Here is a 57,294-nt window from a genome sequence, read left to right as displayed (position 1 = left end):
GCGGCGCGACCTTCAGCGATTACGACCGCGCGCAGCTGTTCCATCACGAGGCGCTGGTGCATTCGCTCACCGCGCTCAACGGGCGCGCGCAGGTGCATCTGCCCAGCCTGGGTATTTCTTCGCCGCGCACCACGGCGACCCAGGAAGGGCTGGCCACGTTTGCCGAGCAGATCACCGGCAGCATCGATATCGAACGCATGAAGCGCATCAGCCTGCGCATCGAAGCGATTGCGATGGCGCGCGCGGGCGCCGACTTCATCGAGGTGTTCCGCTATTTCACCGACAGCGGGCAGAGCGCAACCGAAAGCTTTTCGTCGGCGCAACGTGTGTTCCGCGGCGTGCCCACTGCAGGCGGCGGTGCGTTTACCAAGGACACCGTGTACCTGCGCGGCCTGGTCGCCGTGCACACCTTTTTCCGGCATGCCTTGCAGCGCGACCAGCTACAGCTGTGTCGCTATCTGTTCGCCGGCAAGATGGCGTTGGGCGATGTGGCGCGGTTTGCGCCCTTGTTCGACAGCGGCGTGCTGGTGGCGCCGCGCTGGCTGCCGCCGTGGGTGAGCCGCGCCAGTGGGCTGGCCGGCATGCTGGCGTTCTCGTTGTTCGCCAATCGCATTCGCATGGATCAGCTGCAGCCGCCAGCGATCAATGTGTGAGCAGTGGAGCGCCGTAGCGTCTCCGTTGTGATGTAGTTGCTATATCTCTGAACAAATGCGGTGCCTGCCACGCGCTCTACACGACGCTGCAACGAGCTGGACTGCACACTGATTGCCTCGCCCGAGATGGGCAACTGCGCGAGGCAATGCGATGAAGATCCTGATGGTGCTCACGTCCCACGACACACTCGGCGACACCGGCAAGAAGACCGGTTTCTGGCTGGAAGAGTTTGCCGCGCCGTACTACGTCTTCAAGGACGCTGGCGCCGACATCACCCTGGTCTCGCCCAAGGGCGGCCAGCCGCCGCTGGACCCGAAGAGCGACGAACCCGACGCACAGACCGAGGCGACCAAGCGCTTCAAGCAGGACAGTGCCGCGCAGCAGGCTCTGGCTACGACCCATCGCCTCGCCGACGTAAAGGCCGAGAATTTTGACGCCGTGTTCTACCCGGGTGGTCACGGACCGCTATGGGATCTGGCCGAAGACGCCCACTCGATCGCGCTGATCGAGGCCTTTGCCAAGGCAGACAAGCCGCATGGCCTGGTCTGTCATGCGCCGGGCGCACTGCGCCGGGTCAAGGGCAGCGACGGCAAGCCGCTGGTCAACGGTCGCCGCGTCACCGGATTCACCAATGGTGAGGAAGAGGGCGTGGGCCTGACCAAGATCGTGCCGTTCCTGGTGGAAGACGTGCTGACCGAACTCGGCGGCAAGTACGAAAAGGGCGCCGACTGGGGCGTGCACGTGGTCACCGATGGCGCGCTGGTGACCGGGCAGAATCCGGCCTCGTCGGAGAAGACCGCGCAAACCCTGCTCGAGCTGGGCAAGCGCTGAGTCGACGACTGCAATGTGGTAGCGCCGCATCCCGCTCCCTCATCCGACGCCATGCGCCACCTTCTCCCGATGGGAGAAGGAATAGCGGCGGCTTCAAGCGGGACAAGGCTTGCTCTCCTTACGCCCCTTTCCCTGTGGGAGAGGGGTTGGGCGAGGGCATTGCCGATGCAGTAGCCAGGCCGATGCACCAACCAAGCCGCTGCATCCACATTGCTCAATCAATGCGTTCCAACCAGCGCACGGCATACCCGGGCAGTACGAGGCGCATGTCATCGCCCAGCGGTGCGACACCTGATTCGCTTCGATCGCCCACCACACGCCACCGGCCAACTGCGCTGTCTGCAAGTTCTGCATTCAGCGGTTGATCGCTGAAGTTGTGGATGGCGATAAAACTGTCGCCACGCGTCAGCGCAAATAGCTTCGGGTCGTTCAACGTCACGCTGCCCAGTGGTCGATCCGCTGCCAGCGCCGGCAACGCGCTGCGTTGCTGGATCAACGCATGCAGGCGCTGATAGATCTGCCCAGCCAGGCTACGGTCGTCGTGCCGCTGCGCCGCGCGTTGCCAATCCATCGCCGGCCGATGCAGCCAGCGGCCCTCGTGCCGGCGCTCGGGATCGCTGCGGTAACTGGTGTCGTTGGGCAAGCCGAGTTCGTCGCCCATGTAGATCAGTGGTACCCCAGGCATTGCCAGGGCGAGCGCATAGAGCAGTATCAGCCGGTCTACCGCCAGCGCCACTGCTGCCGCATCTGCGCTTTCAACAGCCGCCTGGATGCCGGTCAGCGCCGCGGCCATGCCGTTGGTGCCGTGCACGCCGTCGCCGCTGCTCTGGAAGCGTTCACCTCGCGCGTAGCTGCCAGGCACCTCGTTGGCATAGAAGCGCGCGACATCGCGTAATGCGAAGGGCGGTTGCGCGGCATTGCCTGCCGCTTCGTGCTGCAACACGTTCCAACCGATGTCGTCGTGGCAGCGCACATAGCTCAGCCACGCGCAGTTGGCCGGCAACGGCGGACTGTGGGTGATGACGTTGTGCAGGATGTCGCCGCGTTGCAGCGCCAACGCGGACCAACCTGCCGCCATCAGGGTGCTGTGATAGGCCAGATGACATTCGTGGCCCTGGTCTGCGCCGATGCCGAAATACGGCGGCAATTCGGCCATCGGCACGATGGCTTCGGCTTTCATCGCTACCGAAGGGGCCACGATGTCGGCCACTGCGCGCAGTGCCACCAGCAGGGTGTGGGCCTCGGGCTGGTTCATGCAGTTGGTGCCGGGGCGCTTCCACAGGTAGGCGGTGGAATCCAGGCGGAAGGCTTCCACGCCCAGATTGGCTAGCCGCAGCATCGCCAGCGCCATCTCGCCGAACACCGCCGGGTTGCTCCAGTTCAGATCCCACTGATATGGGTAGAACGTGGTCCACATCCATTGCCCGGTGGCCTCCACCCAGGTGAAGTTGCCTGGTGCGGTATGCGGAAAGACCTGCACCAGCGTGGCGTCGTACTGGTCGGGAAGCTGGCGGTCGGCAAAGTGGTGGTAGTAGTCGAGGTAACGCGTGTCGCCGGCGCGTGCGGCGCGGGCCCAGGCATGGTCGTCGGCTGTGTGGTTGAGAACGAAGTCCGCACACAGGCTGATGCCGGCCTCGCGCAGCCGTGTGGTGAGCGCGATCAGATCGTCGTTGTTGCCGAGGCTGGGTTCGACCTGGCCGTAATCGCTGACGGCAAAGCCGCCGTCGTTGTCGCCGGCGCGTGCGCGCAGGAATGGCAGCAGGTGCAGGTAGCGCACGCCCAGCTCCTGCAGGTAAGGCACGCGTTCGGCCACGCCCTGCAGCGTGCCGGCGAAGCGGTCCACGTAGGCGCTGTAGCCCAGTATGTGCTGCTCGCCGAACCAGCCGGGCCGACGTGTCGCATCCAGTTGCTGCAACGCCTGCGGGCGTTGCCGCGCGTTGCTGCTCAGTGCGCCCAGCCAGCGCGTCAGCCACTGCGCATAGCCGCTGCGCTCGCCGTATAGCGAGTGCAGTGCCGCCAGCAGGCGCGGCGCATGGTGGTCGAAGCGTGCCAGCAGCGTGCTTGCCTGCAGTGCATCCAGCGGCGCGGCGAACACCGCGCGCCATGGGGTGATATCGAGGAGGGGGGGGCTCATGGGTAGCGGCCGGGCAGTGCCCGGCACCGATCCTTAGAAGTCGTAACGCAGGCTGATGCTGGTGGTACGGCCGGCGATCGAGCGCGCGCGAATGATGCCGTTGGCCGGAATCGTGGCTTCTTCGGCTTCGGTCAGGCCAAAGGTGTTGAGCAGGTTGTTGACGTTGAGCGCCACGGTGAGCGCGTCGGTCACGCGGTAGTCGCCGAACAGGTTCACCTGCGTATAGCCCGGCATCTTCAACTGGTTGGAATCCTGGGTGTAGGCATCGGTGGTGCTGATCAGGTTGACGCCGAACTGGTAACCATCGCCACGATAGCTGGGCGTCAACTGCCACACCACATCGGCCTGGCGACGCGGCACATTGCCGGTGTTCTCCGGGGTGATCTGGTCGCGGGAGATCTCCGCATCGGTCCAGGTCAGGCCGCCGTTGACGGTGAAGCCTTCATGGCGATAGCTGGCTTCCAGCTCCACGCCGTGCGCCTCGTAGCTGCGGTTGAAGAAACGCTGGCTGGTGACTTCGAAGTTCTGTTCCTCGGTGCGCGCCGAGAACGCGGTGGCGAACAGGCCCAGCCCGTCGCGGCGCCACTTCAGGCCGGCTTCGGCCTGGCGGACCACGTTGACGCCTTCATCGGAGGAGACCGAGCCGTCGTCGCGCACCACCCCGAACAACAAGCGGTCTGCGTTGGCGCGTGCGCCGCGGCTGATGCGTGCGAACGCGCCCAGGTCGTCGTTGATCAGGTAGTTGCTGCCCAGCGAGTACGACAGGTAGTTCCAGTCGTAATCCACCGGCCGTGCGTTGGCGGTATCGACCGTGGCCACGCGCTGTTCCACCGGCTGGATCACGCCATCGCCGTTGACGTCCAGGTTCTGCGCGATCGCGGTGCCGTTGTAGCTGCCGCGTGCATCGCCCATGTCGTAACGCAGGCTGCCGTCGATGCTGAACTTGCCGCTGTCGAAGGTCAGTGCCACATACGGCGCGTTGACGTCGTAGCGCACGTCGTAGCTGCGGGTGATGCAGCAGTCGCCCCAGAACGGTGTGCCGTATGCATACAAACCGTTTTGCGAGCGCGACACGCCGGTGGCGTCGACCACGTCGAGCAGGCGCGAATCGCGGCCCAGACTCTGCACGTAGGAATTCCAGGTCCAGTCCATGTCGATGGTCTGGCGCGAGGTGTAATAGCCCATGCGCAGGGTGAGCGTGCGGCCGTCGCCGCCGAACGCGCGCGAGACGCTGAGGTCGTTGATGACGTTGCCCAGGTCGTTGATCGCCACGTTGAAAAGATGCGTGCGGATCGCGTTGCCGGTGTAGGCCTGGCCGGTATTGGGGCCGCTGGCCTGCACCAGTTGCGCGCCGGCGCCGCCGATGGACGCGGCGAGCGTGGCGGCATCGGTGACTTCGGCCGGGAACGGGCTGACGAAGCGGCCGCTGTTGTCGGCGATGCGGAACTTCTCGCTCAGGTTCCAGCCATTGCCCAGGTCGAACCAGGCTTCGGCACCGATGGTGCGCGAAATCGGGTGCATGCCGTCGCTCAGGTCGGTGCGGCGCGGCTGGTTGTTGCCGTCCAGGCCGACATCGGTGCGGAAATTGCGGCTGTACAAGGTGTCGTTGCCGGGATCGAAGCCGGGAAAACCGCCCAGGTCTGGCGAGCCATCGCGGCCGCGCACGGAGGTGGGCACTGGCAGGTAGCCGGCGGCGCGGTCGTTGAGGTATTTACCGTACAGGCGCACGTAGCCGTTGTCGAACAGGCGGGTGAGGTTGGCCTTGAGCTGGCCACCCTTGTCGGTGGTGTAGCCGGCATCGCGCACGCCATCGCCCTGGCGGAAGAAGCCGCCAATGTTGAACTGCCACTGCTCGGCAAACGGCGCGCCGTAATCGAAATCGATGCGGGTGTTGTCGTAGTCCAGGCCGCGGCTGACGCCGACGCTGCCGCCCGCAGTGTCGCCGGTCTTGCTGATGAAATTGACGATGCCGCCGGGCGCATTGCTGGTGAAGGTGGATGCCGAACCGCCGCGGATGGCTTCGATGCGGTCCAGGGTGAAATCCGAGCGCAGGAAGATGTCGGCGTTGCCGAAGGCGATGTCGCCGAACTCCATCACCGGCAGGCCGTCTTCCTGCAACTGCAGGAACTTGGCGCCGCCGGATGCGACAGGGAGGCCGCGCACGGCGATGTTGGCATTGCCTTCGCCGCCGCTGGACTCGGAGCGGATGCCGGGAATGTTGCGGAAGATCTCGGCGGTGCTGCGCGGTGCCGACTGCTCGATCGCCTCGGCGCCGACGCTGCTGACCGAAACGCTGGATTTCAACTTGGTGGTGGCGGTGGAGGTGCCGGTGACGAACACCGAGTCCAGATTGACCGCGGCGCTGTCGGCAGCCGGCGGTGTGGCGGGCGCGGCTGCTGGCGTGTCCTGTGCCAGCGCGGCAGGCGCGCACAGGCAGGAAACGACCGCACCGGCCAGGGCATGCAGGCGCAGGGTGTGCAAGGTGGACATTGCGATTCTCTCTCTCACAGGTGGTGGAATGCCGACGCCTGCATCGTCCCCTCCCAAGGGGCCGGCCGTGTGACCTGCAGTGCGGGCGCAGTAATACGCTGCACTACAATCGATTGCAATCTGCATCGCAGCATTGCCAAGCTAATTGTCGAGGGGAGATGGGAGCGATAGATCTGTTGCAGCGCAGCGTTACAATCGATTGCAAGAACGGCAGGGTACACTGCGCTGCGGCCACTGGGTGCCGCACCGATGCCCAGGGCCCTGCATGTCGTCGACCGCGACCCCGTTTTCCTTCGCGCGCATCCTGGCGCTCAACGCCGGATTTTTCGGCGTGCAATACAGTTTCGGGCTGCAGCAGAGCAACATGAGCCCGATCTACAACTACCTGGGCGCCGACCACGCCAGCCTGCCGTACCTGTGGCTGGCCGGGCCGATCACCGGCCTGGTGCTGCAGCCGTTCGTGGGTGCGTGGAGCGACCGCACGGTGACCCGCTGGGGCCGCCGCATGCCGTACATGGTGCTGGGCGCGCTGGTGTGCAGCCTGTGCCTGCTGGCGATGCCGTTCAGTACCGCGCTGTGGATGGCGGTGTGCCTGCTGTGGGTGCTGGATGCGGCCAACAACGTGGCGATGGAGCCTTACCGTGCATTGGTCAGCGACGTGCTGGCGCCGCCGCAGCGGCCGTTGGGCTATCTCACGCAAAGCGCATTCACCGGCCTGGCGCAGACACTGGCGTATCTCACTCCGCCCGTGCTGGTGTGGATGGGCATGAACCAGGACGCCGCCAATGCGCACCATATTCCGTACGTCACCATCGCCGCGTTCGTGATCGGCGCGGGGTTTTCGGCTGCCTCCATCCTGCTCACCGCGCGCAGCGTGCGCGAGCCGGTCATCCTGCCGGCCGAGATCGAGCGCATGCGCCAGCCCGGTGCCGGCCTGGGTGCGGTGGTGCGCGAGATCGGCGGCGCGTTGCGCGACATGCCACCGACCATGCGCCAGCTGGCGCCGGTGATGCTGTTCCAGTGGTATGCGATCTTCTGCTACTGGCAATACATCGTGCTGTCGCTGTCGACCACCTTGTTCGGCACCACCGACGCCACCTCGCACGGCTTCCGCGAGGCGGGCCTGGTCAACGGGCAGATCGGCGGTTTCTACAATTTCATCGCGTTCCTGGCGGCCTTTGCGATGGTGCCGGTGGTGCGCCGCTTCGGCCCCAAGTACACGCATGCCGCGTGCCTGCTGGCGGCCGGCGTCGGCATGTGGGTGTTGCCGGGTATCGAGAACCGCTGGCTCCTGCTGCTGCCGATGATCGGCATTGGCCTGGCCTGGGCCAGCATGATGGGCAACCCCTACCTGATGCTGGCCGACAGCATTCCACCCGAGCGCACCGGTGTGTACATGGGTCTGTTCAACCTGTTTATCGTGCTGCCGATGCTGATCCAGATCGTCACCCTGCCGCTGTATTACGACCGGTTATTGCACGGCGACCCACGCAAGGTGATCCAACTGGCTGGTGCGCTGATGCTCGCCGCGGCGGTGGCGATGCTGTGTGTGCAGGTCCGCAAGTCGAAAGTGATCTTGGCAGATTCGTAGGAATACCTGGCTGAGATCACCGGCTGCCGAAGATGCGAGATGCGCATGCCTGCCGGGTTGCCTGGTTGGCGAGTACAGTTGACCGGCTGGCCGCCCGCCCCCTCATCCGCCCTTCGGGCACCTTCTCCCGCAGGCGGGAGAAGGAAGCGGGCTGCCGGCTGGTATCTCCGAATCCGCAATCCCAAATCCCAAATCCCCGCCTCACGCCGACTCGCGCACCACCAGTTTCACCGGCATTTCAACCGATTCCACTGTGTCGCCCACGATCAGCGCCAACAGCTTGTCCACCAGCAGGCGCGCGGCCAGGTGGAGATCCTGCCGCACCGTGGTCAGCGGCGGCTGGCTGTAGGCGGCCAGTGGGATGTCGTCGAAGCCCACCAGCGAGATGTCCTGCGGTACGCGGTGTCCGGCCTCGACCAGGGCGCGGATCGCGCCCACGGCAATCACGTCGGAAGCGGCGAACAGGCCATCCGGCGGGTCGGTCTTCTTGAGCATGGCGCGGGTCAGGCGGTAGGCATCTTCGCTGACGAAATGGCTGCGCGCATGCAGCCGGGTGTCGAACTCCAGCCCATGCTGTTCCAGCGCATGACGGTAGCCGGCAAAGCGCGGCGCCACCTCCGGTAGCTGGTCATCGCCGAGGAAGGCGATGCGCTGGCGGCCGCTGGCGATCAGGTGTTCGGTGGCGAGCGCGCCGCCCTGGAAATTGTCGCTGCCCACGCTGATGTACGACTGCCCATCGATGCGGCTGCCCCACACCGCCATCGGCAGGCCATCGCGCGCGGCCTGGTCCAGCGCGGCGTGTTCGGAACTTTGTCCCAGCACGATCACCCCATCGGAGCGGCTGCCGCGTGCGAGCTGTTCCACCCAGCCATCCTGATGCCGGTCCAGCTTGGACAGCAGCATGCTGTAGCCGCGGCCGGTGAGTTCTTCGGCCAGCAGCGCCAGCATGGTCATCAGGAACGGGTCGGACAGTGGTTGATCCAGCGCATGCATCATCGGCACCGCCACGCTCACCGTGTTGGAGCGTTTGGCGCGCAGGCTGCGCGCGACCGGGTCGACCTGGTAGCCGGCATCGGCGGCGATCTGCTTGATGTAGGCGCGGGTACGCTCGGCCACCACCGGACTGCCGGCCAATGCGCGCGACACGGTGGACTCGGACACACCCGCCATGCGGGCAATGTCGGCCATCTGCGGGCGGGCATTGGGTGGGGTGCGTTCTGAAGGTTTGGCCATGGCAGCGCACTGCGGAAAAGCCAGAGTGTAATCAGTTCGCATTGCAGGCGGGTCGTTCGCGCAGTGGCGGCCGCTTTTTGTGCGCGCAGGCAGGGCGCACATGCGCACGGATCTCCTAGCGGTGTGGGCGCTGGCGCAGATCCAGCGCCGGACGTACAGGGCAGGCGGGCAGCGGGACATGCAGGCGTGCGTGGCGAGAGTGTGTTGTGCGTGCAGCGCGGCGGGCGTCGATTGTGTGCCCGCTCAACCCATGTAGAGGCCGCCGTTGACCGCGTAGTCGGCACCGGTGACGTACGCGGCATCGTCAGACGCCAGCCAGGTGCACAGGCCGGCCACTTCCGAGGGCTTGCCCAGGCGGCGTACCGGCACCGAGGTGGCCAGGCGGTCGAGCACGTCCGGTGGAAAGCTGCTGATCGAGGCGCTGGCGATATAGCCGGGCGAAATGGTGTTGACGGTGACCCCGCGCGAGGCGACCTCCTGCGCCAGTGCACGGCTGAAGCCATGCATGGCCGCCTTGGCGGTGGCGAAATTGATCTGCCCGATCTGGCCCTTGTGCGCGCTGACCGAACCGATATTGACGATGCGCCCCCAGCCGCGCGAGGTCATGCCGTCGACCACCTGCTTGGTGATGTTGAACAGCGAATGCAGGTTGCTGGCGATCACCGCATTCCAGTCGTCGCGGCTCATCTGCCGGAACAAGGTGTCGCGGCTGCCGCCGGCGTTATTGACCAGCACATCGATCTCGCCCACTTCGGCCTTGACCTTGGCAAACGCGGCGACGGTGGAATCCCAGTCGGCGGCATTGCCTTCGGAGGCGACGAAGTCGAAGCCTTGCTCGCGCTGCTCACGCAACCAGGCCGACTTGCGCGGCGAATTGGGGCCGCAACCGGCCACCACGGTATGCCCGCTGCGCGCCAGCTTCTGGCAAATCGCGGTACCGACACTGCCCATGCCGCTGGTGACGTATGCGATGCGGAGAGTCATTGGTGTTTAACTCCTTCGGAGTTTGGGAATGGGGAATCGGGAGTGGGGAATCGGTAGAGCAGGAGACGCTGTTGCGGTGTCTGTTTTCGTTTTGGAAGTCAGGAATCGAAACGACTGCACAGCGCCGCTCTACCGATTCCCCACTCCCGATTCCCCATTCCCGGCGGAGGTCAGCGCGCCAACGGAAACAAGCCAAACACCAACCCGCCGCCCAGCATCACCAGCGAGATCAGCACCGCCCACTTCAGCGTGAAGCGTTGGTGGTCGGCGAAGTCGACCTTGGCCAGGCCCACCAGCAGGTAGGTCGAGGGCACCAGGGGACTGAGCAGGTGCACCGGCTGGCCGGCCAGCGAGGCGCGCGCCATTTCCACCGGGGTGATGCCGTAGTGGCCAGCGGCTTCGGACAGGATCGGCAGCACGCCGAAATAGAACGCGTCGTTGGACATGAAGAACGTGAACGGCATGCTGACGATGGCGGTGATCACCGCCAGGTACGGACCCCAGCTGTCGGGAATGATGGCGAGAAAACTGCGCGACATCGCTTCGACCATGCCGGTATTGGACAGGATGCCGGTGAAGATGCCGGCAGCGAAGATCAGCGACACCACCGACAACACATTGCCTGCATGGTTGACCAGACGGCGGCGCTGCTCGGCCAGGTTGGGGTAGTTGATCATCAGCGCCAGCGCGAAGCCGATCATGAACAATACCGGCATCGGCAGCACGCCGACCACCAGCGCGGCCATCAGCGCCAGGGTCAGGAGCAGGTTCACCCATAGCAGCTTGGGTCGCTTCATGTCCTCAGTGTCTTCCACGCGCGGCAGTGCATCGCTTTCTTCGGGGATGCTGGTGTCCAGCCAGTTGCCGTCGGCCGGCAGGCGCACCACGCCCAGGCGGTGCCGTTCGCGCATGCCCAGATACCAGGCCAGCATGAGGATGCCGGCGATCGCCATCGCCATCGCCGGCACCAGCGGCACGAACACATCGGCCGGATCCACATGCAGGGCAGTGGCGGCACGCGCCGTGGGGCCGCCCCACGGGGTCAGGTTCATCACGCCGCTGGCCAGGATGGTCACGCAGGTGAGGTTGAGTGCGTTCATGCCCAGGCGTTGGTACAACGGCAGCATTGCCGACACGGTGATCATGTAGGTGGTGGAGCCGTCGCCATCGAGCGAGATCAGCATCGCCAGGATCGCCGTGCCCATCACGATCTTCAGCGGGTCGCCCTTGACCAGGCGCAGGATGCGCCCGACCAGCGGATCGAACAGGCCCGCATCGATCATCACCCCGAAGTAGAGGATGGCGAACATCAGCATCACACCGGTGGGCGCGATCTTCTTGATGCCATCGAGCATCATCTCGTTGATGCCGGTGCCGAAGCCGCCCAGCAGTGCGAACACGATCGGCACCGTGATCAGAGCCACCAGCGGCGACAGCCGCTTGCTCATGATCAGGTACATGAAAGTGATCACCATTCCGAAACCGAGCGCGGTCAGCATGCGGGCGAATCCTTTGGGGCGTGCAGCAGGGGGAGGGTGAAACACAGCGCAGCGCAGAGGGCACGGCGATGGCGAGACGGATGCGCAGGTGCGCAGGGCAGTGCGCGTGCGTCTGCGTGTTGAAGACGCATCGCCGCGCTGCAGGCACTGCGCCGTGACCGCAGGGCCATGCGGCATGCAGCCGTTACGCTGGCCATTGAAGCGACAGTGCGGTGCATCAGAAGTCGTACTGGAAGCGGCCGGTCATCGCCAGCGTGTGGTCCACCACTGCATTCATGGTGCGGTCGCGGTTGCGGCTATCGATGACGTTGAGCATCACCCGCAGGTTTGGTTTGAAATACCAGTTGCCGCCCAGCGTCCACGACTGGGTGCTGGCATCGATGAAATTGGGCTGGCCATCCAGGTGCTGGTCGCCGCGCATGTAGTCGTAGCGCAAGGCCAGTTCGAACGCGCCATGGCGGTGGTTGGGCGTGGCGATGCGGCTGAAGCGACCGGTCTTGCGGTCGTAGCCGCGCGATTCGCCGGTGACGAACCAGCTGACCAGGCCATAGCTGGCCAGCAGCTTGGCATGCTGGCTGCCATCGTCGAGCAGGCCGCCGCTGAATTCGCTCTGCCACGACCATGGGCCCAGCACTTCGGCATACTCCAGCGACCACTTGTCGAAATCGGTATCGCGGCCATCGGCAAACCGTGCCAGGGTGATGCGGCTGTTGTTGGCCAGATCGTTTTCCGGGCGCGGGCGGATCAGCAGCGGCGCCGTGCCGGCGCTGCCGGGATGCGCGTAGCGCTCGTGCGCCAGGGAGACACCCAGATGACGCAGGCGCGCCTCGCCCATTTCCGGTGCGAAGGTCAGGCGCGTACCCAATGCGCGACCCTTGGTGGCCGAATTGTCGATGCTTTCCAGGCTGTAGAGTGCCGTGGACCAGGTCGCATCCGGGCGATTGGCCTGCCAGGAGATCGCCTTGCGGTAGATCGGCGCCAGTGTGGTGGCCGCATAGCCGCGTTCCAGGAACGGACCGTAGTTGGAGCCGGTGCGGTCGTCCAGCGAGAAGTACTGCTTGAACTGCCCCACGGTCAGCGTGCCGGCCGCGAACTTCCTGGCGATATAGACATCGCGTGCCAGGATGCCGCGGCTGCCGGGTTCGTACTGCAGGCCGGCGAATTCCGCCTCGGCCTTGTAGTTGAACCCGTAGAACTTACCGGCGACATCCAGCCAGATGCGGCGGAACTGGGTGTCGTTGCGCTCGGGCGTACCACGGTCGTCGTTGTCGAACATGGTGAAGTCCCAATGCACACGCCCGCCCACTTCGGCAGTGACCGGGCCGCCCTCATTGGCTGCATGCGTCGCCGGTGCCAGGCAGATCGCCGCGCAGGCGGTGAAAGCACGCAGACGCAAAGTGTCGTTGTTCACAGACCCTCCCAGGTACATGTGTGAATCACGTTCAGCGATGCACCGCATAACCGCGGCGGCGCGTCGGCAGCAGCCTAGTCCCGGGAAGCTGTCATGGACCTGTCGTTGGAGGGGCGGGGATTGGGGAGTCGGGATTTGGGATTCGTAAAGCAGAGTTGCAACAGCGGCGAGCTTTTGTGTGCGCGGCCTGTTACCTTCCGGCCGCGACCAAGCGCTGTTACCAATCCCCAATCCCCATTCACGAATCCCCGCCCCATGCGCCTGCTCCTAGTCGAAGACAATGCCGACCTCGCCGATGCCATCGTGCGGCGGATGCGTCGTAGCGGGCATGCGGTGGATTGGCAGGCCGATGGGGTGGCGGCAGCCAGCGTGTTGCGCTATCAGAGTTTCGATCTGGTGGTGCTGGATATCGGCCTGCCCAAGCTCGACGGTCTGCGCGTGTTGGCCGGGATGCGCGAGCGTGGCGACACCACGCCGGTGCTGATGCTGACCGCGCGCGACGGCATCGAAGATCGCGTGCAGGCACTGGATGTCGGCGCCGACGACTACCTGGGCAAGCCGTTCGATTTCCGCGAGTTCGAAGCGCGCTGTCGCGTGCTGCTGCGGCGCAATCGTGGCCAGGCCAGCGAGGTGGTGCAGATCGGCAGATTTGTGTTCGACAACGCCGCACATACGGTGACCCTCGATGGCGCGCCGATCGAACTGCCCAACCGCGAATACCGTCTGCTGGAAATCCTGATCGGGCGCCTGGGGCAGGTGGTGGGCAAGGACGAGATCGGCAACGGCCTGTTCGGCTTCGACGACGATGCCGGACCCAATGCGATCGAGCTGTATGTGGGCCGTCTGCGGCGCAAGCTGGCAAGCGCGCCGTTGCGCATCGTCACCGTGCGCGGCACCGGCTACAAGCTGGAAGGAGCCGACCCGCATGCACCGGTGGAGCCGGGTAGCGATGGCTGAGCCGCTGACGGCGGCGCCGTCGATCCGGCGCACCTTGCTGCTGTACCTGGGCAGCCTGTCGCTGCTGGGCGCGGTGGTGCTGTTCTTTGCCGCGCGCGATTACGGCGAGCGCGCGGCCAATCGTTCCTATGACCACCTGCTGGTGTCGTCGGCGCTGTCCATCATCGACAGCGTGGCATTGGTCGGTGGCGACTGGCAGGTGGATCTGCCGTATGCCTCGCTGGACCTGCTCGGCATGGCGCCGGAAGATCGTGTGTTCTATCGCGTCTTCGATGCGCAGGGCCGTACCATCACCGGCGAGGACACCTTGCCGCTGCCGGCGCAGCCCCCCAGCGATGAGCGGCCGGTGCTGTTCGATGCGCAGTACAGCGGCGAGCCGGTGCGCTTTGCGGTGGTGATGCATCGGGTGGCTTCCGCCTCCGAGCAGGGCGAGGTGCGCGTGCAGGTCGGCCAGACCAGGCGTGCACGCGATGCGGTGGCGCGCGATGTGGTGCTCAATGCCTTGATCGCGATCGGGGTGTTGTCGCTGCTGGCGCTGGGCCTGGTGTGGCTGGGCGTGTACCGCGCGTTGCGACCGTTGCAACGGATCGAGCGCGATCTGTCGCGGCGCGAGCCGTCCGACCTCAAGCCCCTGAGCGTGCCGGCGCCGCAGGAAATGCAGCTGATGGTGACCGCGCTCAATCGCTTCATGGCGCGGCTGTCGTCCAGCAACGAGACCTTGCGTGCGTTCATGGCCGAAGCCGCGCACCAGATGCGCACGCCGCTGGCCGCCTTGCGTGCGCAGGCGCAGCTGGCCATGGACGACGACGACCCGCGCGAGATGCAGCGCAGCCTGGCCGCGATCGAGCGCAACGCCAGCCACATGAGCCGCTTGCTCAACCAGTTGCTCAGCGATGCCAGCGTGATCCATCGCGCCAACCTGCAGCGCTTCGCCACCGTGGATCTGGCCGAGGTACTGCACCAGGCGCTGCACGAGGCCTTGCCGCGCAGCGAGGGCGCACCGCGCGTGCAATTGGCCATCGACTCGCAACCGGCGCTGCTGCGTGGCGATGCGCTGCTGCTACGCGAAGCGCTCAAGAACCTGATCGACAACGCCTGCAAGTACGGCGGTGGCGCGCCGCTGCAGGTGGCTCTGACCAGCGACGGACATCAGCACGTGCTCACCATCGCCGACCATGGCCCCGGCATCCCGGCCGCCGAAGCCGAGCGCGTGTTCGAGCGGTTCGTACGCGGTCCGGACGCACCTGCCGGCGGCGCCGGGCTGGGGCTGGCCATCGTCAAGCGCGTGGTGCAGGCGCATGGCGGGCACATCGATCTGGCCAACCGGATCGGCGGTGGCCTGATCGCCTCGCTGCATTTTCCTGGAGGAAACGCATGATGCGTGCGGCATGGCTACTGGTGTTGTTGCTGCTGCAAGGTGTTGCTGCTGCGGCGCCGGGCGACGTGCGACGGTTTCCGGCACGCGGCGTCGCACAGGCGCAGCTGCGCGTGCAGGGCTCCACCGACCTGGAGGTGTTTGCGGCGGTGATCCAGGACTACCAGCGCCTGCATCCCAGCACCGAAGTGGTGTACGAGGACGTGATTGCCTGGGACATTTACGATCACTACCTGCACCCGGGCGGAAACGCGATTCAGGCGGACATGCTGATCAGTGCCAGCATGGATCTGCAGACCAAGCTGGTGAACGATGGCCACGCACTGGCGCACCGTTCTGCGCAAACCGAGGCGTTGCCGGCCTGGGCGCAGTGGCGGCACGAGGTGTTCGGCATCAGCTACGAGCCGGTTGCCATCGTCTACAACACGCGCAAGCTCGATCCCGCGCGAGTGCCGCGCACACGGCGCCAGTTGCTGGCACTGCTGCGCGCACCGGATGCGCCATTGCGCGGCAAGGTGGGTACCTACGATGTGGAGCGCAGTGGCGTGGGCTATCTGTTCGCCACCCAGGACGGCCAGGTGGGCAGCATCGCCGGCGCGCTGCTGGCCGCGTTGGGGGCAAACCAGGTCAGGCTGGAAGAGCGCACCGGGACCCTGCTCGATCGCGTCAGCCGCGGCGAGTTGTTGCTGGCCTACAACGTGCTCGGGTCCTACGCGCAGACGCGCATCGATGCCGGCGCGCCGCTGGGGATCGTGCAGCCGCAGGACTACACGCTGGTGGCGCTGCGCACCGCGGTGATTCCCAAGACCGCACCGCATGCGCCCGAGGCGCGCAGGTTCCTGGACTACCTGCTGTCGCCGCGCGGCCAGCAGGTGCTGTCGCGCGAAGCGCGGCTGATGCCGATCCTGCCGGCGGCCGGCGGTCGCGGCGGTTCGGCGCAACCACCGTTCCGGCCGATCCCGCTCGGCCCTGGCCTGCTGGTGTATCTGGACAAATTCAAGCGACGCCAGTTTCTGGAGGCCTGGCGCGCGAGCACGCAGCCGCCGCGTTAGGACACCGGCAGTGGTTGCGCCCATGTGCCAGACTTGGCGCATGGCCGATCTCACCATTCTCGTCGCCGACGACCACCCGTTGTTCCGTGCTGCGGTGATCCATGTGCTGCAGCAGACCCTGCCGCAGGCGCAGGTCGTGGAAGCCTCCAGCGCTGCCACGCTGAGCACGATGCTGCGCTCGCATCCGCATGCCGAACTGGTGCTGCTGGATCTGGCCATGCCGGGCGCGCGCGGCTTCTCGGCGCTGCTGCATGTGCGTGGCGAGCATCCGGACATCCCGGTGGTGGTGATCTCGTCCAACGATCACCCGCGGGTGATCCGGCGCGCGCAGCAGTTCGGTGCGGCCGGCTTCATTCCCAAGTCCACGCCGGCCGAAACGATCGGCACCGCCGTGGCCAGCGTGCTGGATGGCGGCACCTGGTTTCCGCCGATGACGGCCGAACGCTCCGAAGCCGATGCGCAGCTGGCCGCCAAGCTTGCCCAGCTCACCCCGCAGCAGTTCCGCGTGTTGCTGAGCCTGGCCGACGGTTTGCTCAACAAGCAGATTGCCCATGAGCTGGGGCTGGCCGAAAACACCGTCAAGGTGCACGTCACCGCCATCCTGAAAAAGCTGGATTGCTACAGCCGCACGCAGGCGGCGGTGCTGGTCAAGGCGCTGGAGCCGGAAGGCGAGGGTTAGGCGATGGCAGGGATGTGGTGGTTGCAGCAATGATGGCGCCGGCCGCCGATGGGGCCGGCTTCTCATGGGGCAAAGGTCAACGACGATGTCGCCCGTGTCCTGTTGCAAAAACTCCTCGCGCCCAGGCAGCTGCCGCCCTGCAGGGCGACAGCCATGTGATGCCTGCTCCCACCACATGCCACGCAGATCACGGCGTCACGGCGCGTAACCGTTGCATGCCCATGATGCGGAACACGCGCTCGGTCTGCGCCTCGACCACGGCGTTGACCGCTTCGGCGCCGTAGTCGGCCAAGTCGACAGTGGTGCGCAGGGGCTTGGCACCCTTGGGCAGCGCAAGCACGCGCGCGATGTCGTCGGCCACTGCCTGCACCGGCGCCGGTTGCCCATCGCGAAACAGCCGGCGCAGGCCAGGCTCGTAGCTGTCCCCCTCCGGCTGCACGGCGGCGTAGCCTGTTCCATCGGCTCGGCCGGGCGCACCGCGGTCTGAAAGTGCGAGGTGCCATCCATGAAGGTGCCGGGCATGACGATCACCGTCTCGATGCCCAGCGGTTGCACCTGTTAGGCGGTGGTGTCGGCCACTGCGTCCAGCGCATACCGGCCACGTACGGCATCATGAAGGGCGCCACGATGCGGGTGATGGTGCTGCCGACGTACAGCAACACCCCATCGCCCTGGCGGCGCAGGTGCGGCAGCGCTGCGCGGTTGAGCCGGTGCGCACCTATCGCATTGGTATCGAAACTGTCGGCCAGCTGCTCCGGGGTGAAGCCCTCGGCGCTGCCGGTGAACAGATGCGCGGCGTTGTGGATCACCGCATCCAGGCGGCCGTGCGCGGCGACCACGCCATCGACTGCGTCCTGGCACGAGTGCGCATGGTGGATGTCCAGAGCGACCACCTGCACATAGCCGCCGTGGTCGCCGGCGTAAGCCTCCAGCGCCTGCCGGCGGGCCGTGCTGCGGCCATGCGGATCGCGCACGCCCGCATAGACCGCATCGCCGGCGCGGATCGGCGTTTGCGCAGTGAGCAGGCCCATGCCCGAGCCGACGCCTGAAATCACGACAGTCTCCATGGTGTCCTTGAGAGGGGTGCGATGGTGTCGGTACAGAATTGCCGCTGCTTTCAGCGGTTTGCGTAGACGACGGCAACGTGGCTGCGCAGCGCCTGCGCCATGCGCGGCGCAACGCGGGGGAGGTCACAAGACGGTGCGGCGGACTGCGGCGATGCGGTGGCATGTCAGTCCGCCCGTTCGCGATGGAAGATCATGCCGCCGTGGTGCAGTTCGTCGGGGCTGACGAAACGGCCATCGGCCGTGAATCCGGTGTCATCCCAATAGCGGATGGTGGTGCCGGCGATTTCGTAACGGCGCTGATAGGCGCTTTGGCGTGCATCGCGCGCTTCGTCGTAGCGGCCGTTGGCCAGCAAGGCCTGGCGGATCCTGCCGTCGCCGGTGACCCACATGCCGAGGTAGGGGGGTGTTTGCATGGGCGTGTGTTCCGGCAAGGACGAGGATGTCGGGGTGCGGGGTGCGGGGTGGGCGGCGCTGGCCATGGCGGCGGCATGGCAGGCCACCGCCGCACCGGCGCCAAGCGCCATGGCCACGGCGATGCCCATGCGCGCATCGGTCATCGGCGTGTCCTGCGTTCGAGTTGGGCGGGGTTGCCGCCACCGGCTTCCCAGCGTGGAAAGGCCGCATCGACGATGCGCTTGTTGCAAGGCTGCAGCGCCTGGTCGACGCAGCTGTCGGCCGCCGCCGCCGGGGCGGTGGCTCCGGTGCCCGCGATGCACGCCACGGCGATCAACAGTGACGCTGCGAAGGTGGACGATCTGCTCATGCGGTCACTCCGGTCTCAGCTGCGCAGCTGCAATGCATGCGTGCCGTAGATCAACTGCTGCGCCATCGGCCGGCCGATGAAGCGTTCGGGGAAGATCGGCGCCAGCGCACTGGCCTGATCCAGGCGGGCCAGCTGCTCGTCGCTGAACACGATGTCCAGCGCGCCGAAGTTGTCTTCGGCCTGCTGCAGCGTGCGCGCACCCACCAACGGCGAGACCACCGCAGGATGTTGCAAGGTCCAGGCCAGCGCCACCTGCGAGCGCGAGGCGCCCAGTTCCTCGGCGATGCTGCCGACCACATCGGCGATGTCCAGCGAACGTGCGTTGAGATGACCGGTGGAGGCAATCACGCCCTTGCGGCTGGTCGCCACCTCTGCGGCATTGTCGTCAGACAGATCATCGCGGCTGTACTTGCCGGTCAGGATGCCGCCGCCCAACGGCGACCACGGCAACACGCCCAGGCCCAGCTCGCGCGCCATCGGCATCAGTTCGTGTTCGACGCTGCGTTCGACCAGGCTGTATTCGATCTGCAGCGCCACCAGCGGCGCCCAGCCGCGCAGGTCGGCCAGGGTCTGCAGTTGCGCTACACGCCAGGCCGAGGTATTGCAGATGCCCAGGTACAGCACCTTGCCCGATTGCACCAGGTGATCCAGCCCGCGCATCACTTCCTCCGGCGAGGTGGTGAAATCCCAGGCATGCAGGTACAGCAGGTCGATGCGATCGGTGTCGAGCTGACGCAGGCTGGTCTCGACCGAACGGATCAGGTTCAGGCGGTGATTGCCGCCGGAGTTGATGTTGTCCGCATCGCGCGCCATGGTGAACTTGGTGGCCAGCACGAAGCGCTCGCGACGCTTCCTGATCAGCTTGCCGACGATGCGCTCGGCGCCGCCGTTGGTGTAGTTGACCGCGGTGTCGATCACGTTGCCGCCGCGCTCGGCGTAGGCGGCGAAGATGCGCTCGGCCTCCTTGGCATCGGCGCCCCAGCCCCATTCTTCGCCGAAGGTCATGGTGCCCAGCGAGAGCGGCGAGACGCGCAGCCCGGAGCGGCCGAGCAGACGATACTGGTTCAACGAACGTGTCTGGGTCATGCGTGGTTCCTCCTGCGGTTGGCGGCATGTGGTGTGCGATGCACATTGCCGCCAACCGGCAGGCCAGCGTGAGCCTGGTTATCCGCCATCCTTGCCCGATCCTCCGGATCGATGGCCGGGTGCGCCGTCGTGGCAGGCTGCTCTTGCCCCTGTAGGAGCGGCCCTGGCCGCGAGGGCGTTGCCATCAGGGGACGGCCCTCGCGGCCGGGGCCGCTCCCACGATGCGCGTTGGACCTGGGTCGATGTGGACACAAGGTGTCCAGGTCAGGCTGTCCTCAGGGCTTTGGCCGATAGACCACGATGCCGACGGTTCTGCCGACGTATTCCATGAACGGCGAATCCACCACCTTCTCGTTTTCCGGTCGCGACGAGGCATTGCGGAGCACCGGGCCCTGTTCGGTCTGCAGGAAGATGCCGACATGGCTGACATCCAGCCCGGCGGCCGGGGAGTATCTGCCGATATAGTCGCCGCTACGCAGTTGTCGGATGACCTGGCGATCCACATCGGCGGCGGGGATGTAGGTGATGGTCCGCTGCACCACCGGCAAACCGGGCAGGTAGAAGCTGCCGTCGGCTTTCAGGTTGAGCGCCTTGTCCACGCGCACGGCCTTGGAGCTCAGCGCTGCGGTGATGTCCTCGGCAAGCGGGTAGAAGCGGGTGACCCAGTCCGAGAAGAAGTGCTTGCGCGTGGTAAAGCCCACGATGCCATCGACGTAACGGGTCAGGATCAGGCGGTCGACGAAATCCTGCTGCGAATAGGCGTGGCGCGCCGCCTCCACGTAGTCCAGATAGGTGAAGCAATCCAGACCCCTGAAATCAATGATCAACTTCTCCGGCGTGGTGGCCGAGCCCTGCAGCATATTGGCCTAATACGGCGTGCCAAGAAATTCCGCCGAGATCACCTTGATCAGATGCCCAGCGCTCAGACCGCGATGGTTGGAGACCTGATCCAGCACGCGGTTCAAGGTGTGCAGCGTGGACGGGTCGATCTCCGCGCGCACCGGGCCAGCCGGCTGCACGGCGGCGGGTGGCGTTGCAGCCTGCACCGGCAGATCTGCCGCGCAGCCGGCGACAAGCAACGAGGCGAACATCAGGCAGGCATGATGGCTCCAAATTTTCCGGGGGGAGAAAAATCGGGTGGGTGCGTGTGCAAGCGCACTCTTGCACACACAGATGCGCATGCACCGTATCGCCCTCAGGCAAGCGCGATTGAAATCGCGCGCATTTCGGTGCGCTGAAACGAGCCAACAGACCGCACACGCTGCAGGGCAGGGCCTGCAAATCACGGCATAAGACACATGCCGCGTGGCAGGACATCATGCGGTCTTCTTGCGGTCAGAAACCCGACATCCTGGAGGCGAGCCGGTCATCAGGTTCTATGTGCAGACGCAGGTTTGCCGACCGCGCGCATCATCCGCGTCGCAACAGCATTTGCGTCATCAATGCACGCAGGGCCGGCGGGCGCACCGGCTTGGAGAGAAAGCCCCATCCCAGCTCCTGTGCGTGCTCGCGCAGGGCCGGGTCCGGTTCTGCGGTGATCAGGATGATGCGTGGCTCGCGCTGCCAGCGTTCCACCAGGCGCGGCAGCAGCATGGGGCCGTAGTGCGCGCCCATGCGTACATCCAGCAGCAACAGTTCCGGCGCATCGTCGGCACTGGCGCCGGCAAGCGCAGCGTCCGGGCCGCCGGCAAAATCCACCCGGCATTCCCAGCGTTCGAGCAGGGCACGGGTGGCGTCGCACACGCGCGGGTCGTCGTCCACGCACCACACGCGGCAGCCGTGCAGGATGGGGTCGTTGCCGGGCTCGGCGGGCGGCAACTGCTGCCTGGCGATGGCAGTGCGCTCGCCCAGCGGCACGCTGACCGAAAACACGCTGCCGCTGCCCAGCGTGGAACGCAGGCCGACGCGGTGGCCCAGCAGGCGGCCGATGCGTTCGACGATCGCCAGCCCCAGGCCGGCGCCGCGGTCGTTGGCCACGCCATCGTCCAGGCGGCGGAACTCTTCGAAGATTTCATGCTGCAAGGCGTCGGGAATGCCCGGGCCCTGGTCGTGCACTTCGATGCGCAGCCAGCCGCCGCGTCGCCGGCATCCCATCAGCACGCGGCCGCGCGGGGTGTAGCGGATCGCGTTGGACAAAAAGTTCTGCAGGATGCGGCGCAGCAGGGTTTCGTCGCTCAACACCACTGCCGAGGTGGGCACGTAATCCAGCGCCAGTCCGCGGTCTTCGGCCAGGATGCCGAACTCGCGTGCCAACGTCTCCATCAGCGGGGCGAGTGCGAAGTCGCGCACCTGCGTCTTCAGGCTGCCGGCCTCCAGCCGCGAGATATCGAGCAGGCTGTTGAGGATTGCATCCTGCGCGGCGAGCGCGCCGTCGATATTGTCGACCACGCGCTTGCCGGCGGGGTCGCGCACCTGCCCACGCAGTACCGACACGAACATGCGCGCGGCGTTGAGCGGTTGCAGCAGATCGTGCACGGCCGACGCAACGAAGCGAGTCTTGTAGCGATTGGCGCTTTCGGCTTCGCGCTTGGCGGCGGCCAGGTCGCGGGTGCGCTCGGCCACGCGGTGCTCCAGCGCATCGGCCAGCGAGCGCAGTTCGCGCGCGGCGTTCTTGTAGCTGGTGATGTCGGCATAGCTGGTGACAAACCCGCCGTCGGGTAGCGGATTGCCGCGGATTTCCAGCACCGTGCCGTCTTCCTTCTCGCTCTCGCGCATATGCGGCTTGCCACTGCGCAGGTGATTCAGGCGGCGCTCGATGGCCGCCTCGATCGGCCCGGGACCCAGCAAGCCGCGGCGGGCGTTGAAGCGGAACAGGTCCTCGATCGGGCGGCCGATCTTGAGCAGTTCCGGTGGAAAGCGAAACAGCTCCACATAGCGCGAATTCCATGCCACCAGCTTGAGCGCCTCGTCGATCACCACCACGCCCTGCGGCAGGTGTTCCAGGCTGCGGCTCAGGCCGGCGTTGGACTGCTGCGCGGCGGCCACCACACCGTCCTGGGCGGTGCGCAGTTCTTCGGCATGTTGTTGCAGCAGCGTCTCCAGTTCGTTCCGGCTGCGCTGGCGCAGCGCCGACAGGCGCCGCCGCTGCTGCACGAACAACCACAGCAAGGCCAGCGCCAGCCAGGTGCCGGCGGCGGCGATGGCCGCTGCGCGGCCGGCGGCTGCGCTGGCGCGGGTGTCGTGCAGCAGATGCAGGCGCCAGCCGCTTTCCGGCACTTCCAGGGTCTGCCACAGCACCGGTGCACCCAAGGGCGGGTCGCGTACCTCGGCCAGCACGCCGCCGTTGCCGGTCTGTTCGATCAGCCGGCGGCGCAGCGGCAACAGCCCCTGGTCGGCGTACTGGCGGGTGCGCTGCAGTTCGGTGCGGTCGCGCGGGGTGAGCGGCGCCAGCATGCGGTAGCGCCAGGTGGGGCGGCTGGCCAGGAACACCACCCCGTGCGCGTCGGAGGCCAGCACGATGTCCGGCGTCTGCAGCCATTCGCGTTCCAGCGCGGCCAGCGCGATCTTGATCACCACCACGCCCTGCACCTGGCCGGCAGCGTCCACGATGGCCTGCGACAGGAAATAGCCCGGCTCGCTGGTCGTCATGCCGATGCCGTAAAAACTGCCGCTGCCGGTGGCCAGCGCCTGCTGGTAGTAGGGGCGGAATGCGTAGTCCACGCCCACGTTGCTGCGCGCCGCACGCCAGTTGCTGGCTGCCAGCGCGATGCCGTTGCGGTCGATCAGGGTCAGCGTGGACGACTGGGTGACGTTGTTGGCGCGTTCGAGCTTGCGGTTGAGCGCATCCACCTGGGCCGGCGACAGCGGGCCGGACACCGCAGCGCGCAGTTCCGGGTCCAGCGCCAGGATCTGCGGCAGGGTGCGATAGCGGTCGATGCGCTGCTGCAGCGCCTGCGCATAGAGCCGCAACTGCCGGCGCACGGTAACGCTTTCGTCGCGCAGCGCACTCTGTTCGACAAAATGCCCGGCCGCCAGCATGGCCACGACCATCCCGCCCAGCACGATGGCCAGGGTGAGCAGCAGACGGCGGCGTTGCGATGCATACATCGTGCAAGTATGGCGATCTGCTCCCGTACGCGCAGCCATCGCCTGGTCACGCGTCCCAAAACGGCAACGGCCGCACCCGTGACTGGATGCGGCCGTATGGCATTGCCTGCTGCCGTTCGCAACGACAGCACTGCGTGGGCGAAACCAGCGCGCGGCGATGCGTTGCCCGCGCGCTACATCGCCGCAGCGTTGCTTAGAACTGCACCTGCGCGCGCAGTTCCATCACGTGCGGGGTTTCATGCACGCCATTGCGCGAGGAATCCACCCAGCTGTAGTTGGCCTGGAACTTGAAGTGGCTGGTGAGGTACCAGTTGGCGCCGATGGTGGTGTCGTGCTGACGGCCGCCGTGGACATTGTTGTCTTCCAGATTCAGGCGGCTGTAGCGGGCGGTCAGTTCGACCGCACCGTAGTTGTGCGCCGGCTTGATGTTGCCCGGCACGCCACCGGCATAGCTGCGCGACTCGCCGGTCAGCGACCAGGTGCCGTACACGTACTGGCCCTGGGCGATGAAGTGCGGCTGGCCAGCGTTACGCGCCACTTCGGCACGCAGCGCTTCGCTCTGCAGCGAGAACGGGCCGTGGATCCACACCGCTTCCACGCCGGTGCGGATCACGTGGTCCACATCGAGAATGGTGCCGGTGTCGATCAGGCGCACGTCGGTCAGGCCGGCTTCCGGGCGGGCACGCAGGCGCACGCGCGGGCTGAAGGACACACCGCGGCCGTCGCTGAAACCGCGCGGATTCTCGACCGAGCCGGCAATACCCAGGTGCAGTACGTTGCCTTCGGCCTTGAATGGAGTCCATGCGGCATGCACCGCCTGGGTGGTGCCCGGGTTGTCGCCCTGCAGATCCTTGCCGCCGTACGCGCCGGCCTGCAGCAGGTACTGCTGGCGCTCCAGGGTCCATTCCACGCCGGTCCGACGGCCCTGGAACACCGCCTGCACCGGCAGGCCCAGTTCCATGAAGCTGCCCGCACGCGAGCTCTGCACCGCTTCCAGACCCACCGGCACCTTCATGTAGCCCATCCGCACGCGGCCATAATCCTGGCCCAGCAGCGCCTTGGTCTCGAAGCGGTAGAACACGTCCAGCCACAGCTTGGCTTCGAAGTCGAAGTACACCATGGCGTCGTAGACGCCCTTCTTCTTGATGGTGGCGCCGAATTCCTTGCGGCGGAAGTCGGTGCGGTCTTCCAGGCGGTCGTCGCCGGAGAAGTTGTTGTCGTCGTAGGCGTAGTTGCCGGTCAGACCCAGCTCGGTGCCGTCACCGAAGGTGACCTTGGTCGGCCAGTTTTCGATCGAGGTGGCTGCATTGGCAGCGGCGGGGACGATGGCAAGAGCCAACGCCAGGACAAGCAGATTGAGGCGCATAGGAGTGGTCTTCGGCAATGAAAGGGGCCGGGGCGTCCTGCCATGGCGATCGCGGTGAACAGCTTCAGCAAGCGCGCAGGTTCCGGACGGCGACTGCACAGAAACTTCGGTGTCTGCGTTAAACGGAATTAACGGCCGGCGGCGGCGCGGCTGAAGTGTAAGACCAGGTTCATCCGACGGACAGTGCTGCAGACGCATGCCCGTGGTGTCCCTGCGAGCCCCTGCGGTGGGGCAGACCGTGCATAAAGTCCTTATTTGGCAGGGGGTTGCAACACCTGCAGCGCGGCGCCCGGCAGGCACTTGCGGCGCGGCGGCGCATCCGTAGTACCAATGGGTTATCGGCCCGGGCTGTGACGTGCGGCCAGAATGCGGGCACCGGGTACCTGCTCAGGCACCCCCCAGTTCCCTCGGAGTGGCGTCATGCACATCAGCAAGCCTGCCGGCCCGTTGCCGGCGTCCGTGCCCTTCTACCGCCAGCTGTATTTCCAGGTGGTGGTGGCCATCGTCCTCGGCGCCCTGTTGGGCCACTTCGAGCCGGCGTTTGCCGAAAGCCTCAAGCCGCTGGGCGACGCCTTCATCAAGCTGGTGAAGATGATCATCGCCCCGGTGATCTTCCTGACCATCGTCACCGGCATCGCCGGCATGACCCATCTCAAGACGGTGGGCCGGGTCTTCGCCAAGGCGATGACCTACTTCCTGTTCTTCTCCACGCTGGCATTGATCGTGGGCATGATCGTGGCGCACGTGGTGCAGCCCGGCGCCGGCATGAACATCAACCCGGCCGAGCTGGACCAGAGCGCGGTCAACACCTATGTGCAGAAGTCGCACGAGTTGAGCCTGGTCGGCTTTTTGATGGACATCATCCCGGCGACGCTGATCAGCGCCTTCGTCGATGGCAACATCCTGCAGGTGCTGTTCGTGGCGGTGTTGTTCGGTATCGCGCTGGCCCTGGTGGGCGAGCGTGGACGTCCGGTGCTGAGCTTTTTGGAGGCGCTGACCGCGCCGGTGTTCCGCCTGGTGCATATCCTGATGAAGGCCGCGCCGATCGGTGCGTTTGGCGCGATCGCCTTCACCATCGGCAAGTACGGGGTGGAATCGCTGGTCAACCTGGCCTGGCTGGTGGGTTCGTTTTACATCACCTCGCTGTTGTTCGTGCTGGTGATCCTGGGCCTGGTGTGCCGGTTCTGCGGCTTTTCGGTGCTTAAGCTGATCCGTTATCTCAAGGCCGAACTGCTGCTGGTGCTGGGCACCTCGTCGTCGGAGTCGGCACTGCCGTCGCTGATGGAGAAGATGGAAAAGGCCGGCTGCGAAAAGTCGGTGGTGGGCCTGGTGGTGCCGACCGGCTATTCGTTCAATCTGGACGGCACCAATATCTACATGACCCTGGCGGCGCTGTTCATCGCCCAGGCCACCAACGTGGACCTGACCTTGGGCCAGCAGATCACCCTGTTGGCGGTGGCGATGCTCAGTTCCAAGGGCGCCGCCGGCGTGACCGGTGCCGGTTTCATCACCCTGGCGGCGACCCTGTCGGTGGTGCCGGACGTGCCGGTGGCCGGCATGGCGCTGATCCTGGGCGTGGACCGCTTCATGAGCGAATGCCGCTCGCTGACCAACTTCATCGGCAACGCGGTGGCCACGGTGGTGGTGTCGCGCTGGGAAAATGCGCTGGACCGCAACCAGCTCAAGCTGGTGCTGGATGGCCGCTCGCCGCCGCTGCAGGCGCCGCCCGGTACCACCGACGTCGTCGCTCCGGCCAGCGCACGCTGAGGTTTCCTACGGCCCTGTTCTCCGTCGGCGTTGCCGGCGGGGTGCAGGGCCGTTTTTGCGTTGATCCGCTAGCAGGTTGCCACGTGCGCTGCGTTGCAGCATGCAATCTCCCTGCCGCGCTGACAGCTGCGCGACAGGCCCTTGTTCAGGCAGGAGGGTAGAATTCAGTTCTCCTGCGCCTTCGAGACCCACACAGCCGATGTCCACCGACGACTTCAAACAGGCCGCCCTCGACTACCACCGCCAGCAGCCGGCCGGCAAGATCAAGGTCACCGCGACCAAGCCGATGCTGACCCAGCGCGATCTGTCGCTGGCGTATTCGCCCGGCGTGGCGTTCGCCTGCGAAGCCATTGTCGAGGACGCCACCCAGGCCAGCGAGCTCACTGCGCGCGGCAATCTGGTGGCGGTCATCAGCAACGGCACCGCAGTGCTGGGCCTGGGCAACATCGGCCCGCTGGCGTCCAAGCCGGTGATGGAAGGCAAGGGCGTGCTGTTCCAGAAGTTCGCCGGCATCGACGTGTTCGATATCGAAATCAACGAGAACGACCCGGACAAGCTGGTGGACATCATCGCCAGCCTGGAGCCCACCTTCGGCGGCATCAACCTGGAAGACATCAAGGCGCCGGAGTGCTTCATCGTCGAGCGCAAGCTGCGCGAGCGGATGAACATCCCGGTGTTCCATGACGACCAGCACGGCACCGCGATCATCGTCGGCGCCGCCGTGCTCAACGCGCTGGTGGTCACCGGCAAGAAAATCGAAGAGGTCAAGCTGGCCACCACCGGCATGGGCGCGGCCGGCATTTCCTGCGTCAACATGCTGGTCTCGCTGGGCCTGAAGCCGGAAAACATCCTGGCGCTGGACCGCGACGGGGTGATCCACACCGGCCGTACCGACCTGGACCCGGACAAGCAGCGTTACGCGCGCGATACCGACAAGCGCTCCCTGGCCGAAATCGTCGACGGCGCCGATATCTTCCTGGGACTGTCGGCAGCCGGCATCCTCAAGCCGGAAATGGTCGCCACAATGGCGCGCCAGCCGGTGATCTTCGCGCTGGCCAACCCGAATCCGGAAATCACCCCGGAAGCGGCCAAGGCGGTGCGCCCGGATTGCATCATCGGCACCGGCCGCTCGGACTATCCGAACCAGATCAATAATGTGCTGTGCTTCCCGTACCTGTTCCGCGGCGCGCTGGACGTGGGCGCCACCGGCATCAACGAAGAGATGAAGATCGCCTGCGTCAAGGCGATTGCGGCGATGGCGCGGCGCGAGGCCTCCGACCTGGGCGCAGCCTATGGCGGCGAGACGCCGAGCTTCGGCCCGGACTACCTGATTCCGCGCCCGCTGGACCCGCGCCTGCTGGTCGAGCTGTCGTCGGCCGTCGCGCAGGCGGCGATGGACTCGGGCGTGGTCACGCGCCCGATCGCCGACATGGAGGCCTACCGCGACAAGCTCGGCCAGTTCGTCTACCGCACCAGCCTGATGATGAAGCCGGTCTACGACCGCGCGCGCGCCGACAAGCAGCGCGTGGTGTATGCCGAAGGCGAAGAAGAAGTGGTGCTGCGCGCGGTGCAGAACGTGGTCGACGAAGGCCTGGCCTTCCCGATCCTGATCGGCCGCCCGGACGTCATCGAAGCACGCATCGAACGCATGGGCCTGCGCCTGACCGCCGGCGTGGACTTCGAGATCACCAACATCCTCGACGACCCCCGCTTCAACGATTACTGGCAGTACTACCACGCGCTCACCGAGCGCCGCGGCGTGACCGTGACCGCGGCCAAGGAGCTGATGCGCTCGCGTCCGACGCTGATCGCCGCGGTGATGGTGGCGCGCGGCGAGGCCGACGCGATGCTGTCCGGCGTGGTCGGCCGCTTCCACAAGAAGCTGGGCTACGCGCGCAGCGTGATCCCGCTGGAACCGCGCGTGAGTTCCACCTCGGCGATGACCGGCGTGATCAACCAGCAAGGCGTGTTCTTCTTCCTGGACACGCACGTGCAGGAAGACCCCACGGTGGAGCAGGTGGTCGAAGCCACGTTGCAGGCCGCGTACCGCCTCAAGCTGTTCGGCATCGAGCCCAACATCGCGCTGCTGTCGCATTCCAACTTCGGCAGCCACGACTCGCGCGATGCGCTGAAGATGCGCCAGGTGCGCGAGGCGCTGCTCAAGCGCAAGCCCGAGCTCAACATCGACGGCGAGATGCAGGGCGACACCGCCTGGGACGAAGCGCTGCGCAAGCAGATCATGCCCAACAGCACCTTGAAGGGCCGCGCCAACCTGTTCGTGCTGCCGAACCTGGAGGCGGCCAACATCGCCTACAACCTGGTGCGCGTGTTCACCGACGGCGTGGCGATCGGCCCGATCCTGATGGGCATCTCCAAGCCGGTGCACATCCTCACCACCAGCGCCACCTCGCGGCGGGTCATGAACATGACCGCGATCGCCGCGGTGGATGCGCAGATCCGCCGGCAGCGCGAGGCCGAAAAGGTCGGCTGACGGTAGTTGGCCGCAGGATTGGCCCCCAACCTATAACGCCCGGCCTGCGCAGGCCGGGAGCATGATCTGGATTCGAACCAAGTCGGTAAGCGCCGTCGGCTTGCTCTGCGGAACGATTGACAGGCCCGCCGGTTCGGGCAGAATCGGATGCTGCAAGGCAGCGTTCGTTTGCTGCAGGGGGCTTGACGGGTGAAGAGTTGCTGTGTGGATGATAATTTGGTCGCTGGCCGTATTAGGGCAGCACGCTTGGCGTTTGGTCTTTCGCAAGGCGCACTGGCTGCCCGTCTGGGCGTGCATCGCGCCACCATTGCGCATTGGGAACGCAATGGTGGCTTCGTTCCTAGTGTCGACAACCTGCGCACCCTGAGTCAGGAGTTGCAAGTCGGTTTTGAGTGGCTGGCGGTCGGCGAGCCCGTGTCCAGGCCGGTCGCCCATGTCGCCTTGCCCGATTCCCGGCGCCATCTAGAGTCGCGGATGCTGCAACTTTCTCGGCATGTGCCTGTGTCGTTTCTCGCAACGCTGGTTGCCATGCTGGAGAGCGCGTCCGTCCATATGGAATGATGTGTGGTAAGGCTGCGATCGCAATCCGATGTTGGTTCTGCACAACATTGAAGATGGCGACTGTTGAGTCTGGCACAGCAAGACTCTTGATCTGACGCGCATTCAAGATGCTAATACGAGCATAAGGTGACGACGTTCGGAGTACCTCGAATGTTGGTAGGTCGCCAGTTTCGCCACAACAGGGGAAGTGTTGTAGAAAATGCCGTCAGATCTTTTCCGTAATGAAGTATTGGAGGCTAAGCGCGCAGGGTGGCTGGGCTCCATTTCCCTGGTTCAGCCTACAAAGCTTTGGGTGCTTGCAATAAGCGCTGCTATGCTAGCTCTTGTTGTGGTTCTTCTGCTCGTATTTGGTAAATACACGCGTCGCTCGCATGTCGGCGGCCAGCTAGTTCCTGTAAACGGAATGGCAATAGTGGTGGCGCCTACAAGCGGCTTCATTTCGCGAATCTATGCAGCCGAGGGCGATCGGGTGCAAGCAGGTCAGGTCGTGGCTGTACTGACGATGCCTCGCGCCACAACCACCGATGGCGACACGCTCGCAGCAATTGAATCGCGCTTGGGACGGAAGGTCTTGAGTTTGGAGGATGCTCGGACAGCCAGGCGAAGGCAGTTCGAAGCAAAGCATAACGGACTAACTGATCAGTTGGCGAATGCTCGAAGCGAGCTTCGTCAAATAGGACGCGAAATATCGACCCGCAAAGACCAAATCAGGATTGCTCAGGAGACGGTTGATCGCTTGCGTCTGCTTGAGGATGACAGATATGTCAGTATTCTACAAATAAAGCAGCAGCAATCAGTGGCGTTAACACAGCAAAGTGAGATGCAATCTCTGCAGAGGCAAGCAATATCTACGCGTAGATTGATTGACCAGATAATGCAGGCGCTTGAAGAGTTGCCGAGTGAAAGTCAAGCAGATTATGCAAATTTCCAGCGGGATCTTGCATCGCTTGAACAAGAGAAAGTTGAGAATATCGCACGCGGCGAACTTGCGGTAATTGCTCCTGCGGCTGGGGTAGTGTCGGTCCAGCAAGTAAAATCCGGACAAGCTGTACAGAACGGTCAATCCCTGATGAGTGTATTGCCGGGGGATGGCGTTTTGGAAGCTGAATTGCTGGTTCCAAGCAAAGCAATTGGCTTCATTGAGCCAATGGATAAGGTATTGTTGAGATATCAAGCGTATCCGTATCAGAAATTTGGCCACCATGAAGGTCGCGTTTCTCGGATCAGTCGCAGTACATTTGAAACGAATCAAGCGACGGAGGCGCGTGAACCGATGTACAGAATAACGGTTGCCTTAAAGAAGCAAACTGTTGATGCGTACGGAAATTCTGAGCAATTAAAGCCAGGAATGCTTGTGGATGCGGACATTCTTGGTGAGTCGAGATCATTTTTTGAGTGGGTACTTGAACCTGTCTACTCAATCAGGGGAACTGTGTTCGGCCGATGACTGCAGCATTGGATGGGACAGTGAATTGCTGGTAACGTCCAGCTCCAGGCACACAGGCTGTGTGCGCTTAATTTAAGGGGATAAGTATGCGTGAATTGACTGTCGAGGAAACTTTTGATGTTGACGGCGAAGGTGGCGCAACAACAGCTTTTCTTACAGGTGCTGGTGCAGGTGGTTTCGCAGGTGGCCTCGCTTTCGGCCCAGCAGGAGCAGCTGGTGGTGCGATAGTTGGTGGCGCAATCGGCGTTGCTCTGTATCTTTTGTGATGTAAGATTAAATTCAATATTTTACAAGGGACATTAAAAATGCGTGAACTTGATGCTGCTGAGGTTATCAACGTCGATGGTGCAGGTGAGGGCGCCTCAAACGGGTTCGCTGCTGGCGTTACCGCTGGTGCTGCTATCGGGTTCTTAGTAGGTGGCCCTGTCGGCGCTTTCGCTGGCGCCGTGAGTGGCGGAATCCATGGCGCGATCATTGGGCACTTTATGCAAGCGACCTAACTGGGTGTGCTTAGGGAAGAGGCGGGATTCGCCGCCTCTTCCTATAAGGGATGGAGCCTGGTTCTATGAATGGATTTTGTATTTAAGATTAATTCAATTAAATGGTGGTGGGAAATGAAGATCCACGGCATTGACCAAAAAAAATTCGCAATCTGCCTTGCTAGTCTGGCGATTCTAGCCGCTACGGGAAATAATTCTATTTTGCTAGTTGCATGTTTCGCGGCCATTGTAATTACTATTGCTCGATTGGTGGATGCGAGGCAAAAAATTCTGGAGCGTAAAAATAAAATTTAAATGTTATTAAGAACATTGCGGCAAGGCGCTGAAGGGCGCGAGAAATTTTATCTATTTTTTCAAAAACTGTAAAAATTTTAGAATTTTTATTAATTTTGAATTGGCGGATTATAAAATACATGAATGTGATATTGCAATCCGAGGCAACGGAATGCGGCTTGGCGTCGCTTGCCATGATTGCAGATGTTCATGGAAAAAAGATCGGCCTTTCCGAGATTCGGCGCTGCTACCCATCCTCTCTTAAAGGGGTGAAGTTAAATCAGCTTCTTCATATCGCGCAGCAACTGGGCTTTGCCACCCGTCCGCTGCGTCTGGACATGGAGCATCTGGGTCAGCTCAAGCTGCCGTGCATCCTGCACTGGGATCTCAATCATTTCGTGGTGCTGGCCAAGGTCGGCAAGTCCAAAGCGACGGTCCTTGATCCGGCCGTCGGCGAGCGCACGCTGTTGCTGGATGAGGTGTCCCAGCACTTCACCGGCGTGGCGCTGGAACTGACGCCAACTGCCGAATTCAAGCCGCAGAGGGCGGCAGCGTCGGTGTCAGCGCACCAACTCACCGGACCGATCCGAGGACTCTGGAGCGCGCTTGCGCAGATACTGCTGCTGTCCTGTGCGTTGCAGGTATTCGTCATCCTGACGCCGTTCTACATACAGTGGGTGGTGGACCAGGTGCTGGTCTCGGGCGACCGCGACCTACTGGTGGTGGTCGGCCTGGGATTCGGTTTGGCGTTGCTGCTGCAGATCGGCATCGGACTGCTTCGTGGCTGGTCGGTAGTGTATCTGTCCTCCAGGTTGGGCCTGCAGTGGATGGGCAACGTATTCGCCCATCTGATGAAGTTGCCGCTGGATTTCTTCGAGAAACGGCATCTGGGCGATGTGACATCGCGGATGGCATCGGTGCAGACGATCCAGCGGACGCTGACCACCAGTTTCGTCGAGGCCATCATCGACGGAATGATGGCGCTGGTCACCCTGGCATTGATGCTGGTCTACAGCTGGAAGCTCGCGCTGGTGACGCTGCTGGCGGTCGCGCTGTACTTGGGCATCCGCGCGATCGCCTATCGTCCGGTGCGCGATCGCACCGAGCAGCAATTGGTTGCCGCGGCCAGGCAGCAGACACATCTGCTGGAATCGCTGCGCGGCATGCAGAGCCTGAAAGTGGCCGGTGAGGAGTCGCAGCGCCGCGCGCGCTACGACAACCTGCTCAACGACACCGTCAACCAGGAAGTCGGGCTGGCCCGCATGGGTCTGGGATTCAGTACTGCCAGCCAACTAGTGTTCGGCCTGGAACGCATCGCGGTGATCTGGATCGGTGCCATGCTGGCACTGGACAACGTGTTCTCGGTCGGCATGCTGGTCGCCTATCTGGCCTATAAGGACCAATTCGCCACGCGGGTGAGCGGCCTGATCGACAAGTGGATCGAATTCCGCATGCTGCGCCTGCACGGCGAGCGCCTGGCCGACATCGTGCTGGCCGCGCCGGAAACCGACCACGCGCTTCCGGAGGCTTCGCCGCCTGCCCAGCCGCGCATTGCGGTGGAAGGACTCTCCTTCCGTTATGCCGAAAGTGAACCGTGGGTGCTCAAGGATTGCAGCTTTGCGATCGAGGCGGGCGAGTCGGTGGCAATCATTGGTCCGTCAGGATGCGGCAAGACCACGTTGTTGAAACTGCTGCTGGGTCTGCTCCTCCCGACTGAGGGCGTGATCCGCATCGGTGGCCACGACCTGCACAAGCTCGGTCCGCGCAATATGCGCGCGATGGTCGGTGCGGTGATGCAGGACGACCAACTGTTTGCCGGCAGCATCGCCGACAACATCAGCTTCTTCGATCCGGAGTTCGATCTTGCGCGGATCGAGGCGGCGGCGCGGTTGGCGGCCGTGCACGACGACATCGCCGCGATGCCGATGGGCTACCACGGCCTGATCGGCGACATGGGCAGTTCCTTGTCTGGAGGGCAGAAGCAACGGCTGATCCTGGCGCGTGCGCTGTATCGCCAGCCGCAGTTGCTGATCCTGGACGAGGCGACCAGCCACCTGGACGTGATGCGCGAGCGACTGGTCAATGCTGCGATCCAGCAGCTGGCGCTGACCAAGGTGATCGTGGCCCATCGCCCGGAAACGATCGCCAGCGCGGATCGGGTGCTAGTGATGGAGCAGGGGCGCATCGTGCAGGAACTGCGGCAGCAATCGCCCTGCGAGGCGTTCGCAGCCCCCGCGCCGGCGCTGGTTTAGCGCGAGGCCGCGGCGCGGTACTGCTAGAATTGGCCGGTCAACCTTTTTGTCAGCACCGCCATGAGCCAGACCGCCACCGCGCCCGCCAATGCGCAAACGCGTTACACCGTGCACCGCGGCGATCTGCCGCTGAGCTGCCCGACGCCGCAGATGGCGCTGTGGAATTCGCATCCGCGCGTGTACCTGCCGATCGAGGACGAGCCCAACTGCGAAGCCAAGTGCCCGTATTGCGGCGCGTTGTTCGTGCTGGCCGACTGATTACTGGCCGATGCACCGCCTGACCGTGGTGCAACTGCTGCCGGCGCTGCAGTCCGGTGGCGTCGAGCGCTCCACCCTGGAAATCGCCGCTGCGCTGGTGCGCGCCGGCCATCGCGCCGTGGTCGTGTCGGCCGGCGGGCGCCTGGTCCAGCCGCTGCTGGACGCCGGTGGCGAACATCTCACTCTGGACATCGGCCGCAAGTCGCTGCTGACGCTGCGGCATGTGGTTGGCCTGCGCCGGCTGTTCGCCGAGCTGGGGGCCGATATCGTGCATGCACGCTCGCGGCTGCCGGCCTGGCTGGGCTGGTACGCGCTGCGCGGAATGGATGCCGCAATGCGTCCGCGCCTGGTCACCACCGTGCACGGGCTCAACTCGCCCAGCCGCTACAGCGCGGTGATGACTTATGGCGAGCGGGTCATCTGCGTGTCGCGCACGGTGTGCGACTACGTGGGTACGCACTATCCGCACACCGATCCGGCGCGCCTGCGCACGATTCCGCGCGGCGTGGACATCGCCCAGTTTCCGCGATGTCTGCAGCCGGATCGACGTGCACGTGCCTGGGTCCAGACCCTGTTGCCCGGCTTGCCGGCCGAGGCGCCGCTGCTGTTGCTGCCTGGCCGCGGTACCCGCCTGAAAGGGCATGCCGACGGCCTGCACCTGCTGGCCGATGTCCGCGCTGCCGGCGTGCCGGCCTGGCTATGGCTGCCCGGGGCGCGCGAGCCCGGACGCGAGGCGTATCTACGCGAACTGGAGGCCGAGGCGGTCCGGTTGGGCGTGGCCGAGGCCGTCGCGTTCACCGAGCCGACGGCGCGCATCGCCGACGCCTACGCCGCCAGCGATCTGGTGCTGCAGCTGTCGCGCAAGCCGGAGGCCTTCGGCCGCACCGTGGTCGAGGCCCTGGCTGTCGGGCGGCCGGTGCTGGGCTGGGCGCATGGCGGGGTGGGCGAACTGCTGGCCGAGCTGCAGCCCGGCGGCGCGGTGACGCCCTTCGATGCCCAGGCCCTGTGCGCGCAGGCGCTGGCCCTGCTGCAGCAGGCGCCCGCTGCGCCTGCGGTGATTCCCTATACATTGCCGGCCATGCAAGTGGCCACCTTGAAGGTCTATGACGAACTCTGCCGCTGACGCCACGGCGCGCGCGCCCATGTTGAGCCCCGACGCAGGCCGCTGGGCGCCGCTGTGGGTGATCCTGTTCGTTGCGCTGTGGCCTACGCCGGGCCTGGCCGAAACGGTGCTGTCGCTGGGCGCGGTATTCGCGGCGTACCGCTTGTTGCACGCGCGTTTTCGCGGCGGCACCGGCCTGCTCAGCGGTGCGGCCTGGGCGCTGACCAGCGTGCTGTTCTTCGCGTACTGGCTGCCGCAGATGCTGTCGGCCTTCGATGCGGTGGATGCCGGGCGTGCACTGCGCAAGTCTGCTACCGACCTGCGCTACCTGCCTTTCATGTGGCTGTGCGCGATTGCGGTGGCCAATGCGCAGCGGCGCCGCCGCACCTTCACCGGCCTGGCCGTGATCGGCGGGGTATGGACGCTGGATGCGCTGATGCAGGCCGTAATCGGCAGCAGCCCGCTGTTCTTCGGGCTGGATCAACTCAAGCAGCTGATCAGCGGGCACGGGCTATGCACGCCGCAGGAGCTGGCGCTGGTGGACCGCCTCAGCGGCGTGCTGGGGCCGTGCAATCTCAAGTTCGGGCAGACCCTGGCCAGCCTGTCGCCGTTCCTGTTGCTGGCGCTGGGGCGACGCACTGTCTGGGCCTGGGTGGGCGGGGCGGCGGCCGTCGGGGTGGTACTGGTGCTGGCCGGGTCGCGCGCCTCGTGGATCACCTATGCGGTGATCGTCGTGCTGTCCGGCTGGCAGTTGCTGGGCGGTCGCCGCCTGCTGGCGGCGGCGGTGGTCGGGGTATTGCTGGCCGGCGGCGTGGTGGCGGTGGCGCCGCAGGCGCGTGAGCGTCTCCAACGCACCGCGCTGGCGTTCGGCGGTGGCGAGCAGGGCGTGGATCAGGCCTTGTCCGGGCGTGCGCAGATCTGGAGCGCGGCGCTGTGCATGATTGGCGAGCATCCGCTCAATGGTGTGGGCGCGCGCGGCTTCCGGCAGGCCTATCCGGCCTGCAATCCGGCGCCGACCCAGGCGCCGGCATGGGGCGACGGCCCGGCGTTCCACGCGCATCAGATCGTGCTGGAAATCCTGGCCGAAACCGGGGTGATCGGGCTGCTGCTCTGGCTGGCCGGCGCGGCGCAGGCCTGGCGTGCGTGGCGCTATTCGAGCGCTGCTGCGCGCGAGCAGGCGCGCCCGGCGATGATTGCGTTGGTGGCCACTGTCTTCCCGCTCAACACGCATCTGGCGTTCTATTCCAGCTTCTGGGGCGGGCTGAGCCTGATGTTGGCCGGCCTGTATGCCGGCGCGTTGCTCAACGACTACGCAGACCAGCCGCCGCCGGGTTGATGCGTTTGCCTGCGGATTGCGCTTGTCGGCGATCGATGGCGTCCGCGCACTGCGTCATCAGCCGCTCGCCCTGCGGCGACGGCTCAGTGATAGAACGCGCTGCGCCCGCCGGGCCGACGCTTGAAGCGGCGATGGATCCACAGGGATCGATCCGGTGCCTCGCGCACCATGTCCCCGATCGCCGCATTGACCTGCGTGGCGTCGGCGATCACATCCTCTATGGCATGGCTTGCAGCGGAGTCGTCACCAGCAGCGGCGCTCTATGCTCACAAGCCCCCTGCTCGCAGTGTTGCGATAACATCCGTTCCAGCCGCTACCCGCGCGACATCTGCACGAGGAAACGCATATGGGCGATATCCCCGAATCCCGTTACGCCGCCTTGGCGCGCCGTGTTGTGGAGGCGCACGCCGCGCAGCTGCCGCGCGACCTGCAACTGATCAACGAACGCACGGTACGCGAGCTTGGTGCGCTGCCCCGCAATGGACTACCGGCGCAGGTCAGGCGCAAGCCCAAACCTGCACCCTGGGTGCAGCCGGTGCAACAGGGTCCTACACTGGATAACCAAGCGCCGGTGGCGCTGCATGACTCTCTCCCCGATCCTGGCGCCCCCGACATGTTCCATTTCCGCAATCCGTTCAAGAAGAAGCCGCGCGAGCCGTGGCCGCTGCGGTTCGATAGTTATTCGTTCGATGCGCGCTGCTATCACACCCTGCGGTGCAGCATCATTTTTGATCGGCAGCAGCATTCATCCAGTGACTTGGATAGATTTTCTGGCGAGCCTCACAAGGCTAACTGGAAAGATGACTGGAGGGGCGGCTTCGGCAGCACCGAAGAGTTCGAGACACGCGGATTCCCGTCGACGGTCGATATCCGCTGGACCGCGATGGATGGCGTGGAGCGCTACGTCGAGATCGATTTCGAGAAGATCTTTCCGGGTCATCTCATCCTGCACAACGTTGCAAGAGAAGATATCGATGAGTTCTTCTTGGTCCATGGTTACTCGGGAAACGGGCGTCATCACGTCTACATCTTGCTGGAAGTCAACGATCGCACGATCAATGTATATATGCGTAACAGGATTCTGACGAAACATTTGGCTGATCCAGAGCACGATCCCAATTTGAAGATAAGCCGAGGGGAACTGATCCTGGCCTGGACCAAGACCTACTGACGGAGCATGCACCATGGACAAGAAGACCGTGCTGCAACTGGGCGCAGATGGCCTGCCACTCGACGATGTGTCGCATTACGCCGCCACGCCGGAGCATCTGCAAACCTACGAGCAAGCTGCACAAGACTTGTATCGCTTCAAGACGCCGCAGCTGTTCGACCGTGCCGACCCGCACTCGTATCTGATCGTTGGCCTGATGGATGGCACCGGCAACGATGCCGACAAGGATCCATTGCATGCCACCAATGTCGCCAAGTTTAGAGAGCAAGTTAAAGATTTAAAGAAAGCTGGTATAGAACGCATCGACTTCGAATACATCGAAGGTGCCGGCACCCAGGACGAAGTTCTGACCCGCACGGTGGACGGCGCCACTGGCCGGACCAGCCTGGCGCGTGCAGAGGAAATGTATGAGCGTCTGAGGACGCAGTCGCAGGAAATCTTTCAAGCCGACCCGCAAGCAAAAATTACCTTCCATCTGGAAGGCTTCAGCCGCGGCGCCAGCCAGGTGCCGTTGCTGGCGCGCATGATCGATGGTCGCGGCATTCCCGATCCCGACGGCGGCATTCGTGGGTTCAGTGAAGACGGCCATCCCATCTACAACCGCTACCACCAATCCCCCGGCCGCACCCCGATGAGCGTGGGCCTGTACGACCCGGTGCCCACCGGGTACATGGAGCTGTTCGACCGGCGCCTGCCGCCGTCGGTGGTGTCCGGCTTTCAGGTCACCGCTGCCGATGAGCGGCGCGGTTTGTTTCCGGTGGATCAGATCCTTCCGCAGGGCGTTTCGGAAGATGGCCGTTTTCTGCATGTCACCGTCGCCGGCGCGCACTCGGACATCGGCGGCAGTTACCTGCGCGGCGGGCTGGGCGTGCGCAGCCTCAACCTGATGACCGATTATCACAATGGGGTGCTCAGCGAGCCGTTGTTGCCGCGCATGCACGAGCCGACCGATGCGCGGATGAATGTGCTGCACAGCTCAGAAGAAGGGAATGCCTTGTTTCGCGTGGCATCCAAGGTCGAGCGTGCCACGCTCGCCGGCCAGGTGCATCAACTCACAGCCGATAACGCGCGTTACGTGCCACCAGGCGAAGTGGTCACGATCCCCGCCCAAGCGCCCGAGCCGTTGCACGGCGCATTGGCACCGATGGCAGAGGCCGCACGACCGGTACAACGTACCGCGCAGGTCGCCGATGCCGCGTTGACCGAAGGCGATGCATTGGCTGCACGCCTTGAGCGCAGTGGCAATGTCGCGTTCCGGCCTTATGCACCGACGCTGCTCGACCATCCTGGCGCACGCGCCGCTGGCGCGCTGGGCGTGGCCGCCACGCTGTACGAGGCACAGCAGTCCGGCGAAAAAATCGCCACGTTGCTTTCGCAAAGCAACCCGCTGGCCGCTCAATCGGAACTGGCGCATTTCGCCGGCCGCAACGTCGGCGGCTGGGCCGGTGGCACCGCAGCGGCGTATGCGCTGGGCGCATCCGGCGCCGGCCCGATGGCGCTGATCGCCGCCGATGCGTATTTCATGAGCAAGGCCGGCGAGAAGGCCGCCGAGTTGCTCGACAACCGCGCCATCTACACCCTGACCGATCGCGACGGGACGCAATGGTCGTTCAACGGCACCGCGTGGGCGCGCGAGGGCAAGGCCGACACCACCAATGATGGCGTGGACAATCCCACCGCCACGCCCATCGTCGCCAGCTACGAAAAAGCCCGCGAACTGAATTACCAGGCCACCAACGCCGCCGCCGCGCTGGCACTCAGAGATGCACCCGCACCGCAAAATCCGTATCGCCTGCCGGCCAGCGACATCGATCCGCCCAGCTTGAGCACCGCCGACTGGTCGCGCGATCCCAACGATGGGCAATGGCGACGCACGGTGCAGAGCGGTGTGGTTGCAGACGCCGACAGCGCTGTCTACCGCACCGATATCGCACCGCCACTGCGCGCGGCGGAACTGGACGCACAAGCGCAAGCCGTGATCGCCGGCAACATCGCCAACAGCCCCGGCGCGATTGCCGCGCGCTATGAGCTGGCGTATCAGCGCAGCGGCTGGGCGGCGGCTGGATTGCCGTTGTCGGAGACAGTACAACAGGCATTACCCAATGCAGACGCGTTGACCGCATCGGACGGCCAGCAGTATCGCCGCGCTGCCGACGGCCGCTGGACCGGCGCCGCTGGCCCAGCAACAGGCAATGTCGCGTTGGAACTGGACGCCACCCGCGCGATCCTGCGGCCGGCACTGGCTGAGCATGCGCAGGCGGTGGCGGCCATCCGGCAGTCGCCGCCATCGCTGCAGGATCAGCAGCGCGAAGAAACGCTCTACCGCTATCGCATCGTCGGCACCGAACTGAAGCCGGAGTGGCGCGAGGCGATCGATCTGGCGACCACGCGCACGCGCGCAGCGCACGGCCTTGCCGGCGATGGCTCGATGAAACTGCAACGCGGCCCCACCGGTGCATTTGGTGCCGATAGCCCCATCGCGCATTTTCAACGCGATGCCGATGGCGTGGACCGCGTGGCCGCCGTGACCAGCAGTGAGGACATTCGGCAAGCCCTGCGCGAGGTGCAGATGCGCGGACAAAACCTCGCACCCACCGCTGAAGCGTCGATGCCACACGTTGCCGCAGGCCCCGCGCCGCCGTCGCAGCCCAATGGCCAGCGCATTGCGCCACACGCAGCGCCCGAGATCGCCACGCTCGCCACCGTCAACGTGCGTGCACCCGGGATCGACGTCGCGCCTGCGCCAGCCATCCAGGCTGCCGGACCTTCGGTTGCATCGCCGGCGCTAAGCACTGACACCCATGTGTCCAACACCGCCGGAGTCTCTGCCAGCTTGGCGCCCAGCGATCAGGGACGCTTGCAACCCGGCGATCGTGGCACCGAGGTACAGGCGCTGCAGGCCAGCCTGATCCAGTTGGGCATCAACGATCGGATCAAGACCCCGGTGGAACTCAATGGCGTTTACGACCAGCCCACCCTGCGCGGGGTGCAGGCGTTTCAGTTGATGCACGGCATGGACGAGGTCAACGGCATTGCCGACCGCAGTACCCTGGCGGCGGTGCAGCAGCAGGCGGGCATTGCCATTGCCCAGCGCGACGTGACGCGGCAACCTGCCGCTCCCGGGCTGCAGGACGCGCCGCACGCCGCCATGGCCGCACCAACCGCAGCCGTCGCATCTCCCGACCGCAGCCAACCCGACCTGCACGCGCAGCACCAGCAACAAGCGCTGGATCAGCAACGCCAGTGGCAGCTGCAGCAGGAGCAAACGCTGCAACAGGAGCGCGGGCGACTGAAGGAGCAGGAGAAAATCGAAGATCAACCCAACCAGGCACCGGTGGCAAGCAGCATCGACAGCCCCCAGCGCAGCCAGACCTCGCCCGCACTGCGGCCCATGAGTGATCCCGCGCACCCCGGCCATGCGTTGTATGCAGATGTGAAAGATCGCCTGGAGGCCAAGGGCACGCCGCTGCCGGAGGATCGCCTGCACCAGGTCGCTACAGAGATGTACACCATCGGCTTCAAGCCGGACTGGCACGGGCGCGTGGATGTGGTCAACGACACTTTTTATGCGCAACACGCCACCGACCCCACCAAGCGGATGAACCTCTCGCTCGCCGAGCCTACGCCGTCGATCCAGGAATCGATGCAACAGGCGCAGGCCCACACGCTGGAGACCGTGCGGCAGCAGGAAGCGATTGCCCAAGCCAGGCAGGACCCGGCACCGCCAGGGCCGGTACTTGGTAGCCGGGTGATATTGAGGTCAGCCCTTGCATCGCTGCCGAGCATGGACGCTGGTTGCGCGATCCCTGCGCCACATCGAAAGTGCGGCACTCCCCTCAGTGGTATGCAGATGCAGCCGAGCATGCGCGCACGCCAACCGGTATCGGCCAATGTGCTCGGCAAGGTTTGCAATGCTGGCAAGCAAGGAGCCCATGCCAGTGGCTGACAGCACATCTTGGATGCGACCTGAAGTGTCGGTACTGGGTCCTGAGTTCTCGGCTCTGGAGCGCGTCGACTGGCACAGTCTCCAACATGGGCCGGCGCTGGTCTATTTGCTTGCGCATGCACGATGCGAAACGTTCTATATCGACGTGGCAGACAGTATGAGCGCGATCGAAAAGATCACTAAGCGCTTCGCGCGGGACCAGAGACAGGTCGTGCCAGAGCGTTGCGTAAGACCGGCCTTGCTGGTGTGGTTGCAAGCGTATGCCGACATGGCAACGGCACAGGCGCGGGCGAAGCAACTCCGCACCTGGCCACATGCCTGGCAGCGGCGACTTGTCGAAACGCTGAATCCTGGTTGGATCGAGCTGTACGCCTACGCCTATGGATTGCCTATCCATATGCTAGCGGTGGTCGGCGAACACCGGGCTCGTTTGCTTTACCTATAGGCCGTCTCGCATGCATGTCTGCTGGAACGCCGCTTCGATATCGCTCCATTTCTGAATTCCGTCAGCGGTCAAAGTCGAGTACCCACTTGAAGACGCGCACTGTGGATGCGCTTACAACATGCTTCGGACCAATCCACCTCACCGATAGAACGCGCTGCGCCCGCCGGGCTGACGCTTGAAACGGCGATGGATCCACAGGTATTGATCCGGTGCCTCGCGCACCATGTCCTCGATCGCCGCATTGACCTGCGTGGTATCGGCGATCACATCCTCTGATGGAATGCCCGCCAGCGGCGGGGCGATCTTGAGGATGTAGCGGCCGCCTTCGCGGCGATGGAAGTACGGCACCACCGCGCAGCCGGTCAGCCGCGCCAGCTGATGGGTGGCGGTGATGGTGGACGCCGGGTGGCCAAAGAACGGCACGAACACGGTGTCCTTGCCGCGCATGTCCTGGTCCGGCGCGTACCACAGGAAACCGCCGCGCTTGAGATGCTTGAGGGTGGCGCGCAGGTCTTCGTTGGCAAACATGTGCGTGGCATAGCGCAGACGCCCACGCTTGACCGCCCATTCGAACACCGGGTTGCGGTGCTTGCGGTACATTCCGGCCAGCGGCACGTGGTCGCAGAGCAGGCGCCCGCACATCTCCAGCGTCATGAAATGGCCCGATACCAGCAGCACGCCACGCTGTTGTTCCTGCAGCTGTTGCAGATGTTCCAGGCCTTCGATCTGTACCCCGGGGCGAATGGCGTCGATGCTGCCCCACCAGGCGCGCGCAAATTCGAACAGGCCCACGCCCAGCGCATCGAAGCTGTCGCGCAACAGTCGTGCCCGCCAGGCGTCGTCCTGCTCGGGAAAGCAGAGTTTGAGGTTGACCTCGGCAGCGCGCCGGCGCGTGCCGGCCATGCGCATCGCGATCCAGCCCACGCCGCGGCCCAACGCGCGCTGCAGCGTCCAGGGCAAACGCCCGGCCAGCACCATCACGGCCAGGCCAAGGAACATGGGCCAGTGCCTGGGGTTGCGCAGGGAAGGGCGGACGGCGACGTTGGCGGACTCGGACATGCGCCAATTCTAAGGGATCGCGTGCGCGCGGCAGCGTGCACATGCGCACGCAGGAGCGCTCCCGTATCCTGCACGGATGCGGAAAGACCCGATCGAATGGCTGTTGCGTGGGCTGTACTCGGCGCTGTTGTATCTGTTGCTGCCGATCACGGTGTACCACCTGGTGTGGCGCGGTTTCCGCGTGCGCGAATACTTCAATCGCTGGAACGAGCGCTATGCGTCGTATACGCATGCCTGCGGCCGCCCGCGCGTGTGGGTACATGCGGTATCGGTGGGCGAGGTCAACGCGGCCGCGCCGCTGGTCAACGCCTTGCGCGCGCAGCGGCCGGATATCCGTTGGGTCATCACCACCATCACGCCCACCGGCTCCGAACGCGTGCGTGCGGTGTGGGGCGATGCGGTGGATCACGTCTATCTGCCGTACGACGTGCCCGGCAGCGTGGGGCGGTTTCTTGAGCACTTCCGCCCGCGGCTGGCGCTGATCCTGGAAACCGAGTTGTGGCCGAACATGTTGTTCGGTTGCCGCGACCGCAGGATTCCGCTGTACATCCTCAACGCGCGGCTGTCGGCGCGCTCGTTGCGCGGCTATCGCGTGCTGGCACCGTTGATCAGCCGCGCGCTGCGTACGGTGACCTGCGTGGCAGCACAATCGCAAGACGATGCCGAACGCTTCCTCACCCTGGGTGCGCGGCCGGAGCAGGTGGTGGCGCTGGGTAATCTCAAATTCGATATCGCCGCGCCCGACCAATTGCAGGCCCTGGTCACGCAGTTCCGCACCCATGTGCCGGCAACACGGCCGGTATGGATCGCCGCCAGCACGCATGAGGGCGAGGAGGCTGCGGTGGCCGATATCCATGCGCGGTTGCTGGCCGAGTTTCCCGATCTGCTGCTGCTCTGGGCGCCACGCCATCCCGAGCGGTTTCCCAAGGTCGAGGCGTTGGCGCGCGAGCGCGGCTGGAGCGTGGCCACACGCAAGGTGCAGCAGTGGCCGCAGGCGCGCGACAAGGTCTTCGTACTCGACACCCTGGGCGAGCTGATGAGTTTCTATGCATGCGCGCAGGTCGCCTTCGTCGGCGGCAGCCTGCAGCTGATCGGTGGGCACAACCTGCTGGAGCCGGCAGCAGTGGGCACGCCGGCGGTGACCGGCCCGCATCTGCATAACTTTTCGGAAATCTCGCGGCGCATGCGCGAGGCCGATGCGGTTGCCATCTGCGAGGACGCCGATTGCGTGTATCGCGATCTGGCCCGGTTGCTGGGCGATCCCGCACAGCGTAAGGCGATGGCGGCCGCGGGCCTGGCGCTGGTGGCCAATGGCAAGGGTGCGGTGGCGCGTACGCTGGTGCAGATTGCGCAGGATTTGCCGCCGGTGGCCACCGAGGGCGTGGTGGGCTGAGATCTGCTGCCTCTGCGCGCCAGGGCTGTATCGAGCCAGGTACGCTGACCGGCAGGGTTCAAGATGCAGTGTTGACGACGCCGTGGCGTGAATCGACGCGGCGCTTTATCGAGTACATGTCATCGCGCCAGGCGCTGGCGTATGTAGCGCACTCGCCGCGCTGCGGCCTGCACCAGAGCGCAGCGCCCATGAAAAAGCGGGCTTTCGCCCGCCTTTTCATGAGGTGCAATCCACTCTTACTGCAGCGAACCGCTGCCTTGCAGCTTCGATTCGGCATCCTGCGACAGCAGACGATTGACGTCCTGCAGATCGGTGATATCCAGCTTGCCGATGGCCTGACCCAGCAACAGACGGTTCTGCAGGAAGGTGTAGCGCGACTGCGCGTAGTTCAACTGCGCCTGGAACAGCGTGCGCTGGTTCTGCACCACGTCCAGCACGGTGCGGGTACCGACTTCCAGGCCGACCTGCGATGCATCGTAGGCAGCCTGCGCGGAGACCACGGCCAGGCGACGCGCTTCCACTTCGCTGATGCCGGCGACCACGGTTTGGTAGGCATTGCGCGTATTGCGGTCCAGCGCGCGCTTCTGCTGCTCGTAGGTGTCCTGCTGGATATCGCGCTGTGACAGCGCCTGACGCACGGCCGATTGCGTGGCACCGCCAGCGAAGATCGGAATCGACACGCTGATGCCGACGGAGTCGGTATCGATGTCTCGGCCCTGAGTGGTGAACACGCCGCTTTCAGCGGCACCGGTACCCCAGCTGTTGCTGCGGCCAATGCTGCCGGTCAGGCTGACCGTGGGCAGGTGACCTGCACGCGCGGCATTGACCTGTGCCTCTGCTGCGCTGACCTGCAGCTGCTGCGCCTTCAATGCCGGGTTGTCGGCGATCGCGCTGGCGACCAGCTGATCCACGTTGCTATAGGCGGCGGGCACTTCGGGACGGAAATCTTCCGGCAGTGAGCGCAGGCCCACCACCGGCTGGCCGGTGAGTTCGGTCAGTGCCTGGTAGTAATCCTTCAGCGTGTTGCGCGCGTTGATCGTGTCGGCGCGTGCCTGGTCATACTGCGCGCGGGCTTCGTGTACGTCGGTGATCGGCGCCAGGCCAACTTCAAGGCGCTTGTCGGCATAGTCGAACTGCTTCTTGGCCGCCGCTTCGTTAGTCTCCGCCGCCGCGAGCGACTCGATGCCGACCAGCACCTGGAAATACGCCGCCGAGGTGCGGGTGATCAAGTCGTTGTTGGCGGACGCCAGCGTGAAATCTGCCGCCTTGGCCACTTCGCGTTGCGCACGCAAGGTGGCGAACTGCGACCAGTTGAAGATCGTCTGCGAGCCTTGCAACTGGGTCGAGCGAGACGAGGTCGTGAGACGGCCATCCTGGCCTTCGATTTCGCGGTGCGACTTACTGTAGTCGTAGGCACCGTTGATCTGTGGCAACAATGCCGCGCGCGCCTGCACCTGTCCCTCCCGATTCACCAGCCGGGTGGACTCGGCCACGGCCAGCTGCGGATCGCCATTGCGGGCCATTTCGTAGACCTGCAGCAGATCGGTGGCATGCGCTGCCATCGGTGACAGGACGGTGGCCAGGGCCAGGGCGAGGGATCGGCGGATCATCGGGGGGGCTTCCTTGGGAATCAGAATTGGAATCGGGGCGTCGGTGCGGCGCCCTGGAGATAGGCGAGGTCGGTTTCGAACAACGATTCAATGCGCGGGGCGTTGACCTCGCCGCGAACCAGGACCGCTTCCATGACCGGATCGTGACCGCGGACGACGAACAGCCGGCCATTCGGGCGCAGCCACTGCAGCCACTGGGCAGGCAGCGTATCGACCGCGCCGGTCACGCAGATGGCATCGAAGCGGCGCTCGCTCTGCCAACCGAAGACATCGGCGGTTTCGATGCGCACGTTGCTGCCGAGGCCGGCATTGTCGAGATTGGCGCGTGCCGCCGCGGCTAGCGCCGGGTCGATCTCCAGACTGACCACTTCGCGAGCCAGTGCGGCCAGGCAGGCGGTGGAAAACCCGCTGCCGGTGCCGATTTCCAGCACGTCTTCGCCCGGCTGCAGGTCCAGCGCCTGCAACATGCGGCCTTCGACCACCGGCTTCATCATCTTGTGGCCGGTCGACAGCGGAATCTCCACATCGACATAGGCCAGGGTCTTGTAGGCCTCCGGCACGAAGACTTCGCGCGGCAGGCGCGCCAGCACGTCGAGCACGCGCAGGTCCAGCACGTCCCACGGCCGGATCTGCTGTTCGACCATTTTTTCGCGGGCCTGGGTGAAATCGATCGTCATGGTGCGGTTATCCAATGCGGTGGGGCGAGCATTTTACCGGTGCACGGGGCAACTGGTGCATCTAGCATCGCCGCGCGCCGACCACCGGCGCAGTGCCGGAAGTCATCGCCACCAAAGGCCGGGGGCAATCAGCGCGGCCCATATGCCCTCAGGAAGAAGTCCACGCTGGACTCGATGTGCTCGTTCACCTGCGCGCGCGTGGGCTGGCCGTGCAGGCCGCACATCATCAGGGCGTACAGCTCGCCCTTGAGCAGGCAGAAGAATTGCGAGGCGGCGCGCGGCAAATCGGCAATGTCCAGCTGGCCATCGGCCACCCGCGCGGCCAGGAACGCCGCCAGCGCCTGCTGGGTCCGCTTGGGGCCGGCATCCCAGAACATCTCGCGCACATGCACGTCGCCGGTACCCGGCACCATCATCATGCGGTGGGTGGAGATGGCCGACTCGGTGCTGACCATGGCGAAGAACGCATGGGCGATCTCGATCAACTGGTCGCGCAGCGCGCCCTTGGGCGCATGGTCGAACAGGTCGTCGGGCATCATCTCCTGGCACTGCGCGCGGATCGCCTTGGCAAACAGGCTTTCCTTGTCGCCGAAGTGGCTATAGACGGTGAGCTTGGAGACGCCAGCCAGCGCGGCGATCCCATCCATGCTTACCCCGGCATAGCCTTGCTCCATGAACAGCGTACGGGCCGCCCCAAGAATGGCGGCGCGTTTCCCAAGATCCTTGGGACGTCCAGGGCCGTTGCTCCTGGCCTTGGACTTGAGTGGGGGCGAGCTGGACATGCACTTAATACTAGACCATCGGGTTCTATATTTACACTCGGCCTGCTGAATGCATCAGCGCCGCTGCCCGGCCGGGCGGGCGCTCGCCGCCGGCCGTGTGATGTCGGGCACGCTTGGCAACCCGGCAAAATGCCGCAAGCCGCGCTGTCTTCAGGCCGATCCCTGTGCCGGTCATAGCGATTGCCTATCACTTGTCTGTTCGGATACGCCCGGTGTCATGGTGCGCCCGGCAGCTGTGGGGGATGTACCTAGGGCGACAATAAAACCCCGGTGCTAGATTGGCCCGGCGCCTGCCCGTGCATACCGGCAGGCATCTCCAACAGCACGGACGAGGGAACGGGGAGCGTGGACAGGGTGGGGGGCAACCGCAGGCATTAAGCCTCCGCGGCACGCGCGTGCTGCGGATGGCGATTGCATGGCTTTGGTGCGTGGCCTGCTGCGGCCTGCCCGGCATGCAGCCGGCCGCCGCGCAGCCGCTGGAGCACACCACCTACCACACCGTCGCGCGCTGGAACATGGACGACGGCCTGCCGCACAACCTGGTGCATGCGGTGGCTCAGGGCGAAGACGGGTTGATCTGGTCGGGAACCTGGGAAGGCGTGGCGCGGTTCAACGGCCGCGATTTCACCGTGTACGACCGCCAGAACACGCCGGGCGTGGAACTGGGCGGCGTGTTCGTGGTGGTGCGTGACAGCGCGGGCGGCATGTTGTTCGGCACCGCCTTCGACGGTGTGTACCGCTACAAGGACGGCGACTGGCAGCAGCTGGGCGATGCCTCGGCACGCCACCTGGCGGTGAGTGCCCTGTTGCGCCGTGCCGATGGCGCGCTGTGGGTGGGCACGCCGCAGACGCTGTACCGGATCGAGGCGGACGGGCGGCTGGTCGATGTCGGCCGTCAGTCCGGTTTGCCTCGCGCGCGCATCACCGCCTTGTCCACCGACGACAGTGGCGATCTATGGGTGGGCACCGAAGCCGGGTTGTTCCTGCTGCCGCGTGCCGGTGGCCCGGCGGTCGTCTGGGGCGAGGCGCACGGCATGCGGAATGTGCCGGTGCGCCGGCTTGCCAGCGACCGCCAGGGCGGCTTGCTGGCCGCCGGCGACGACGGCGTGTGGTGGTGGAGCCGCGGTGGTGGGTTGCAACGGTTTCGCCAGGGCCAGCGGGTGGACGCCTTGTTGCTGGATCGGCGCGGGCATCTGTGGATGAGCATGCCGAGCGGTACGCTGGTGGTGCACAGCGGCGCGGGCGTGCCCGATGAGCAGGTGTCGATCTCCGGGGTCGCCAGCCCGGCGTTGCTGGAAGATGCCGAGGGGCTGATCTGGGTCGGCAGCACGCATGGCCTGTTCCGCATCGCCGAAGGCGCCGCGCATGGCATCACCCAGGACGACGGGCTTGCCTCGGACTACGTGCGCACGGTATTGCAGACCAGCGACGGCACCGTGTGGGTGGGGAGCGCGGTGGGGCTGGATCGCTGGCGCGACGGCCAGATCAGCCGCGTGTCGCTGCTGCCGAAAAACGAAGGGGGCCGCGTGCTGGAGCAGTCGGTGCTGTCGCTGGCCGATGCCGGCGATGGCGGGGTGTGGGCCGGCACCTATAGCCAGGGCGTGCTGCGGCTGGATGCGCAAGGCAAGGTGGTGGTGCGCATCGGTGCGGGCGATGGGCTGCCTTCGCTGTCGGTGCGTGCGGTGCTGCCCGATGGCGAGGATCTGTGGATCGGCACCACCGGCGGGTTGGTGCGTTGGCGCGACGGCAAGGCGCGCCGCTACACCGTAGCCGATGGCGTGCCCGACGGATCGGTGCAGGCGTTGTATCGCGATGCGCAGGGCATCGTCTGGATCGGTACCGACCGCGGCATGACCGGGCTGTCGCCGGGCGGCAGCACCCGTGTGTGGCTGGGCGAGCAGGATTTCCCCGGTCAGAACGCCTTCGACTTCCTGCGTGATGCGAGCGGCGATCTGTGGATTGCCAGCGATCGCGGCCTGCTGCGCTTGCGCGGCGAGCGCTTCCAGGTCTACGACCACCGTGTCGGGCTGCCACGCGACAAGGTGTTTCGCGTGATCGACGACGGCCGCGGCTATCTGTGGCTGTCGAGCAACCATGGCGTGTTCCGCATCGCCCGCAGCGACTTCGACCAGATCGATGCCGGCACCCGCGAGCAACTGAGCGTGGAGGTGGTGGATCGCAGCGATGGCATGCCCAGCAACCAGGGCAATGGCAGCAGCGCACCGGCCGGCTGGCTGACGCTGTCCGGACAATTGCTGTTCCCCACCTCGGCCGGTCTTGGCGTGATCGATCCGGCGCGGGTCGGCACCTTGCAAGGCCATCGCGTGCCGATCGTGTTCGAGCGCCTGCTGGTCGATGGCATGGTGCAGCCGCTGAGCGGCCAGCATCTGCTGGGGGCGGAAACCCGGCGTATCGCCATCGGCTATGCGGGCCTGAATTTCCGCGGGCCGGACAAGGTGCGTTACCGCTATCGGCTGGAAGGCTTCGATCCGGACTGGGTGGATGCCGACAACGCCACCGAGGCGGTGTATACCAACCTGCCGCCGGGCCGCTTTCGCTTCCGCGTGCAGGCGATGTCGTTGCCGGTGGATTGGCGGCAGACTGCCTTGCTCGGCGAATCGAGCCTGGTCATCACGCTGGCACCGCCGTGGTGGCGCCGTCGCGAGGTGATCGCGGTGGGCGTGCTTGCGCTGGGCAGCCTGATCTACGGCTTCTACCTCTGGCGCACGGCCAGCTACCGGCGCCGTCAGCGCGAGCTCAATACCGTGATCGACCGGCGCACCCGCGAATTGAGCGACAAGAATGTCGCCCTGCAGCAGGCCAGCCAGGAACGCGAAGCGTTGATGCGCCAGCTGGAATACCGCGCCAGCCACGACGTGCTGACCGCGCTGCCGAACCGGCGCGAAGCCGAGCGCGTGCTGCAGCAGTGGTTCCAGCAGGCGCGCAGCGGCGGCGCCACGCTGGCGCTGGCGTTGATGGATATCGATCACTTCAAGCGCATCAACGACGAGTACGGGCATGACGTGGGCGATGCGGTACTCAGCGCGCTGGGCGAGGCGTTGAGCGAGCAGGATCAGGCGCAGTGTTTTGCAGCGCGCCATGGCGGTGAGGAGTTCCTGCTGGCCGCCACCGGGCTGGACGCGGCGCAGGCGCGCGCGCTGTTCGAGCAGATGCGGCAGCGATTGGCAGCGATCGAGGTGCAGGCCCAGGGCATCGTAGTGCGGTGTACCGCCAGCATGGGCATGGCGATGAGCGACGAAGCGCCCACCCGGCGCGAACTGCTTGCGTTGGCAGACCGCCGGCTGTACCAGGCCAAGCGGCAGGGGCGCGATCGCCTGGTCGATCAGTAGCGGTGCGATAGGGAAATCACCAGCGCTGTCACGTTGATCGCGTCACCTCACGGCCGCTCCGCCTGCGCATGCAACAACGCAACGAACGCTTGCGCGGCACGCGACAAAGTGCGCCCGCCATGCGTCACGCAGCCCAGCTCGCGCGATAGCGCGACATCGGCCAGCGGCAGCGCCACGATCTGATGGTCGATCATGCGCTCGGGCAGCACGCTCCAGGCCAGCCCTACCGACACCAGCATCTTGATCGTCTCCAGGTAGTTGGTGGTCATGCGCAACTGCGGCACCAGACCGCGCTCGGCGAACAGCCTGGCCACGATACGGTGAGTGAAGGTGCCCGGGTCCGGCAGCACCGCCGGATGCGCCACGACATCCTCCAGCGCCACCTCGCGCAGGGCGGCCAACGGGTGATCCGGCGCCCCCACGAACTGCAGGCGATCGTGCCAGATCGCCTGCGCGCGCAGCGGCGCACGCGTCTCCGGCGCCAGCGTGGTCACCGCCAGTTCCACCTCGCCACGCAGCACCGCCGCGTAGGCCAGTTCCGAATCCAGGAACTGGATGTCCAGCGCCGCCTGCGGGTGCTGCGTGGCGAAGTTGCGTAGCAGTGCAGGAAGCCGATGCAGGCCGACATGGTGGCTGGTGGCTAGGCTGAGCCGTCCGCCGACCGCCGCGCCCAGATGTTCCAGTACGCGGTGGGTGTCCTGCAGTTCGGCAAGGATGCGTTGGGCGCGCGGCAACAAGGCGTGCCCGGCCTCGGTCAGCACCACCTGGCGGCCCAGGCGATCGAACAGCCGCGCGGACAGTTGCCTCTCCAGCAGGGCGATGCGTTTGCTCACCGCCGGCTGGGTCAGATGCAAGGCCTCGCCGGCTGCGGAAAAGCTGCCGCTCTCGGCAATGGCCACGAAGGCACTGAGACTGGCCAGATCCATTGCTATTCCTGAAATTCATTTTTTGAATAAAATATATGAATTTGCGTTATCCGCGGCAAGCTCCTAGCATCGAAAACAGCCAGGTGGGCGCACCCACCATCCGCCACCCGCTTTCGGATCGCCGCAATGACCGCCAAGACGCTGTACGACAAATTGTGGGAAATGCACGAGGTCACCCGCCGTAACGACGGCTCGTCGCTGATCTATATCGACCGCCACATCCTGCATGAAGTGACCTCGCCGCAAGCCTTCGAGGGTCTGCGCCTGGCCGGGCGCACGCCGTGGCGCATCGACGCCAACATCGCCACCCCCGACCACAACGTGCCCACCACCCGTGCCGAGCGGCAGGGCGGGCTCGAGTCGATCTCCGACGAAGTCTCGCGCCTGCAGGTGCAGACCCTGGACGAGAACTGCGACGATTTCGGCATCCTCGAGTTCAAGATGAACGACACCCGCCAGGGCATCGTGCACGTGGTCGGCCCCGAGCAGGGCGCCACGCTGCCCGGCATGACGGTGGTCTGTGGCGATTCGCACACCTCCACGCACGGCGCATTCGGCGCGCTGGCGCACGGCATCGGCACCTCCGAGGTCGAGCATGTGCTCGCCACGCAATGCCTGATCGCCAAAAAGATGAAGAACCTGCAGGTACGTGTCGAAGGCACGTTGCCGTTCGGCGTGACTGCCAAGGACATTGTGCTGGCGGTGATCGGCAGGATCGGTACCGCCGGCGGCAACGGCCACGCGCTGGAATTTGCCGGCAGCGCCATCGCCGACCTGTCGATGGAAGGCCGCATGACCATCTGCAACATGTCCATCGAGGCCGGCGCGCGCGTGGGCATGGTGGCGGTGGACGAAAAGACCATTGCCTACGTGCAGGGCCGCCCGTTCGCGCCCAAGGGCACCGACTGGGAGGCGGCGGTTGCGTTGTGGCGCACCCTGGTCTCCGATCCGGGCGCGCACTTCGATACGGTGGTGGAACTGCGTGCCGAAGACATCAAGCCGCAGGTCAGCTGGGGAACCTCGCCGGAGATGGTGCTGGCGGTGGACCAGCGCGTGCCGGACCCGGCAGTCGAGCAGGATCCGACCAAGCGCGATTCGATCGAACGCGCGCTCAAGTACATGGGCCTGCGCGCCAACCAGCCGATCACCGCCATCCGCCTGGATCGCGTGTTCATCGGCTCTTGCACCAACTCGCGTATCGAAGACCTGCGCGCGGCCGCCGCAGTGGCCAAGGGCCGCAAGGTAGCCTCTACCATCAAGCAGGCGCTGGTTGTCCCCGGCTCGGGCCTGGTCAAGGCGCAGGCCGAAGCCGAAGGTCTGGACAAGGTGTTTCTGGACGCCGGCTTCGAATGGCGCGAGCCGGGCTGTTCGATGTGCCTGGCCATGAACCCGGACAAGCTGGGCAGCGGCGAACATTGCGCGTCCACCTCCAACCGCAACTTCGAAGGTCGCCAGGGCGCCGGTGGCTGCACCCACCTGGTCAGCCCGGCGATGGCCGCCGCGGCGGCGGTGAGCGGGCACTTCGTCGATGTGCGTGAACTTGGAGATTCGGCAATAGGGATTCGGGATTCGTAAAAAGCGCTCCGTCATCCCCAGCCTTTTCGAATCCCCAATCCCAAATCCCGGCCCCTCTCAATGACTCCTTTCACCCAACACACCGGACTGGTGGCGCCGCTGGATCGCGCCAACGTCGATACCGACCAGATCATTCCCAAGCAGTTCCTGAAGTCGATCAAGCGCACCGGCTTCGGGCCGAACCTGTTCGACGAATGGCGCTATCTGGATATCGGCGAGCCGGGGCGCGACAACAGTACACGTCCGCTCAATCCAGAGTTCGTGCTCAATTTTCCGCGTTACCAGGGCGCCAGCGTGCTGCTGGCACGCGAGAACTTTGGCTGCGGTTCCTCGCGCGAACATGCGCCATGGGCGCTGGACGAGTACGGGTTCCGCGCGGTGATCGCGCCGAGTTTTGCCGACATCTTCTACAACAACAGCTTCAAGAACGGCCTGCTGCCGATCGTGCTGGCCGAAGCAGACGTGGACGCCCTGTTCGAGCAGTGCCTGGCCACCGAAGGCTATCAACTCACCGTGGATCTGGACGCGCAGCGCGTGCGCCGGCCCGATGGTGTGGAATACGCCTTCGAGGTCGATGCATTCCGCAAGCACTGCCTGCGCAATGGACTGGACGACATCGGCCTGACCTTGCAGGACGCCGACGCGATCGGTCGGTTCGAACACGCCCATCGCGTGCGGCAGCCGTGGCTGTTCGGCGCCCTGCAGTGATCGCGGCGGCGGCATCCCCGCGCGCGGACACCCTGGGCGCGCATGTCGCCGCGCAGTTCGGTGCGCAGGCGCAGGCCTATCTGCAGAGCGAGGTGCATGCACAGGGCAGCGAGTTCGCCGCACTGCGCGCTGGCCTGGAGGGACATCGCAATGGCCGCCTGCTCGACCTGGGCTGTGGGGCCGGGCATGTGAGTTTCCAGTTGGCGCCACTGATGGCCGATGTCGTGGCCTACGATCTCTCGGCCGAGATGCTGGAGGTCGTGGCGGCCACGGCGGCCGAGCGCGGCCTGGCCCAGGTGCGCACCGTGCGCGGTGTCGCCGAGCGCCTGCCGTTCGAGACCGGCAGCCTGGATGTGGTGGTCAGCCGATATTCGGCGCACCACTGGAGCGACCTGGGGCAGGCATTGCGCGAAGTGCGGCGGGTCCTGCGGCCGGGCGGCGTGGCGGCGTTCATCGACGTGGTGGCGCCGGGATTGCCCCTGCTGGACACGCATCTGCAGGCAATCGAACTGCTACGCGATACCAGTCACGTGCGCGACTACAGCGTGGCGCAGTGGCTGCAGATGCTGGGCGAGGCCGGCCTGCAGGTGCAGCGCCATCATTGCCAACGTCTGCAGCTGGACTACCTGAGCTGGGTGGACCGCATGCGCACTCCCGCGGTGCTCCGCGCGGCAATCCGCGCGCTGCAGGACGCGGCGGTGGACGATGTTCGCGACTATTTCCAGATTGCCGCCGACGGCTCTTTCAGCACCGACGTGCTGGTGCTGTGGGCGGCACGGTGATTCCCATGGCGCGGTGGCGCCAACCCACGAGGATTGCATGAGCAGGCAGATTCTGATTCTTCCCGGTGACGGCATCGGCCCGGAAATCATGGCCGAAGCGGTCAGGGTGCTGACGCGGATCGACGCGCAGCACGGTCTTGGCTATAGCCTGGTGTACGACGAACTCGGCGGTGCCGCCTACGACAAATATGGCAGCCCGCTGGCTGATGAAACGCTGGAGCGCGCGCGCGCCGCCGATGCGGTGCTGCTGGGCGCGGTGGGTGGCCCGCAGTGGGACACCATCGACCCGGCATTGCGCCCGGAGCGCGGCCTGCTCAAGATCCGCTCGCAGCTGGGCCTGTTCGCCAACTTGCGCCCGGCCTTGCTGTATCCGCAACTGGCCGAGGCATCCACGCTCAAGCCGGAGGTGGTTTCGGGTCTGGATCTGCTGATCCTGCGCGAGTTGACCGGCGGCATCTACTTCGGCCAGCCGCGCGGAAATCGCACCCTGGACAACGGCGAGCGCCAGGCCTATGACACCTTGCCGTATAGCGAAAGCGAGATCCGCCGTATCGCCAAGGCCGGCTTCGAGATGGCGCGCCTGCGCGGCAAGAAGCTGTGCTCGGTCGACAAGGCCAACGTGCTGGCATCGAGCCAGCTGTGGCGCGCGGTGGTGGAAGAGCTGGCCAAGGACTATCCGGATATCGCGCTGTCGCATATGTACGTCGACAACGCCGCGATGCAGCTGGTGCGCGCGCCCAAGCAGTTCGACGTGATCGTGACCGACAACATGTTCGGCGACATCCTGTCCGACCAGGCCTCGATGCTCACCGGCTCGATCGGCATGCTGCCGTCGGCCTCGCTGGATGCCAACAGCAAGGGCATGTACGAGCCGTGCCATGGCTCGGCGCCGGATATCGCAGGCAAGGGCATCGCCAATCCGCTGGCCACCATCCTGTCGGTGGCGATGATGCTGCGCTATACGTTTGCGCAGGCCGATGCAGCGGACGCAATCGAGCGTGCAGTCGGCAAGGTCCTCGACCAGGGCCTGCGCACTGCCGACATCTGGTCCGAAGGCACCACCAAGGTCGGCACCGTGGCAATGGGCGATGCAGTGGTGGCCGCGCTGTAACAGCGCTCGCTTCCCCGAGGCGTCGTGGCTGTACCGGTGGCTATCGTTCTTCGGTCGATAGCCACTTTCGTTTGGCTGACCGATTCGTGATCACACCATTCGACCGAGGCGCTTGCATGAAATCGACGGATGTCCTGCGCAGGACTGGTCGGCACGCAGGGGCGGTCGGTGGCGCGGCGCCGCGTCCGGTGTCGGGACACGCCGTGAATCCGTCCATGGAGGCTCGGTGGCGGCATCCATGCCGCCACACGGTCCCGCCCCCGGACGCGACACTGCGCTCTCAAGATTGCTACCGCTGATCGGCAAGCGATGCTTCAAGCAGGTGTTGATTCCTGAGGACTTCGTGGCCAATGTGATCGGCAAGCCATCCATCTACTGTCATGTCGCCAGCGATGATGACGCTCCGAAAGATGTGCAGACCACCAGGCCCTTCGCATTTCTTTCGGCAACCGACGACAACCCTTAGACTCAACTTCCAAGTGCAACACCCCGCCTTGACGTAGGGTAGCGGCATGGGCACACAGTACAGGCACCTGGGTTCCGAAGAACGCGC

47 protein-coding genes and 2 pseudogenes (1 of these 49 cut by a window edge) are annotated in these 57,294 nt (G+C 65.2%); 28 read left to right on the top strand and 21 right to left on the bottom strand.

Annotation, left to right across the window (positions count from 1 at the left end; all coding sequences use genetic code 11):
• On the top strand, window positions 1-653 hold the 3' portion of the coding sequence (locus XCSCFBP4642_RS0117065; RefSeq protein WP_029220854.1) for a flavohemoglobin expression-modulating QEGLA motif protein. 610 nt of this gene lie to the left of the window's left edge; 653 of the gene's 1,263 nt are visible here — the last part of the coding sequence; its start codon lies beyond the left edge, outside the window; its stop codon occupies window positions 651-653.
• Window positions 654-804: 151 nt separating this feature from the next.
• Entirely contained in the window at window positions 805-1,485 is a 681-nt protein-coding gene (locus XCSCFBP4642_RS0117060; protein WP_029220853.1) for a type 1 glutamine amidotransferase domain-containing protein, read from the top strand.
• A gap of 214 nt (window positions 1,486-1,699) precedes the next feature.
• Here the strand turns inward: XCSCFBP4642_RS0117060 and XCSCFBP4642_RS0117055 are convergent, their stop codons facing one another.
• Entirely contained in the window at window positions 1,700-3,619 is a 1,920-nt protein-coding gene (locus tag XCSCFBP4642_RS0117055) for an amylosucrase (protein ID WP_029220852.1), read from the bottom strand.
• Window positions 3,620-3,652: 33 nt separating this feature from the next.
• A complete protein-coding gene (locus XCSCFBP4642_RS0117050) occupies window positions 3,653-6,109 on the bottom strand; it encodes a TonB-dependent receptor domain-containing protein (protein ID WP_029220851.1) in 2,457 nt (818 codons plus the stop codon).
• Between the two features lie 265 nt (window positions 6,110-6,374).
• Between XCSCFBP4642_RS0117050 and XCSCFBP4642_RS0117045 the strand changes: the two genes are divergently transcribed.
• Window positions 6,375-7,700 (top strand): MFS transporter, encoded by a 1,326-nt coding sequence (locus XCSCFBP4642_RS0117045; protein WP_029220850.1) that lies wholly within the window; start codon window positions 6,375-6,377, stop codon window positions 7,698-7,700.
• 201 nt (window positions 7,701-7,901) lie between these two features.
• Here the strand turns inward: XCSCFBP4642_RS0117045 and XCSCFBP4642_RS0117040 are convergent, their stop codons facing one another.
• The 4 genes from XCSCFBP4642_RS0117040 to XCSCFBP4642_RS0117025 form a co-directional block, all read right to left on the bottom strand.
• On the bottom strand, window positions 7,902-8,933 hold the full coding sequence (locus XCSCFBP4642_RS0117040; protein WP_029220849.1) for a LacI family DNA-binding transcriptional regulator: 1,032 nt from the start codon (window positions 8,931-8,933) through the stop codon (window positions 7,902-7,904).
• A 243-nt stretch (window positions 8,934-9,176) separates the two neighbouring features.
• Window positions 9,177-9,917, bottom strand: coding sequence for an acetoacetyl-CoA reductase (gene phbB / locus XCSCFBP4642_RS0117035; protein ID WP_029220848.1), 741 nt, complete (start codon window positions 9,915-9,917; stop codon window positions 9,177-9,179).
• Window positions 9,918-10,087: 170 nt separating this feature from the next.
• Window positions 10,088-11,416 carry a CitMHS family transporter gene (locus XCSCFBP4642_RS0117030; protein ID WP_029220847.1) on the bottom strand — a complete coding sequence of 443 codons (1,329 nt, stop codon included), beginning with the start codon at window positions 11,414-11,416 and terminating at the stop codon, window positions 10,088-10,090.
• 217 nt (window positions 11,417-11,633) lie between these two features.
• Window positions 11,634-12,827, bottom strand: a complete 1,194-nt coding sequence (locus tag XCSCFBP4642_RS0117025; RefSeq protein ID WP_029220846.1) for an OprO/OprP family phosphate-selective porin — start codon at window positions 12,825-12,827, stop codon at window positions 11,634-11,636.
• A gap of 255 nt (window positions 12,828-13,082) precedes the next feature.
• Between XCSCFBP4642_RS0117025 and XCSCFBP4642_RS0117020 the strand changes: the two genes are divergently transcribed.
• The 4 genes from XCSCFBP4642_RS0117020 to XCSCFBP4642_RS0117005 are packed head-to-tail and all read left to right on the top strand — an operon-like array spanning window position 13,083 to window position 16,890.
• Window positions 13,083-13,784, top strand: a complete 702-nt coding sequence (locus XCSCFBP4642_RS0117020) for a response regulator transcription factor (RefSeq protein ID WP_029220845.1) — start codon at window positions 13,083-13,085, stop codon at window positions 13,782-13,784.
• Window positions 13,777-15,162 (top strand): sensor histidine kinase, encoded by a 1,386-nt coding sequence (locus tag XCSCFBP4642_RS0117015; RefSeq protein WP_029220844.1) that lies wholly within the window; start codon window positions 13,777-13,779, stop codon window positions 15,160-15,162. Before XCSCFBP4642_RS0117020 ends, XCSCFBP4642_RS0117015 begins: the two co-directional genes overlap by 8 nt.
• Window positions 15,162-16,211 carry an ABC transporter substrate-binding protein gene (locus XCSCFBP4642_RS0117010; protein ID WP_029220843.1) on the top strand — a complete coding sequence of 350 codons (1,050 nt, stop codon included), beginning with the start codon at window positions 15,162-15,164 and terminating at the stop codon, window positions 16,209-16,211. Before XCSCFBP4642_RS0117015 ends, XCSCFBP4642_RS0117010 begins: the two co-directional genes overlap by 1 nt.
• Before the next feature lie 40 nt (window positions 16,212-16,251).
• Window positions 16,252-16,890 carry a response regulator gene (locus XCSCFBP4642_RS0117005; protein WP_029220842.1) on the top strand — a complete coding sequence of 213 codons (639 nt, stop codon included), beginning with the start codon at window positions 16,252-16,254 and terminating at the stop codon, window positions 16,888-16,890.
• Window positions 16,891-17,077: 187 nt separating this feature from the next.
• On the opposite strand, the gene XCSCFBP4642_RS30120 is transcribed toward XCSCFBP4642_RS0117005, so the two are convergent.
• The 9 genes from XCSCFBP4642_RS30120 to XCSCFBP4642_RS0116970 all read right to left on the bottom strand — a co-directional run bounded on the left by XCSCFBP4642_RS30120 (window position 17,078) and on the right by XCSCFBP4642_RS0116970 (window position 25,219).
• Window positions 17,078-17,329: a hypothetical protein gene (locus XCSCFBP4642_RS30120; protein WP_228325707.1), complete on the bottom strand. Its 252-nt coding sequence runs from the start codon at window positions 17,327-17,329 to the stop codon at window positions 17,078-17,080.
• Window positions 17,330-17,417: 88 nt separating this feature from the next.
• Window positions 17,418-17,945: an SDR family NAD(P)-dependent oxidoreductase gene (locus XCSCFBP4642_RS30115; protein ID WP_235048236.1), complete on the bottom strand. Its 528-nt coding sequence runs from the start codon at window positions 17,943-17,945 to the stop codon at window positions 17,418-17,420.
• 176 nt (window positions 17,946-18,121) lie between these two features.
• Window positions 18,122-18,499 carry an Atu4866 domain-containing protein gene (locus XCSCFBP4642_RS0116995; protein WP_029220841.1) on the bottom strand — a complete coding sequence of 126 codons (378 nt, stop codon included), beginning with the start codon at window positions 18,497-18,499 and terminating at the stop codon, window positions 18,122-18,124.
• An 11-nt stretch (window positions 18,500-18,510) separates the two neighbouring features.
• On the bottom strand, window positions 18,511-18,720 hold the full coding sequence (locus XCSCFBP4642_RS0116990; RefSeq protein ID WP_029220840.1) for a hypothetical protein: 210 nt from the start codon (window positions 18,718-18,720) through the stop codon (window positions 18,511-18,513).
• 15 nt (window positions 18,721-18,735) lie between these two features.
• Window positions 18,736-19,806: an aldo/keto reductase gene (locus XCSCFBP4642_RS0116985; protein WP_029220839.1), complete on the bottom strand. Its 1,071-nt coding sequence runs from the start codon at window positions 19,804-19,806 to the stop codon at window positions 18,736-18,738.
• Window positions 19,807-20,081: 275 nt separating this feature from the next.
• A complete protein-coding gene (locus XCSCFBP4642_RS25135; protein WP_033898483.1) occupies window positions 20,082-20,666 on the bottom strand; it encodes an N-acetylmuramoyl-L-alanine amidase-like domain-containing protein in 585 nt (194 codons plus the stop codon).
• Window positions 20,667-20,672: 6 nt separating this feature from the next.
• A complete protein-coding gene (locus XCSCFBP4642_RS30110; RefSeq protein ID WP_228325709.1) occupies window positions 20,673-20,897 on the bottom strand; it encodes a hypothetical protein in 225 nt (74 codons plus the stop codon).
• Window positions 20,898-21,216: 319 nt separating this feature from the next.
• On the bottom strand, window positions 21,217-23,853 hold the full coding sequence (locus XCSCFBP4642_RS0116975) for a hybrid sensor histidine kinase/response regulator (protein ID WP_029220838.1): 2,637 nt from the start codon (window positions 23,851-23,853) through the stop codon (window positions 21,217-21,219).
• 193 nt (window positions 23,854-24,046) lie between these two features.
• The gene (locus XCSCFBP4642_RS0116970; RefSeq protein ID WP_029220837.1) at window positions 24,047-25,219 is read right to left on the bottom strand and encodes an OprO/OprP family phosphate-selective porin; all 1,173 of its coding nucleotides are present in this window, start codon (window positions 25,217-25,219) and stop codon (window positions 24,047-24,049) included.
• A 420-nt stretch (window positions 25,220-25,639) separates the two neighbouring features.
• Between XCSCFBP4642_RS0116970 and XCSCFBP4642_RS0116965 the strand changes: the two genes are divergently transcribed.
• From XCSCFBP4642_RS0116965 to XCSCFBP4642_RS0116925, 11 genes are all read left to right on the top strand, one after another.
• The gene (locus tag XCSCFBP4642_RS0116965; RefSeq protein ID WP_029220836.1) at window positions 25,640-26,986 is read left to right on the top strand and encodes a dicarboxylate/amino acid:cation symporter; all 1,347 of its coding nucleotides are present in this window, start codon (window positions 25,640-25,642) and stop codon (window positions 26,984-26,986) included.
• 199 nt (window positions 26,987-27,185) lie between these two features.
• A complete protein-coding gene (locus tag XCSCFBP4642_RS0116960; protein WP_029220835.1) occupies window positions 27,186-29,477 on the top strand; it encodes an NADP-dependent malic enzyme in 2,292 nt (763 codons plus the stop codon).
• A 204-nt stretch (window positions 29,478-29,681) separates the two neighbouring features.
• The gene (locus XCSCFBP4642_RS27440; protein WP_029220834.1) at window positions 29,682-30,038 is read left to right on the top strand and encodes a helix-turn-helix domain-containing protein; all 357 of its coding nucleotides are present in this window, start codon (window positions 29,682-29,684) and stop codon (window positions 30,036-30,038) included.
• Window positions 30,039-30,237: 199 nt separating this feature from the next.
• A complete protein-coding gene (locus XCSCFBP4642_RS27435) occupies window positions 30,238-31,485 on the top strand; it encodes an HlyD family secretion protein (RefSeq protein WP_084624565.1) in 1,248 nt (415 codons plus the stop codon).
• An 86-nt stretch (window positions 31,486-31,571) separates the two neighbouring features.
• A complete protein-coding gene (locus XCSCFBP4642_RS27430) occupies window positions 31,572-31,751 on the top strand; it encodes a hypothetical protein (RefSeq protein ID WP_200859707.1) in 180 nt (59 codons plus the stop codon).
• 39 nt (window positions 31,752-31,790) lie between these two features.
• A complete protein-coding gene (locus XCSCFBP4642_RS27425; protein WP_084624564.1) occupies window positions 31,791-31,985 on the top strand; it encodes a glycine zipper domain-containing protein in 195 nt (64 codons plus the stop codon).
• A gap of 114 nt (window positions 31,986-32,099) precedes the next feature.
• A complete protein-coding gene (locus XCSCFBP4642_RS28800) occupies window positions 32,100-32,279 on the top strand; it encodes a hypothetical protein (RefSeq protein ID WP_235048235.1) in 180 nt (59 codons plus the stop codon).
• A gap of 119 nt (window positions 32,280-32,398) precedes the next feature.
• Window positions 32,399-34,510 carry a peptidase domain-containing ABC transporter gene (locus tag XCSCFBP4642_RS0116940; protein ID WP_029220832.1) on the top strand — a complete coding sequence of 704 codons (2,112 nt, stop codon included), beginning with the start codon at window positions 32,399-32,401 and terminating at the stop codon, window positions 34,508-34,510.
• 60 nt (window positions 34,511-34,570) lie between these two features.
• Entirely contained in the window at window positions 34,571-34,768 is a 198-nt protein-coding gene (locus tag XCSCFBP4642_RS0116935; protein WP_014504522.1) for a zinc-finger domain-containing protein, read from the top strand.
• 10 nt (window positions 34,769-34,778) lie between these two features.
• Window positions 34,779-35,891: a glycosyltransferase gene (locus XCSCFBP4642_RS0116930; protein WP_029220831.1), complete on the top strand. Its 1,113-nt coding sequence runs from the start codon at window positions 34,779-34,781 to the stop codon at window positions 35,889-35,891.
• A complete protein-coding gene (locus tag XCSCFBP4642_RS0116925; RefSeq protein ID WP_029220830.1) occupies window positions 35,872-37,206 on the top strand; it encodes an O-antigen ligase family protein in 1,335 nt (444 codons plus the stop codon). The genes XCSCFBP4642_RS0116930 and XCSCFBP4642_RS0116925 overlap by 20 nt, the downstream gene beginning before the upstream one ends.
• Before the next feature lie 83 nt (window positions 37,207-37,289).
• Here the strand turns inward: XCSCFBP4642_RS0116925 and XCSCFBP4642_RS28795 are convergent.
• Window positions 37,290-37,424: pseudogene (locus tag XCSCFBP4642_RS28795) on the bottom strand (LpxL/LpxP family Kdo(2)-lipid IV(A) lauroyl/palmitoleoyl acyltransferase); the annotation flags it as partial.
• A gap of 128 nt (window positions 37,425-37,552) precedes the next feature.
• Between XCSCFBP4642_RS28795 and XCSCFBP4642_RS0116910 the strand changes: the two are divergent.
• The 3 genes and pseudogenes from XCSCFBP4642_RS0116910 to XCSCFBP4642_RS25115 all read left to right on the top strand — a co-directional run bounded on the left by XCSCFBP4642_RS0116910 (window position 37,553) and on the right by XCSCFBP4642_RS25115 (window position 42,768).
• Complete coding sequence (locus XCSCFBP4642_RS0116910) at window positions 37,553-38,377, top strand: hypothetical protein (RefSeq protein ID WP_228325710.1); 825 nt, start codon at window positions 37,553-37,555, stop codon at window positions 38,375-38,377.
• Window positions 38,378-38,390: 13 nt separating this feature from the next.
• Window positions 38,391-41,375, top strand: a pseudogene (locus tag XCSCFBP4642_RS27420) (phospholipase effector Tle1 domain-containing protein); the annotation flags it as partial.
• Window positions 41,376-42,315: 940 nt separating this feature from the next.
• On the top strand, window positions 42,316-42,768 hold the full coding sequence (locus XCSCFBP4642_RS25115; protein ID WP_228325711.1) for a GIY-YIG nuclease family protein: 453 nt from the start codon (window positions 42,316-42,318) through the stop codon (window positions 42,766-42,768).
• Window positions 42,769-42,906: 138 nt separating this feature from the next.
• On the opposite strand, the gene XCSCFBP4642_RS0116900 is transcribed toward XCSCFBP4642_RS25115, so the two are convergent.
• Entirely contained in the window at window positions 42,907-43,827 is a 921-nt protein-coding gene (locus XCSCFBP4642_RS0116900; RefSeq protein ID WP_029220829.1) for an LpxL/LpxP family Kdo(2)-lipid IV(A) lauroyl/palmitoleoyl acyltransferase, read from the bottom strand.
• A gap of 76 nt (window positions 43,828-43,903) precedes the next feature.
• Here XCSCFBP4642_RS0116900 and waaA point away from each other — a divergent pair, with 76 nt between their 5' ends.
• Window positions 43,904-45,220 carry a lipid IV(A) 3-deoxy-D-manno-octulosonic acid transferase gene (gene waaA / locus XCSCFBP4642_RS0116895; protein ID WP_029220828.1) on the top strand — a complete coding sequence of 439 codons (1,317 nt, stop codon included), beginning with the start codon at window positions 43,904-43,906 and terminating at the stop codon, window positions 45,218-45,220.
• A 236-nt stretch (window positions 45,221-45,456) separates the two neighbouring features.
• On the opposite strand, the gene XCSCFBP4642_RS0116890 is transcribed toward waaA, so the two are convergent.
• From XCSCFBP4642_RS0116890 to XCSCFBP4642_RS0116880, 3 genes are all read right to left on the bottom strand, one after another.
• Window positions 45,457-46,830: a TolC family outer membrane protein gene (locus XCSCFBP4642_RS0116890; protein ID WP_029220827.1), complete on the bottom strand. Its 1,374-nt coding sequence runs from the start codon at window positions 46,828-46,830 to the stop codon at window positions 45,457-45,459.
• A gap of 20 nt (window positions 46,831-46,850) precedes the next feature.
• The gene (locus XCSCFBP4642_RS0116885) at window positions 46,851-47,507 is read right to left on the bottom strand and encodes a protein-L-isoaspartate O-methyltransferase family protein (RefSeq protein WP_029220826.1); all 657 of its coding nucleotides are present in this window, start codon (window positions 47,505-47,507) and stop codon (window positions 46,851-46,853) included.
• Window positions 47,508-47,635: 128 nt separating this feature from the next.
• Window positions 47,636-48,289 carry a TetR/AcrR family transcriptional regulator gene (locus XCSCFBP4642_RS0116880; RefSeq protein WP_029220825.1) on the bottom strand — a complete coding sequence of 218 codons (654 nt, stop codon included), beginning with the start codon at window positions 48,287-48,289 and terminating at the stop codon, window positions 47,636-47,638.
• A gap of 404 nt (window positions 48,290-48,693) precedes the next feature.
• Between XCSCFBP4642_RS0116880 and XCSCFBP4642_RS0116875 the strand changes: the two genes are divergently transcribed.
• Window positions 48,694-51,639, top strand: coding sequence for a ligand-binding sensor domain-containing diguanylate cyclase (locus tag XCSCFBP4642_RS0116875; RefSeq protein ID WP_053329581.1), 2,946 nt, complete (start codon window positions 48,694-48,696; stop codon window positions 51,637-51,639).
• A gap of 47 nt (window positions 51,640-51,686) precedes the next feature.
• On the opposite strand, the gene XCSCFBP4642_RS0116870 is transcribed toward XCSCFBP4642_RS0116875, so the two are convergent.
• Window positions 51,687-52,565 (bottom strand): LysR family transcriptional regulator, encoded by an 879-nt coding sequence (locus tag XCSCFBP4642_RS0116870; RefSeq protein ID WP_029220823.1) that lies wholly within the window; start codon window positions 52,563-52,565, stop codon window positions 51,687-51,689.
• 126 nt (window positions 52,566-52,691) lie between these two features.
• Here XCSCFBP4642_RS0116870 and leuC point away from each other — a divergent pair, with 126 nt between their 5' ends.
• The 5 genes from leuC to XCSCFBP4642_RS27415 all read left to right on the top strand — a co-directional run bounded on the left by leuC (window position 52,692) and on the right by XCSCFBP4642_RS27415 (window position 57,207).
• The gene (gene leuC / locus XCSCFBP4642_RS0116865) at window positions 52,692-54,140 is read left to right on the top strand and encodes a 3-isopropylmalate dehydratase large subunit (protein ID WP_029220822.1); all 1,449 of its coding nucleotides are present in this window, start codon (window positions 52,692-52,694) and stop codon (window positions 54,138-54,140) included.
• Between the two features lie 60 nt (window positions 54,141-54,200).
• A complete protein-coding gene (gene leuD / locus XCSCFBP4642_RS0116860; protein ID WP_029220821.1) occupies window positions 54,201-54,848 on the top strand; it encodes a 3-isopropylmalate dehydratase small subunit in 648 nt (215 codons plus the stop codon).
• 32 nt (window positions 54,849-54,880) lie between these two features.
• A complete protein-coding gene (locus XCSCFBP4642_RS0116855) occupies window positions 54,881-55,630 on the top strand; it encodes a class I SAM-dependent methyltransferase (protein ID WP_033899335.1) in 750 nt (249 codons plus the stop codon).
• 37 nt (window positions 55,631-55,667) lie between these two features.
• Window positions 55,668-56,741: a 3-isopropylmalate dehydrogenase gene (leuB, locus tag XCSCFBP4642_RS0116850; RefSeq protein WP_029220819.1), complete on the top strand. Its 1,074-nt coding sequence runs from the start codon at window positions 55,668-55,670 to the stop codon at window positions 56,739-56,741.
• 226 nt (window positions 56,742-56,967) lie between these two features.
• Window positions 56,968-57,207 carry a hypothetical protein gene (locus XCSCFBP4642_RS27415; protein ID WP_167331374.1) on the top strand — a complete coding sequence of 80 codons (240 nt, stop codon included), beginning with the start codon at window positions 56,968-56,970 and terminating at the stop codon, window positions 57,205-57,207.
• Window positions 57,208-57,294 lie beyond the last annotated feature (87 nt).

The organism is Xanthomonas cassavae CFBP 4642 (assembly GCF_000454545.1).
Taxonomy (GTDB): domain Bacteria; phylum Pseudomonadota; class Gammaproteobacteria; order Xanthomonadales; family Xanthomonadaceae; genus Xanthomonas; species Xanthomonas cassavae.
This window is presented reverse-complemented; position numbering and strand designations above follow the sequence as displayed.

Bases quoted from the DNA above. Each gene is read 5' to 3' on its own strand.
- XCSCFBP4642_RS27435 (WP_084624565.1), top strand. From the start codon at position 30,238: ATGCCGTCAGATCTTTTCCGTAATGAAGTATTGGAGGCTAAGCGCGCA.
- XCSCFBP4642_RS0116990 (WP_029220840.1), bottom strand. From the start codon at position 18,720: ATGAGCAGATCGTCCACCTTCGCAGCGTCACTGTTGATCGCCGTGGCG.
- XCSCFBP4642_RS0117010 (WP_029220843.1), top strand. From the start codon at position 15,162: ATGCGTGCGGCATGGCTACTGGTGTTGTTGCTGCTGCAAGGTGTTGCT.
- XCSCFBP4642_RS0117050 (WP_029220851.1), bottom strand. From the start codon at position 6,109: ATGTCCACCTTGCACACCCTGCGCCTGCATGCCCTGGCCGGTGCGGTC.
- XCSCFBP4642_RS0117005 (WP_029220842.1), top strand. From the start codon at position 16,252: ATGGCCGATCTCACCATTCTCGTCGCCGACGACCACCCGTTGTTCCGT.
- XCSCFBP4642_RS0116930 (WP_029220831.1), top strand. From the start codon at position 34,779: ATGCACCGCCTGACCGTGGTGCAACTGCTGCCGGCGCTGCAGTCCGGT.
- XCSCFBP4642_RS25135 (WP_033898483.1), bottom strand. From the start codon at position 20,666: ATGCTGCAGGGCTCGGCCACCACGCCGGAGAAGTTGATCATTGATTTC.
- XCSCFBP4642_RS0116890 (WP_029220827.1), bottom strand. From the start codon at position 46,830: ATGATCCGCCGATCCCTCGCCCTGGCCCTGGCCACCGTCCTGTCACCG.
- XCSCFBP4642_RS0116935 (WP_014504522.1), top strand. From the start codon at position 34,571: ATGAGCCAGACCGCCACCGCGCCCGCCAATGCGCAAACGCGTTACACC.
- waaA (WP_029220828.1), top strand. From the start codon at position 43,904: ATGCGGAAAGACCCGATCGAATGGCTGTTGCGTGGGCTGTACTCGGCG.
- XCSCFBP4642_RS0116995 (WP_029220841.1), bottom strand. From the start codon at position 18,499: ATGGGCATCGCCGTGGCCATGGCGCTTGGCGCCGGTGCGGCGGTGGCC.
- XCSCFBP4642_RS27430 (WP_200859707.1), top strand. From the start codon at position 31,572: ATGCGTGAATTGACTGTCGAGGAAACTTTTGATGTTGACGGCGAAGGT.
- XCSCFBP4642_RS0116975 (WP_029220838.1), bottom strand. From the start codon at position 23,853: ATGTATGCATCGCAACGCCGCCGTCTGCTGCTCACCCTGGCCATCGTG.
- XCSCFBP4642_RS0116940 (WP_029220832.1), top strand. From the start codon at position 32,399: ATGAATGTGATATTGCAATCCGAGGCAACGGAATGCGGCTTGGCGTCG.
- XCSCFBP4642_RS0116985 (WP_029220839.1), bottom strand. From the start codon at position 19,806: ATGACCCAGACACGTTCGTTGAACCAGTATCGTCTGCTCGGCCGCTCC.
- XCSCFBP4642_RS0117060 (WP_029220853.1), top strand. From the start codon at position 805: ATGAAGATCCTGATGGTGCTCACGTCCCACGACACACTCGGCGACACC.
- leuD (WP_029220821.1), top strand. From the start codon at position 54,201: ATGACTCCTTTCACCCAACACACCGGACTGGTGGCGCCGCTGGATCGC.
- XCSCFBP4642_RS0116965 (WP_029220836.1), top strand. From the start codon at position 25,640: ATGCACATCAGCAAGCCTGCCGGCCCGTTGCCGGCGTCCGTGCCCTTC.
- XCSCFBP4642_RS28800 (WP_235048235.1), top strand. From the start codon at position 32,100: ATGAAGATCCACGGCATTGACCAAAAAAAATTCGCAATCTGCCTTGCT.
- XCSCFBP4642_RS0116960 (WP_029220835.1), top strand. From the start codon at position 27,186: ATGTCCACCGACGACTTCAAACAGGCCGCCCTCGACTACCACCGCCAG.
- phbB (WP_029220848.1), bottom strand. From the start codon at position 9,917: ATGACTCTCCGCATCGCATACGTCACCAGCGGCATGGGCAGTGTCGGT.
- XCSCFBP4642_RS0116885 (WP_029220826.1), bottom strand. From the start codon at position 47,507: ATGACGATCGATTTCACCCAGGCCCGCGAAAAAATGGTCGAACAGCAG.
- XCSCFBP4642_RS0116880 (WP_029220825.1), bottom strand. From the start codon at position 48,289: ATGTCCAGCTCGCCCCCACTCAAGTCCAAGGCCAGGAGCAACGGCCCT.
- XCSCFBP4642_RS30110 (WP_228325709.1), bottom strand. From the start codon at position 20,897: ATGTTCGCCTCGTTGCTTGTCGCCGGCTGCGCGGCAGATCTGCCGGTG.
- XCSCFBP4642_RS0117045 (WP_029220850.1), top strand. From the start codon at position 6,375: ATGTCGTCGACCGCGACCCCGTTTTCCTTCGCGCGCATCCTGGCGCTC.
- XCSCFBP4642_RS0116900 (WP_029220829.1), bottom strand. From the start codon at position 43,827: ATGTCCGAGTCCGCCAACGTCGCCGTCCGCCCTTCCCTGCGCAACCCC.
- XCSCFBP4642_RS0116970 (WP_029220837.1), bottom strand. From the start codon at position 25,219: ATGCGCCTCAATCTGCTTGTCCTGGCGTTGGCTCTTGCCATCGTCCCC.
- XCSCFBP4642_RS0116870 (WP_029220823.1), bottom strand. From the start codon at position 52,565: ATGGATCTGGCCAGTCTCAGTGCCTTCGTGGCCATTGCCGAGAGCGGC.
- XCSCFBP4642_RS0117020 (WP_029220845.1), top strand. From the start codon at position 13,083: ATGCGCCTGCTCCTAGTCGAAGACAATGCCGACCTCGCCGATGCCATC.
- XCSCFBP4642_RS0116910 (WP_228325710.1), top strand. From the start codon at position 37,553: ATGGGCGATATCCCCGAATCCCGTTACGCCGCCTTGGCGCGCCGTGTT.
- XCSCFBP4642_RS0116875 (WP_053329581.1), top strand. From the start codon at position 48,694: ATGGCGATTGCATGGCTTTGGTGCGTGGCCTGCTGCGGCCTGCCCGGC.
- XCSCFBP4642_RS0116925 (WP_029220830.1), top strand. From the start codon at position 35,872: ATGACGAACTCTGCCGCTGACGCCACGGCGCGCGCGCCCATGTTGAGC.
- XCSCFBP4642_RS0117055 (WP_029220852.1), bottom strand. From the start codon at position 3,619: ATGAGCCCCCCCCTCCTCGATATCACCCCATGGCGCGCGGTGTTCGCC.
- XCSCFBP4642_RS0117015 (WP_029220844.1), top strand. From the start codon at position 13,777: ATGGCTGAGCCGCTGACGGCGGCGCCGTCGATCCGGCGCACCTTGCTG.
- leuB (WP_029220819.1), top strand. From the start codon at position 55,668: ATGAGCAGGCAGATTCTGATTCTTCCCGGTGACGGCATCGGCCCGGAA.
- XCSCFBP4642_RS27425 (WP_084624564.1), top strand. From the start codon at position 31,791: ATGCGTGAACTTGATGCTGCTGAGGTTATCAACGTCGATGGTGCAGGT.
- XCSCFBP4642_RS0117040 (WP_029220849.1), bottom strand. From the start codon at position 8,933: ATGGCCAAACCTTCAGAACGCACCCCACCCAATGCCCGCCCGCAGATG.
- XCSCFBP4642_RS0117030 (WP_029220847.1), bottom strand. From the start codon at position 11,416: ATGCTGACCGCGCTCGGTTTCGGAATGGTGATCACTTTCATGTACCTG.
- leuC (WP_029220822.1), top strand. From the start codon at position 52,692: ATGACCGCCAAGACGCTGTACGACAAATTGTGGGAAATGCACGAGGTC.